Annotated in this window: 58 protein-coding genes and 1 tRNA gene (1 of these 59 running past the window's edge); 50 read left to right on the forward strand and 9 right to left on the reverse strand. The window is 46.8% G+C overall.

Going from position 1 to position 57,671, the window contains the following annotated elements; all coding sequences use genetic code 11:
• Positions 1–334: 334 nt before the first annotated feature.
• Positions 335–1,204 carry an SDR family oxidoreductase gene (locus tag BLU03_RS12680; protein ID WP_093108143.1) on the reverse strand — a complete coding sequence of 290 codons (870 nt, stop codon included), beginning with the start codon at positions 1,202–1,204 and terminating at the stop codon, positions 335–337.
• A 163-nt stretch (positions 1,205–1,367) separates the two neighbouring features.
• Between BLU03_RS12680 and BLU03_RS12685 the strand changes: the two genes are divergently transcribed.
• On the forward strand, positions 1,368–1,901 hold the full coding sequence (locus BLU03_RS12685; RefSeq protein ID WP_093108145.1) for a GNAT family N-acetyltransferase: 534 nt from the start codon (positions 1,368–1,370) through the stop codon (positions 1,899–1,901).
• Positions 1,902–1,940: 39 nt separating this feature from the next.
• Here the strand turns inward: BLU03_RS12685 and BLU03_RS12690 are convergent, their stop codons facing one another.
• Positions 1,941–2,450 carry a shikimate kinase gene (locus tag BLU03_RS12690; protein ID WP_076572410.1) on the reverse strand — a complete coding sequence of 170 codons (510 nt, stop codon included), beginning with the start codon at positions 2,448–2,450 and terminating at the stop codon, positions 1,941–1,943.
• Positions 2,451–2,467: 17 nt separating this feature from the next.
• Positions 2,468–3,202: a type I 3-dehydroquinate dehydratase gene (aroD, locus tag BLU03_RS12695; RefSeq protein WP_093108147.1), complete on the reverse strand. Its 735-nt coding sequence runs from the start codon at positions 3,200–3,202 to the stop codon at positions 2,468–2,470.
• 189 nt (positions 3,203–3,391) lie between these two features.
• Here aroD and ddlA point away from each other — a divergent pair, with 189 nt between their 5' ends.
• Positions 3,392–4,492, forward strand: a complete 1,101-nt coding sequence (ddlA, locus tag BLU03_RS12700) for a D-alanine--D-alanine ligase (RefSeq protein WP_093108149.1) — start codon at positions 3,392–3,394, stop codon at positions 4,490–4,492.
• A 47-nt stretch (positions 4,493–4,539) separates the two neighbouring features.
• On the opposite strand, the gene BLU03_RS12705 is transcribed toward ddlA, so the two are convergent.
• Positions 4,540–5,589, reverse strand: a complete 1,050-nt coding sequence (locus BLU03_RS12705; protein ID WP_093108151.1) for a dipeptidase — start codon at positions 5,587–5,589, stop codon at positions 4,540–4,542.
• A 190-nt stretch (positions 5,590–5,779) separates the two neighbouring features.
• On the opposite strand from BLU03_RS12705, the gene noc reads away from it, so the two are divergent.
• The 12 genes from noc (at position 5,780) to BLU03_RS12765 (ending at position 13,795) form a co-directional block, all read left to right on the forward strand.
• The gene (gene noc / locus BLU03_RS12710) at positions 5,780–6,661 is read left to right on the forward strand and encodes a nucleoid occlusion protein (RefSeq protein WP_093108153.1); all 882 of its coding nucleotides are present in this window, start codon (positions 5,780–5,782) and stop codon (positions 6,659–6,661) included.
• An 87-nt stretch (positions 6,662–6,748) separates the two neighbouring features.
• Positions 6,749–7,522 (forward strand): ParA family protein, encoded by a 774-nt coding sequence (locus tag BLU03_RS12715; protein ID WP_093108155.1) that lies wholly within the window; start codon positions 6,749–6,751, stop codon positions 7,520–7,522.
• Positions 7,503–8,339, forward strand: a complete 837-nt coding sequence (locus BLU03_RS12720) for a ParB/RepB/Spo0J family partition protein (RefSeq protein WP_093108157.1) — start codon at positions 7,503–7,505, stop codon at positions 8,337–8,339. Before BLU03_RS12715 ends, BLU03_RS12720 begins: the two co-directional genes overlap by 20 nt.
• A gap of 90 nt (positions 8,340–8,429) precedes the next feature.
• The gene (locus BLU03_RS12725; RefSeq protein WP_093108159.1) at positions 8,430–9,134 is read left to right on the forward strand and encodes a DUF554 domain-containing protein; all 705 of its coding nucleotides are present in this window, start codon (positions 8,430–8,432) and stop codon (positions 9,132–9,134) included.
• Positions 9,135–9,232: 98 nt separating this feature from the next.
• Positions 9,233–10,141: a mechanosensitive ion channel family protein gene (locus tag BLU03_RS12730; protein WP_407690274.1), complete on the forward strand. Its 909-nt coding sequence runs from the start codon at positions 9,233–9,235 to the stop codon at positions 10,139–10,141.
• A 19-nt stretch (positions 10,142–10,160) separates the two neighbouring features.
• On the forward strand, positions 10,161–10,319 hold the full coding sequence (locus tag BLU03_RS13800; protein WP_233129735.1) for a DUF951 domain-containing protein: 159 nt from the start codon (positions 10,161–10,163) through the stop codon (positions 10,317–10,319).
• A 160-nt stretch (positions 10,320–10,479) separates the two neighbouring features.
• Positions 10,480–11,577, forward strand: coding sequence for a redox-regulated ATPase YchF (gene ychF / locus BLU03_RS12740; protein WP_076572424.1), 1,098 nt, complete (start codon positions 10,480–10,482; stop codon positions 11,575–11,577).
• A 120-nt stretch (positions 11,578–11,697) separates the two neighbouring features.
• The gene (rpsF, locus tag BLU03_RS12745; RefSeq protein ID WP_008590335.1) at positions 11,698–11,988 is read left to right on the forward strand and encodes a 30S ribosomal protein S6; all 291 of its coding nucleotides are present in this window, start codon (positions 11,698–11,700) and stop codon (positions 11,986–11,988) included.
• 12 nt (positions 11,989–12,000) lie between these two features.
• Entirely contained in the window at positions 12,001–12,483 is a 483-nt protein-coding gene (ssb, locus tag BLU03_RS12750) for a single-stranded DNA-binding protein (RefSeq protein ID WP_008590337.1), read from the forward strand.
• 47 nt (positions 12,484–12,530) lie between these two features.
• Positions 12,531–12,755: a 30S ribosomal protein S18 gene (gene rpsR / locus BLU03_RS12755; RefSeq protein ID WP_008590340.1), complete on the forward strand. Its 225-nt coding sequence runs from the start codon at positions 12,531–12,533 to the stop codon at positions 12,753–12,755.
• Positions 12,756–12,856: 101 nt separating this feature from the next.
• Positions 12,857–13,156: a TIGR04104 family putative zinc finger protein gene (locus tag BLU03_RS12760; RefSeq protein ID WP_176765477.1), complete on the forward strand. Its 300-nt coding sequence runs from the start codon at positions 12,857–12,859 to the stop codon at positions 13,154–13,156.
• A 111-nt stretch (positions 13,157–13,267) separates the two neighbouring features.
• The gene (locus tag BLU03_RS12765) at positions 13,268–13,795 is read left to right on the forward strand and encodes a YceI family protein (protein WP_093108165.1); all 528 of its coding nucleotides are present in this window, start codon (positions 13,268–13,270) and stop codon (positions 13,793–13,795) included.
• A 52-nt stretch (positions 13,796–13,847) separates the two neighbouring features.
• Here the strand turns inward: BLU03_RS12765 and BLU03_RS12770 are convergent, their stop codons facing one another.
• A complete protein-coding gene (locus BLU03_RS12770; protein WP_093108167.1) occupies positions 13,848–14,483 on the reverse strand; it encodes a YczE/YyaS/YitT family protein in 636 nt (211 codons plus the stop codon).
• A gap of 99 nt (positions 14,484–14,582) precedes the next feature.
• Between BLU03_RS12770 and BLU03_RS12775 the strand changes: the two genes are divergently transcribed.
• The 4 genes from BLU03_RS12775 (at position 14,583) to BLU03_RS12790 (ending at position 19,021) form a co-directional block, all read left to right on the forward strand.
• Positions 14,583–15,278, forward strand: a complete 696-nt coding sequence (locus tag BLU03_RS12775; RefSeq protein ID WP_093108215.1) for a response regulator transcription factor — start codon at positions 14,583–14,585, stop codon at positions 15,276–15,278.
• Positions 15,275–16,270 (forward strand): sensor histidine kinase, encoded by a 996-nt coding sequence (locus BLU03_RS12780; RefSeq protein ID WP_093108169.1) that lies wholly within the window; start codon positions 15,275–15,277, stop codon positions 16,268–16,270. Before BLU03_RS12775 ends, BLU03_RS12780 begins: the two co-directional genes overlap by 4 nt.
• Before the next feature lie 119 nt (positions 16,271–16,389).
• Entirely contained in the window at positions 16,390–17,157 is a 768-nt protein-coding gene (locus BLU03_RS12785; RefSeq protein WP_093108171.1) for an ABC transporter ATP-binding protein, read from the forward strand.
• The gene (locus BLU03_RS12790; RefSeq protein ID WP_093108173.1) at positions 17,129–19,021 is read left to right on the forward strand and encodes an ABC transporter permease; all 1,893 of its coding nucleotides are present in this window, start codon (positions 17,129–17,131) and stop codon (positions 19,019–19,021) included. Before BLU03_RS12785 ends, BLU03_RS12790 begins: the two co-directional genes overlap by 29 nt.
• A gap of 277 nt (positions 19,022–19,298) precedes the next feature.
• Here the strand turns inward: BLU03_RS12790 and BLU03_RS12795 are convergent, their stop codons facing one another.
• Positions 19,299–20,975: a peptide ABC transporter substrate-binding protein gene (locus BLU03_RS12795; protein ID WP_093108175.1), complete on the reverse strand. Its 1,677-nt coding sequence runs from the start codon at positions 20,973–20,975 to the stop codon at positions 19,299–19,301.
• A 215-nt stretch (positions 20,976–21,190) separates the two neighbouring features.
• Here BLU03_RS12795 and serA point away from each other — a divergent pair, with 215 nt between their 5' ends.
• Positions 21,191–22,774 (forward strand): phosphoglycerate dehydrogenase, encoded by a 1,584-nt coding sequence (gene serA / locus BLU03_RS12800; protein ID WP_176765478.1) that lies wholly within the window; start codon positions 21,191–21,193, stop codon positions 22,772–22,774.
• A 248-nt stretch (positions 22,775–23,022) separates the two neighbouring features.
• Here the strand turns inward: serA and BLU03_RS12805 are convergent, their stop codons facing one another.
• On the reverse strand, positions 23,023–23,838 hold the full coding sequence (locus BLU03_RS12805; RefSeq protein ID WP_008590348.1) for a histidinol-phosphatase: 816 nt from the start codon (positions 23,836–23,838) through the stop codon (positions 23,023–23,025).
• A 153-nt stretch (positions 23,839–23,991) separates the two neighbouring features.
• Here BLU03_RS12805 and BLU03_RS12810 point away from each other — a divergent pair, with 153 nt between their 5' ends.
• The 10 genes from BLU03_RS12810 to BLU03_RS12855 all read left to right on the forward strand — a co-directional run bounded on the left by BLU03_RS12810 (position 23,992) and on the right by BLU03_RS12855 (position 35,576).
• A complete protein-coding gene (locus tag BLU03_RS12810; protein WP_008590350.1) occupies positions 23,992–24,939 on the forward strand; it encodes a YybS family protein in 948 nt (315 codons plus the stop codon).
• A gap of 30 nt (positions 24,940–24,969) precedes the next feature.
• Positions 24,970–26,943 carry a DHH family phosphoesterase gene (locus BLU03_RS12815; protein ID WP_008590352.1) on the forward strand — a complete coding sequence of 658 codons (1,974 nt, stop codon included), beginning with the start codon at positions 24,970–24,972 and terminating at the stop codon, positions 26,941–26,943.
• A complete protein-coding gene (rplI, locus tag BLU03_RS12820; protein WP_008590353.1) occupies positions 26,940–27,386 on the forward strand; it encodes a 50S ribosomal protein L9 in 447 nt (148 codons plus the stop codon). The genes BLU03_RS12815 and rplI overlap by 4 nt, the downstream gene beginning before the upstream one ends.
• A 28-nt stretch (positions 27,387–27,414) precedes the next feature.
• A complete protein-coding gene (dnaB, locus tag BLU03_RS12825) occupies positions 27,415–28,776 on the forward strand; it encodes a replicative DNA helicase (RefSeq protein ID WP_008590355.1) in 1,362 nt (453 codons plus the stop codon).
• A 139-nt stretch (positions 28,777–28,915) separates the two neighbouring features.
• The gene (locus tag BLU03_RS12830) at positions 28,916–30,208 is read left to right on the forward strand and encodes an adenylosuccinate synthase (RefSeq protein ID WP_093108179.1); all 1,293 of its coding nucleotides are present in this window, start codon (positions 28,916–28,918) and stop codon (positions 30,206–30,208) included.
• A 78-nt stretch (positions 30,209–30,286) separates the two neighbouring features.
• The gene (locus BLU03_RS12835) at positions 30,287–30,829 is read left to right on the forward strand and encodes an LOG family protein (protein ID WP_076572445.1); all 543 of its coding nucleotides are present in this window, start codon (positions 30,287–30,289) and stop codon (positions 30,827–30,829) included.
• A 76-nt stretch (positions 30,830–30,905) separates the two neighbouring features.
• Positions 30,906–30,978 (forward strand) — tRNA-Phe (locus BLU03_RS12840).
• Between the two features lie 288 nt (positions 30,979–31,266).
• On the forward strand, positions 31,267–32,802 hold the full coding sequence (locus tag BLU03_RS12845; protein WP_093108181.1) for a BCCT family transporter: 1,536 nt from the start codon (positions 31,267–31,269) through the stop codon (positions 32,800–32,802).
• Between the two features lie 5 nt (positions 32,803–32,807).
• Complete coding sequence (locus tag BLU03_RS12850) at positions 32,808–33,506, forward strand: TetR/AcrR family transcriptional regulator (protein WP_093108183.1); 699 nt, start codon at positions 32,808–32,810, stop codon at positions 33,504–33,506.
• An 18-nt stretch (positions 33,507–33,524) separates the two neighbouring features.
• A complete protein-coding gene (locus BLU03_RS12855; RefSeq protein ID WP_093108185.1) occupies positions 33,525–35,576 on the forward strand; it encodes a CocE/NonD family hydrolase in 2,052 nt (683 codons plus the stop codon).
• Positions 35,577–35,735: 159 nt separating this feature from the next.
• On the opposite strand, the gene BLU03_RS13725 is transcribed toward BLU03_RS12855, so the two are convergent.
• The gene (locus BLU03_RS13725) at positions 35,736–35,897 is read right to left on the reverse strand and encodes a hypothetical protein (protein ID WP_176765479.1); all 162 of its coding nucleotides are present in this window, start codon (positions 35,895–35,897) and stop codon (positions 35,736–35,738) included.
• Positions 35,898–36,001: 104 nt separating this feature from the next.
• Here BLU03_RS13725 and yycF point away from each other — a divergent pair, with 104 nt between their 5' ends.
• From yycF to BLU03_RS12895, 8 genes are all read left to right on the forward strand, one after another.
• Positions 36,002–36,706: a response regulator YycF gene (gene yycF / locus BLU03_RS12860; RefSeq protein WP_008590362.1), complete on the forward strand. Its 705-nt coding sequence runs from the start codon at positions 36,002–36,004 to the stop codon at positions 36,704–36,706.
• A 6-nt stretch (positions 36,707–36,712) separates the two neighbouring features.
• Positions 36,713–38,566: a cell wall metabolism sensor histidine kinase WalK gene (walK, locus tag BLU03_RS12865; protein WP_008590363.1), complete on the forward strand. Its 1,854-nt coding sequence runs from the start codon at positions 36,713–36,715 to the stop codon at positions 38,564–38,566.
• A complete protein-coding gene (locus BLU03_RS12870) occupies positions 38,563–39,900 on the forward strand; it encodes a YycH family regulatory protein (RefSeq protein WP_076572449.1) in 1,338 nt (445 codons plus the stop codon). The genes walK and BLU03_RS12870 overlap by 4 nt, the downstream gene beginning before the upstream one ends.
• Positions 39,900–40,781 (forward strand): two-component system regulatory protein YycI, encoded by an 882-nt coding sequence (locus BLU03_RS12875; protein WP_176765480.1) that lies wholly within the window; start codon positions 39,900–39,902, stop codon positions 40,779–40,781. Before BLU03_RS12870 ends, BLU03_RS12875 begins: the two co-directional genes overlap by 1 nt.
• Positions 40,782–41,576 (forward strand): MBL fold metallo-hydrolase, encoded by a 795-nt coding sequence (locus BLU03_RS12880; RefSeq protein WP_093108189.1) that lies wholly within the window; start codon positions 40,782–40,784, stop codon positions 41,574–41,576.
• Positions 41,577–41,634: 58 nt separating this feature from the next.
• Positions 41,635–42,852: a S1C family serine protease gene (locus BLU03_RS12885; protein ID WP_093108191.1), complete on the forward strand. Its 1,218-nt coding sequence runs from the start codon at positions 41,635–41,637 to the stop codon at positions 42,850–42,852.
• Between the two features lie 397 nt (positions 42,853–43,249).
• Entirely contained in the window at positions 43,250–44,476 is a 1,227-nt protein-coding gene (locus tag BLU03_RS12890) for a M48 family metallopeptidase (RefSeq protein ID WP_093108193.1), read from the forward strand.
• A gap of 67 nt (positions 44,477–44,543) precedes the next feature.
• Complete coding sequence (locus BLU03_RS12895) at positions 44,544–45,167, forward strand: flavodoxin family protein (RefSeq protein ID WP_093108195.1); 624 nt, start codon at positions 44,544–44,546, stop codon at positions 45,165–45,167.
• Positions 45,168–45,277: 110 nt separating this feature from the next.
• On the opposite strand, the gene BLU03_RS12900 is transcribed toward BLU03_RS12895, so the two are convergent.
• Positions 45,278–45,700 (reverse strand): organic hydroperoxide resistance protein, encoded by a 423-nt coding sequence (locus BLU03_RS12900; protein WP_093108197.1) that lies wholly within the window; start codon positions 45,698–45,700, stop codon positions 45,278–45,280.
• 130 nt (positions 45,701–45,830) lie between these two features.
• On the opposite strand from BLU03_RS12900, the gene BLU03_RS12905 reads away from it, so the two are divergent.
• From BLU03_RS12905 to merA, 13 genes are all read left to right on the forward strand, one after another.
• A complete protein-coding gene (locus BLU03_RS12905; protein ID WP_093108199.1) occupies positions 45,831–46,277 on the forward strand; it encodes a MarR family winged helix-turn-helix transcriptional regulator in 447 nt (148 codons plus the stop codon).
• Positions 46,274–46,753, forward strand: coding sequence for a 23S rRNA (pseudouridine(1915)-N(3))-methyltransferase RlmH (rlmH, locus tag BLU03_RS12910; RefSeq protein WP_093108201.1), 480 nt, complete (start codon positions 46,274–46,276; stop codon positions 46,751–46,753). The genes BLU03_RS12905 and rlmH overlap by 4 nt, the downstream gene beginning before the upstream one ends.
• Positions 46,754–47,033: 280 nt before the next feature.
• Positions 47,034–47,177, forward strand: a complete 144-nt coding sequence (locus BLU03_RS13730) for a hypothetical protein (RefSeq protein ID WP_176765481.1) — start codon at positions 47,034–47,036, stop codon at positions 47,175–47,177.
• A gap of 13 nt (positions 47,178–47,190) precedes the next feature.
• Positions 47,191–47,739: a GNAT family N-acetyltransferase gene (locus tag BLU03_RS12915; RefSeq protein ID WP_093108203.1), complete on the forward strand. Its 549-nt coding sequence runs from the start codon at positions 47,191–47,193 to the stop codon at positions 47,737–47,739.
• 961 nt (positions 47,740–48,700) lie between these two features.
• Positions 48,701–48,961 carry a hypothetical protein gene (locus BLU03_RS12920; RefSeq protein ID WP_093108205.1) on the forward strand — a complete coding sequence of 87 codons (261 nt, stop codon included), beginning with the start codon at positions 48,701–48,703 and terminating at the stop codon, positions 48,959–48,961.
• Positions 48,962–49,328: 367 nt separating this feature from the next.
• The gene (locus BLU03_RS12925) at positions 49,329–50,057 is read left to right on the forward strand and encodes a peptide arginase family protein (protein ID WP_093108207.1); all 729 of its coding nucleotides are present in this window, start codon (positions 49,329–49,331) and stop codon (positions 50,055–50,057) included.
• A gap of 234 nt (positions 50,058–50,291) precedes the next feature.
• The gene (locus BLU03_RS12930) at positions 50,292–51,164 is read left to right on the forward strand and encodes an AraC family transcriptional regulator (RefSeq protein ID WP_077324730.1); all 873 of its coding nucleotides are present in this window, start codon (positions 50,292–50,294) and stop codon (positions 51,162–51,164) included.
• Positions 51,165–51,298: 134 nt separating this feature from the next.
• Positions 51,299–51,550, forward strand: coding sequence for a hypothetical protein (locus BLU03_RS12935; RefSeq protein ID WP_077324731.1), 252 nt, complete (start codon positions 51,299–51,301; stop codon positions 51,548–51,550).
• 90 nt (positions 51,551–51,640) lie between these two features.
• Entirely contained in the window at positions 51,641–52,156 is a 516-nt protein-coding gene (locus BLU03_RS12940; RefSeq protein ID WP_077324732.1) for a GrpB family protein, read from the forward strand.
• Positions 52,157–52,637: 481 nt separating this feature from the next.
• Positions 52,638–53,006, forward strand: coding sequence for an ArsR/SmtB family transcription factor (locus tag BLU03_RS12945; protein ID WP_076572470.1), 369 nt, complete (start codon positions 52,638–52,640; stop codon positions 53,004–53,006).
• On the forward strand, positions 52,999–55,404 hold the full coding sequence (locus BLU03_RS12950; RefSeq protein ID WP_093108209.1) for a heavy metal translocating P-type ATPase: 2,406 nt from the start codon (positions 52,999–53,001) through the stop codon (positions 55,402–55,404). Before BLU03_RS12945 ends, BLU03_RS12950 begins: the two co-directional genes overlap by 8 nt.
• Positions 55,405–55,536: 132 nt before the next feature.
• A complete protein-coding gene (locus BLU03_RS12955) occupies positions 55,537–56,154 on the forward strand; it encodes a CadD family cadmium resistance transporter (protein WP_093108211.1) in 618 nt (205 codons plus the stop codon).
• Positions 56,155–56,500: 346 nt separating this feature from the next.
• Positions 56,501–57,671: the 5' portion of a mercury(II) reductase gene (gene merA, locus BLU03_RS12960; protein WP_076570160.1), read on the forward strand. The gene runs 473 nt beyond the window's last position; the window shows 1,171 of its 1,644 coding nt (coding positions 1–1,171); it begins with the start codon at positions 56,501–56,503; the stop codon falls past the right edge of the window.

Raw genomic sequence — 57,671 nt, forward strand, 5'->3', positions numbered from 1 at the left:
CAGGCAGTCCGGCCCGGCAAAAAAGAAAGAGCACTTTTTGACTGTCCGTCTGCCTGCGCCTTCGTTTCTGAACGGTCAGCTCCACTTTTAGCTTATCCAGTTGCACCAACCAGAAGCTTCGTCCATAAGCAGTCTCTCCCGTTTCGGAAAAACCGCCGAACCCGGGTGATTCTGCTTATGTTCCCGCTTCTCCCGGTTGGTTCCGCTTTTAGCTTTATCCAGTTCCACTGACCAGAAACTTGGGACCCAGGCAGTCCGGCCCGGCAAAAAAGAAAGAGCACTTTTTGACTGTCCGTCTGCCTGCGCCTTCGTTTCTGAACGGTCAGCTCCACTTTTAGCTGGACATGTAGAGGCCGCCGTTGATGTGGATGAACTGGCCGGTCATGTATGTCGAGTCGTCGGATGCGAGCAGGACATAGCTGCCTACGTGCTCCACCGGCTGACCCGGACGTCCCATCGGTGTATTCGTACCGAACTGTTCCACTTTATCTTCATCAAACGTGGCAGGGATCAATGGTGTCCATATCGGTCCGGGCGCTACTCCGTTCACACGTATACCTTTATTTACAAGCTGCTGGGCCATGGAACGGGTGAACGCTACGACGGCACCTTTCGAAGAAGTATAGTCCACGAGCTGAGGGTTCCCTGTATACGGGTTGATGGAAGCCGTATTGATAATAGAGCTTCCTCTCTCCAGGTGAGGGATGGCCGCTTTCGTCAGATGGAACATAGAGAAGATATTCGTCCGGAACGTCTGCTCCAGCTGTTCTGCCGAAATGTTCAGCAGGTCGTCCGTCGGATGCTGCTCAGCCGCATTGTTTACGAGTACATCCAGTTTACCGAACTCGCTGAGGGTTTTTTCGACGATATTTTTACAGTGCGTTTCATCACCGACGTCTCCCGGGAGAAGGAGTGCTTTTTGACCTTCCGCTTCGATAAGCTTTGCGGTATCTTCGGCGTCCTGGTGTTCTTCCAGATAAGAGATGGCTACATCGGCACCTTCCCTGGCATAACCGATAGCTACGGAGCGGCCGATGCCGCTGTCGGCTCCTGTAATCAGAGCGATTTTACCTTTCAGTTTATCACCGCTCCGGTAATCTTCATCCGCATGAAGCGGTTTCGGGTCCATTTTCCCTTCCACGCCGGGCTGATGCGATTGTTCCTGCTTCGGCTGTCCTTCTGTCTGTCGATCAAAACGTTCCATGTTAAGATCCTCCTTCTATATAAGTTAATGATTTATAGTAATGGTCAGTAGTTATGCTTTCTAACTTCTATCATTCCACCTGTAAAAAAAATCAAACTCCCCTTCCATAATTTGTCCGTGTGCGATAAGATGAACGGTAACTTTTATAAGAGGAGGGAAGGATATGAAACTGGAATCCGCACGACTGACTCTGCGTCCATACCGGGAGACGGATGCAGAACGGGCAGCTGAGCTGGCGAATGATAAGGAGATCGCCCGGAGAACCTTCGTGCCGCATCCATATACGGTGGAGCACGCCGAAACGTGGATCGCCACGCACGAAGAAGCGATAGAAGAAGGCACGGCGTACCCTCTTGCAATAATCGAAAAGGAAAGCGGAGAGCTTACTGGTACGATGACGCTGCGAGTGAACCGGAAACATAAAAACGGCGAGCTCGCCTATTGGGTCGGGCGGCCGTTCTGGGGGAGAGGGTATGCTTCGGAAGCGGCCCGCTGCATTGCAGACTTCGGATTCGATGAGCTTGAGCTTGAACGTATGTGGGGAAGAGCGCTGGCGGATAATATTCCTTCCCAGAAGGTGATGAAGAGCGTCGGACTATGCTATGAGGGCGCCCTGCGCCATGAGATTCTCCACGACGGAGAATTCAAGGACACATACATGTACGGGATGATCCGGGCAGATCGTTTGAGTAAATAGGAAAAGCCGGCATGAGTCCAGGACTCGTGCCGGCTTTTTTCATGTCAGAGATAATCGCTCGATAATGACGTCGGCGACCTGTTCTTCAGTATAACCGTCCGTAAGAAACCGTTCGTGGTGGTCGCGATAGACGGATTTCCTTTCCTCGAACAGCTGACGGATCTCTTCTGTCGTTTTATTACGGAGGACAGGGCGGTCTTCCATCAGTTCGTCGATCCTGCTTTTCCATATTTCCCAGGAAATATCGAGAAATACTACGTGGCATTGTTCCATACACACGTCTCTGATTTCTTCCTGCAGAAAAGCGCCCCCTCCGAGAGAAAGAATAGTGCCGGGCTGTTTTGCATAGTAAGAGATGAATTTCTTCTCTTCATCGCGGAACATCTTTTCCCCGTACGCCTTGAACATGTCGCGTATTTTCATATCGTGATACCGTTCGATTTCTTTGTCGACATCGATGAACGTACGGTTCAGTTTCTCACTGAGAAGGGAACCGACCGTCGTTTTACCGACTCCCATAAATCCGATGATGGCAATGCTTTTTTCCATAGCGAAAATCTCCCTGCCTATTGATACTTGCGCAGCTGAGCGATCGTTTTGTCCAGTTCTTCAATCGGTATCTGGCCCGGCGCTGAGGCGTGCTCTCCTACAGCGTACGTAATGACGGAACCGAAATACCACGCAAACATCCGGGTTACGGTACCGAGTCCGCCCATCGCCATCGTAATGACCGGTATGCCGAGGGAACGTTTTGCTCCTTCCGTGACGGTAAGAAGGCGGAGGACATCCTGTTTATTCTCCGGAGTGACGGCCAGTTTCGCGTAATCTGCCCCTTTCTTCTCAGCCTCCCGGAGAATGGCGTGCATCTCTTCGGAGGAGGGGGTGGAGTCGAAATCGTGAAAGGATAAAATAAGCTGCTTGTTGTTCGAAGATGCCGCTTCTTTTACACGTTCAACGTCCTCCTCGGGCTGTCTGAGTTCAAAATCGAGAAGAGAGACGTGTGAGTTGGCAGCTACACGTTCGATCAGCTCCACTTTGTGGGACTGGTCGATATCGGTCTGGTCTCCTCCTTCTTTCTGGTCGCGGATGGTGAACAGAAGCGGGATGTCCTTTTTCACTTCTCCAATCGTTTCAAGAGTCTCGAGAACGTGTTCCGTGTCTGCAAGATTCCGGAAGTGATCGGCTCTCCATTCAAAAAGGTCCGGATTCTTCGGTACTATGGAACGCACTTCTTCCGTCACATCTTCCATCGTTTGTCCTGTGACGGGAGTACAGATATTCACATCGTTCTGTTTCAGCATGTATAAACCCTCCCCGTTGGTAATATGTGTTTCATTTTACTTGAAAGGGTAAGAGAACGACAGGGAAAAGGGGGAAAATTTAAAATTCTGCGGATTGCTGCACACATTTATTCAAGAATACTTCGTCACAGAGCGGCAGAAATGTGTATAATTGGTACAGAATGAACGAACAGATGGAGTGATTAAAGTATGAATGATAAACAAAGAGTAGGAATCGTATTCGGCGGAAAGTCTGCCGAGCACGAAGTCTCCCTGCAGTCTGCGAAAAATGTCGTGGATGCGATCGACAAAGAGAAGTATGATGTAACGCTGATCGGTATCGATAAGCAGGGGAACTGGCATGTGAATGACGTAAGCAATTACCTGGAAAATGAAGACGACCCTGCCAACATCCGCCTTCACCATTCGGATGAAGCGGTGGCGATTGTGCCGGGACGGGAAGAGAGCCAGGTTCTTCAAGTGTCAAAATCAGAGGCGCTGGAGCAGCTGGACGTCGTATTCCCGATTTTACACGGGACACTCGGGGAAGACGGAAGCATTCAGGGGATGCTTAGAATCGCCAATCTCCCGTACGTCGGCCCGGACATCCTCGGCTCGGCCGTATGTATGGACAAAGATGTGGCCAAACGTCTGCTGCGCGAAGGGGGACTTGAGGTCGCGAAATCTCTCACTCTCCGTAAGAGAGACAGAGGGGAGGTCACTTTCCACAAGGCAGCCCGTACTCTTGGTACGCCGTTCTTCATCAAGCCTGCCAGTCAGGGCTCCTCGGTCGGAGTAAGTAAAGTGAAAACAGAAGAGGAGTTTGAAGAAGCTCTGTCGGAAGCCTTTCTTTACGATAAAAAAGTTTTGATTGAAGAAAATGTGGACGGCAGAGAGCTGGAATGTGCCATCCTCGGCAACGAACAGCCGAAAGCCTCCCAGATCGGAGAAATCCTCCCGGCCGGAGACTTTTATTCCTACGAGTCGAAATATATTGATGAAAGCGGGGCCGGCCTGCAGCTGCCAGCGCAGCTGACGGATAACGAAAAAGAAAGAATCCGTACCGCTGCCGTTCGCGCCTTCGAAATTTTGGAGTGTGAAGGAATGGCCCGTGTCGATTTCTTCCTTACTGGAGAAGGGAAACTTGTCATCAATGAAATAAATACCATTCCCGGATTCACGAAAATAAGTATGTATCCGAAACTTTGGGATATAAGCGGTATCCCTTATCCGAAGCTGATCGATGAGCTTCTGCAGCTCGGAATCCAAAGATACGAACGCGACAATCAGTTAAAAAATACGGTGGAATAACGGAAAGCCCGGGCAGCTTGTGATGGCCCGGGCTTTTCATTATTTATTCAGTCTTCCCACGTTTCTTCAAGGACGCGCACCCAGTTTTTCCAGGCGATTTTCTCCAGTTCATCTTCAGTGAACCCATCTTCTTCCAAAGCTTCCAGCACTTTTCTGCTTCCGGTTACATCCTGAAGGACATCCGGGATTGTAGTACCGTCGAAGTCCGAACCGAAGGCCACGTGGTCCACGCCGACGAAATCGGCGATATAACGGAAATGGGCGATAATCTCCTCCATCGATACGTCCGTGTCGAACTTACCGTCCGCCCGCAGCATGTTTACGGCGAAATTGATACCGATCACCCCGCCGGAATCAGCGATTGTCCTGATCTGTTCGTCCGTCAGGTTCCGGGCATTCGGACAGAGGGAGTGGACGTTCGAATGAGTGGCTACGACAGGCGCGACCGTTGCATGGGCGACATTCCAGAAACCTCTTTCCGTCAGATGGCTCGTATCTACCATAATACCGAGGTGGTTACAGTGATGCAGGAGTTCAAAGCCTTTCTCCGTGAGACCGTCCCCCGTGTCAGGGGAAGACGGATAACAGAAAGGGACGCCTTCTCCGAAATCATTATTTCTGCTCCATACCGGTCCGATGGAACGAAGGCCTGTTTTGTACAGGACATAGAGGGAGTCGAAGGATAAATCAATCGCTTCCGCTCCCTCTATGTGAAAAATTGCAGCCATTTTTCCCTGATCGATGGAATCTTTCAGTTCTTTTACGTTCCGGACGACCCGGAAGGTATGAGGGTTTTCTTTTTCCGTCCGAAAGAGCTGGGAAGCGAGCTTATGCGTGAAGGTAAGTGCTTCCGCCTGGGTAATCACTTCGGGGAGCGGGAATTTGTACCCGTTCTCATTCATGAAATCTTCCCGGTTCTCTTCCCTTTCCGGACTCGGAGTGTACATCGCAAAAAATCCACCAGCGAACCCTGATTTTTGGGCGCGTTCATAGTCGATATGTGTATGCTCCAGCGGATGGAAAAAAGAGGTGAGGCCATCCTGCAGGTGCAGCAGTGTGTCGTTGTGTCCGTCAAAAATCGGTATATTTTTCTTCATAAAAACTCCTCCTTCTGTGATTCATTCCCGTTAAAGAATCCGTTTAATTCATACTTTTCACCGGTGAATTATGATAAAATAAATAAAGACTCTAAAACATACGCAGTTTCATTATACTTGAAAATGTTCACGTACCTAATGATTCACGTGAAACATCGTATGTGTGATCGTAAAAAGGTGGTGTCTGATTTTGTTACATCCTTTCAACCGCTTGTTCGGCTTAGGTGATAAGCCGGAGCCCGAAAACCGGGAGCAGGAGAAAGAATCATATAATCCCGATGAAGTTCTTCAAATTCCGATTGCCAAAATCTATCCGAACCGCTTTCAGCCCCGGACGGTTTTTAGTGCGGAGAAAATAGCCGAACTGGCTCAGACGTTACATACGCATGGAATGATTCAGCCCATCGTTGTACGCGAGGCCGAAGACGGAGAATATGAACTGATTGCCGGGGAACGGAGATGGCGCGCTTCCCAGTCTTTGGGATGGGAAACGATTCCTGCGATCATTCGCGAAATGACGAATACACAGACGGCTTCTGTAGCTCTGATTGAGAACCTGCAAAGGGAAGAACTCTCGGTCATCGAAGAGGCGACGGCTTACCGGAAGCTCCTCGAAATGCACGAATTGACTCAGGAAGCACTGGCACAGCGTCTCGGGAAGAGTCAGTCTGCCATCGCCAATAAGCTTCGACTGCTGAAACTTCCGGAATTTGTACAGCAGGCCGTACTGGATAAAAATATTACGGAGCGCCACGCCCGGGCTCTCATTGCTTTAAAGGATACGGAAAAGATGGAAAAGCTGCTTCAGGAAATCATCGATGAAGGACTGAATGTGAAGCAGACGGAAGAGCGGATTGCGGAAATGAAAGATCCGAAAGAAAAGAAAAAACCTGCACCGAAGAAAAAGAAACCGAAAATCAAAGGTGTAAGTAAAGATATGAGAATCGCAATGAATACGATCCGCCAGTCTCTGGACATGGTGAAGGATACGGGTCTCGATGTAGAAACCGATGAAGAGGATTATGACGATTATTATCAGGTGACGATTAAAATTCCTAAAAATAAGCAATAACTTTCCGCAAGCTGCGCTTTCCCGTCGAAAGCTGTAGTTTTTCACAAAAGCGGTGGTATTCTTTAGAAAATGGCAGGTGTTGAAGGAATGGGAAAGATCATTTCTATCGCAAATCAAAAAGGGGGAGTCGGAAAGACGACGACCTCGGTGAACTTGAGTGCAGGTCTTGCGCATTTAGGATATAACGTTCTGCTCGTCGACATCGACCCTCAGGGAAACGCAACGAGCGGAGTAGGTGTGGAAAAAGGCGAGACGGAGGAGTGCATCTATAACGTGCTTATCGAAGAAGTAAGCATAACGAGCGTACTTAAACAGACCTCCACGGAACGTCTCGACGTCATTCCCGCCACTATTCAGCTGGCCGGTGCCGAAATCGAACTGGTCCCGGCGATTTCCCGGGAAGTCCGTCTGAAGAATGCTCTTGATGAAGTTAAAGAGAATTATGACTACGTCATCATTGACTGCCCCCCTTCACTCGGGCTGCTTACCCTCAATTCCCTCACAGCGTCCGATACGGTTATGATTCCTGTGCAGTGCGAATACTATGCCCTGGAAGGGTTGAGTCAGCTGCTTAACACCATCAGGCTGGTACAGAAGCATTTGAACAAACAGCTGCTGATCGAAGGTGTGGTACTTACGATGTTCGACGCCCGGACGAATCTGGCCTCCCAGGTGATGGAGGAAGTGAAGAAATATTTTCAGGATCGTGTGTATGAAGCAGTAGTACCGCGAAACGTCCGTCTCGGAGAAGCTCCGAGCTACGGGGAGCCGATCATCACCTATGACCCCCGTTCCCGCGGAGCCGAAGTCTATTTAGAACTCGCAAAGGAAGTGGTTGCCAATGGCGAAAGGGTTAGGTAGGGGTCTGAACGCTTTCTTTTCGGAAGAGGAAGCATCCAGAGATGAGCAGATAAAGGAAGTTTCACTGAATAAGTGTCGTCCCAATCCTTATCAGCCCCGGAAAGAATTCGAAGAAGAAGCGATTGAAGAACTGAAAACGTCCATTGAAGAACATGGCATTCTGCAGCCGATCATCGTTAGAAAAAGTATCCGCGGATACGAAATAGTAGTGGGAGAACGGAGGTTCCGCGCTGCAAAAATGGCGGGTCTCGAGAAGATCCCGGCGGTCGTAAGGGAAATGACCGACCAGCAGATGATGGAACTTGCGCTGCTGGAGAACCTGCAGCGGGAAGATCTGACCGCTCTCGAAGAAGGAGCGGCCTATCGCAACCTTATGGAAGAACTGGGCGTTACCCAGCAGGAACTTTCGGAACGTCTCGGAAAAAGCCGCTCCCATATCGCCAACCTCGTACGTCTCCTGTCACTTCCGCCCGAAATCACGCAAAAAGTGAATGAAGGACTGCTGACGATGGGCCACGCCCGGGCTCTTTTAAGCCTCGAAGATGACAGCAAACTGCTTTCTGTAGCTGTGCGGATCGAGAACGAAGGACTGAACGTCAGACAGACAGAGCAGCTGGTGTCCCGCCTGAACCAACCGGCTGTAAAGAGTAGAGCGAAAGAAACGAAAGATATTTTTATTCAGGAACGGGAAGATGTGCTGAAGCAGCGGCTCGGGACCGGGGTAAAAATCAAAAAAGGAAAGAAAAAAGGAAAAATCGAAATCGAATTCGCAAGTGACGAAGATCTGGAAAGACTTCTCCACTGGTTTGATCAATAAAGAACAGTAACTGTCGTTTCCTTTTCCGGACAGTCGGGGAGGGGGACGACATTACTTTTTACGGTTTCGTGCAGGAAGAAGGGGAAAAACATGGTACTGCTGGGGACGATAATCAACGGAATATGTATTGTGGGAGGAACGCTTGTCGGTCTTTTCTTTACGAAGATACCGGCAACTTTCAAAGAGACGGTCATGAACGGCGTCGGTCTTGCTGTCATACTGATCGGACTGCAGATGGGGTTTGAAGTGAACAGCATCGTAATAGTTCTCTTAAGTCTCCTGTCGGGAGCGATTATCGGTGAAGCCCTTCATCTGGAAGAACGGCTGGAGGCCTTCGGAAAGTGGCTGGAGCGGAAGTTCATGAAATCGGGTTCCCAGACAGGACTTGCCGAAGCTTTCATTACGGCATCCCTCATCTTCGTAATAGGGGCTTTGTCTGTAATCGGAGCGCTGGACGGGGGATTGAGGAACGATCACGAGGTGCTTATCACGAAAGGAATCATCGATGGTTTCGTAGCCGTCGTGCTGACCTCTACGTTCGGGGTGGGAGTGATCTTCTCCGTCATCCCGGTCGTCCTTTATGAAGGAAGTATCGCCTTGTTGGCTACGCAGATAAACCGGTGGGTGCCGGAGCAGATGCTTGATCTGTTTATAACGGATATGACTGCTACCGGGGGCCTTATGATCGTAGCGATCGGTCTGAGCATCCTTAATGTCACCAAAATACGTGTAGCGAACCTCTTACCTGCCCTCGTCATGGTAGGGGTCATCATTTACATCCAGCAGCTTTTCTGACGGGAGTAAGAGAAAGATGGCAGCTGCACCTTTCTTTACTTTCCTCCATAATTTTCATACATTTGTAGTAAACAGCAGGCAGAATAGAGAAAGAGGTGATGTCGTTGAACGGAGAAGGGGAAACCGTGAGAGAAACCTGGGATATATGGAAAGAGGTTCTGATGAACCCTGAACTCTGGATCAGATTAGGGGAAGCAGTTCTCCAGGTCATTTTCATCCTAATACTTGCAACGGTAGTAATTAAAGTAGGTACGAAGGTTATCGATCAGTTTTACGGCAGAAGGAAGAAAGGTCCTTTCCGCATTTCCGCGCGAAGGGAAACGACACTGACGAAGCTGTCCAAAAATACGCTGGCTTACATCGTGTATTTCACAGCCCTCGTGATGATCCTCGAGACGTTCTCCATAAACGTGGGAGCACTGATTGCCGGGGCCGGGGTTGCAGGACTCGCCATCGGTTTCGGTGCCCAGAACCTGGTCAGGGATATTATAAGCGGATTCTTCATCATCTTCGAAGACCAGTTCTCTGTCGGTGATTTCATCGGGACGGCCGGTGTGGAAGGGTTCGTAATAGAAATTGGACTCCGGACCAGTAAAGTGAAAAGCTGGGGGGGCGAAATCCACATCATTCCGAACGGTAACATTACACAGGTGACGAACTATTCCATCGATAATGCTGCTGCGATCGTCGATGTGAAGGTGGCCTATGAGAGTGATTTCGAGAAAGCGGAGCAGGTAATCAATGAGCTGCTTAAAGAAATGCCTTCCCGCTACAGCAGTATGATTTCCACGCCTGAAGTATTGGGAGTCGTGGACCTGGCGCCTTCTGAGATCACGTTACGTATCTTCGCCGAGACGCTGCCGATGGAACACTGGCCTGTCGGCAGGGCGATCAGAAAAGAAGTGAAACTGCGTCTTGATGAGGAAGGAATCGAAATTCCGTTCCCTCGTATTGTTATGTATTCACGAGAAGGTACAGGAGGGGTGCAAGGTGGAGAAAGAGTATAAGTTGAATGATATAGTGGAAATGAAAAAAGCTCATCCGTGCGGGGAGAACCGGTGGAAGATCATCAGAATGGGTGCGGACATCCGTATTAAATGTGAAGGGTGCGGGCACAGTGTAATGGTCCCCCGCCGCGAATTCAACAAAAAGATGAAAAAAGTACTGGTGAAAGCCGAAGACTGACTGTTTCACGTGGAACAATACAGGAATTTTCATAGTGGAAATCATTTATTTCAGCCGATAGTGAGGACTCTTTTTTCCTTTTCTATCGGTTGTTATTTTGGAGTGTACTATCTATAATTGGTATGACATATGCGCAAAGTCTCTAAGGAGGAAAACCTAAATGGCACTAACAGCAGGAATTGTAGGCTTACCGAACGTCGGAAAGTCTACGCTATTTAACGCAATTACACAGGCGGGAGCCGTCTCTGCGAACTATCCGTTCGCAACGATCGACCCGAACGTCGGCATCGTGGAAGTTCCGGACGCCCGTCTGCAGAAGCTTACGGAACTTGTGAATCCGAAAAAAACGACCCCCACTGCTTTTGAATTTACGGATATCGCCGGCATCGTCGAAGGTGCCAGTAAAGGGGAAGGACTTGGTAACCAGTTCCTCTCCCACATTCGTCAGGTGGATGCGATCTGTCACGTCGTCCGCGCTTTCGAGGACGATGAAGTGACCCACGTCTCCGGTCGGGTCGATCCGATCTCAGATATTGAAACTATTAATCTGGAACTGATCCTTGCCGATCTCGAAACAATCAACAAACGTCTCGACCGTGTGGAAAAAATGGCGAGACAGAAAGATAAAGAAGCGCTCGCCGAGAAAGACGTGCTCACCCGTCTGAAAGAAGCACTTGAATCCGAACAGCCGGCCCGCGCCCTGGAACTCTCGAAAGAAGAGGAGAAATACCGGAAAGGGCTGCACCTGCTTACAGCAAAACCGATTCTTTATGTGGCGAACGTCGCAGAGGATGAAATCGGTGAAGCTGAAAATGAAAACGTGAAGCGCATTCGTGAATTTGCGGAGAAAGAAGATGCAGAAGTCATCACCATCTGCGCAAAAATCGAATCGGAAATCGCCGAGCTTGAAGGGGAGGAAAGAGCAGAATTCCTCGAAGACCTGGGAATTGCAGAAGCCGGTCTCGACCAGCTCATTAAAGCTACGTACAACCTTCTTGGTCTGGCCACTTATTTTACAGCCGGCGAGGAAGAAGTCCGGGCATGGACCTTCCGCAAAGGGATGACTGCTCCGCAGGCGGCAGGAATCATCCACACCGATTTCGAAAAAGGGTTCATCAAAGCCGAAACTGTGTCATATGAGGATCTCATCGAAGGCGGTTCCATGGCGAAAGCCAAGGAAAACGGTAAAGTACGTTTAGAAGGTAAAGAGTATATCGTAAAAGACGGAGACGTCATCCACTTCCGATTCAATGTTTAAGTGATGGTTGCAAAAAATCAGGAATTATGGTATTATAACTAGCTGTGAGTAATAATATACGATTACTCCTTGCCTTTTGCAGAGCAGAAGGCCGCTAAGTCCATAAGGAGGTGAACACGGATGAGAAATTACGAAATCATGTACATCATCCGCCCGGATATTGAGGAGGATGCGAAGACTTCTGTCAAAGAACGCTTCAACAATATCCTTTCTGAGAACGGTGCGGAGATTGATGAGACAAAAGAAATGGGTAAACGTCGCCTTTTCCACGAAATCAAAGATTATCGCGACGGTATCTATGTAACAGTCAATTTCAAAGGAACAGCTGACGCTATCAATGAATTTGATCGCCAGGCTAAGTTCTCTGATGATATTATTCGTCATATCGCTGTACGCGAAGACGATCAATAAAGGGGTGGTCTGATGTTGAATCGTGTCGTTTTAGTCGGCAGGTTAACGAAGGATCCTGATTTGCGCTATACACCGAATGGTGTAGCTGTCGCTAATTTCACCATCGCTGTAAATCGTCCGTTTTCCAACAACCAGGGAAACAATGATGCGGATTTCATTAACTGCGTCGTATGGAGAAGAGCAGCGGAAAACCTGGCGAATTTTATGAGTAAAGGCAGTCAGGTCGGTGTAGACGGACGGTTGCAGACCCGGAGCTTCGATAACAAAGAAGGTCGTCGTGTGTTTGTTACGGAAGTCGTAGCCGACAGCGTCCAGTTTCTGGAATCAAAAGGCAGTTCCGGCGGCGGACAAAGTTCCCGCAGCGATCAGTCTTCAGGATACCAGGGCAATCAGAACCAACCATCACAAGGTAACTACGGACAGTCAAAAAATGATGACCCGTTCGCAGATGACGGGGAACCTATTGACATATCGGATGATGATCTACCATTCTAAGAGTACGGTACTCTTTACAAATTCTAAATGAAAAGGAGTGAACGCATATGGCACGTCGTGGACGTAGACGTAAGAAGGTTTGTTATTTCACAGCAAATGGCATAACCCATATCGATTACAAAGACACTGAGCTGCTTAAACGTTTCATCTCTGAGCGTGGGAAGATCCTTCCTCGCCGGGTAACAGGAACGTCTGCAAAATATCAGCGTAAATTGACGAAAGCTATCAAACGCTCCCGTCAAATGGCTCTGCTTCCTTATTCCACTGAATAGTAGCAGACGCAATCTCCCGACTTTTCTCGAAGAGTCGGGAGATTTTTTTATGGAATTTTGTTATTCTTGAAAGAAAGATACATAACAAAGGGGGAGAAAAGGTGCCGATTTGTGACAATTGCGGCTACAGGTGGAGCCGGAGAGATGTATGGAAAAAACTTTCTGTACAGGCGAGAGGTGCGTGTCCTTCGTGCGGAACGATGCAGTACGTGACGGCTGAATCAAGGAAACGCGGAAGTATGTATATGCTGCTTGTTTTTCTCATTCTTATCGCTCAGGCGCTGTTCGATCTTCCGCTTTCATGGTCGATTATGATGCTGTTCGCTTTATTTTTCATCCTGATGATCTTCGTAATCCCCCGTGTGTACAAGCTTACCAGTGAACAGGAAGCCTTGTATTGAAAGGAGGCATACGTCTTCTTTTTTGGATTATAAAAATCTTTAAAAATATCTTGCATTCGAGATAAATATGTTTTATAATTATCTCAGATTCGAAATATTGGAGGTACAACGATGACTAACGTAACACTGGATAAAGTCCACAGCAGTCTTGATTTTCAGATTAAACACATGATGGTATCCAAAGCGAAGGGTACTTTCCAAAACTTTGATGTCGATTTCGACGGAAGTATTGAAGATTTGGAGAATGCTTCTGTTAAAGTAGTAATTCCGGTTGAGTCCATCGACACCGGACAAAAAGACCGTGACAATCATCTAAAAAACGGAGATTTCTTTGAAGCGGAAAATTATCCGAACTTTGAATTTGTAAGTAAAAAAATCGAGAAGATCTCTGACGATGAATACAAGTTCACAGGTGACTTCACGATGAAAGGTGTCACGAATGAGGAAACATTCACTGTAGAATACAACGGTACTTCGAAAAGCCCTATGGACGGCAGCACGGTAGCCGGCTTTGACGTAGAAGGGAAAATCAACCGCGAAGCCTACGGCGTGAGTTTCAACGCTCCACTCGAGACCGGTGGAGTTATGCTCGGCCGCGATGTGAAATTTACAGGGAACTTTGAATTCATTGTAGAATAAAATAAATGAGTAAAGAAAAACCGGACTTTCAGCGATCTGAAAGTCCGGTTTTTTAATACTGAATTTTACGCTGGTCTGCAGAAACGAGGCTACGGTCAAAGTGCTGGATCAAGCCCATGAAATACTGGATGAATACGCCGCTGAAAAGCATAGTGATAATGGTGCCCACCCCTACAGCCCCGTTGAAATAAAGAGCGAAAAGAACGAGTACGACGCTGATGGCAGCGCGTGATATCGTTACGTTCCATCCGGTAAGGTTATGGATGACGAGCATCATCCGGTCAAACGGGATAGGAGCAAAATCCGCCTGCAGGTTGATGGAAATGCCGAGCGCTGATATGACCATACCGAGAAAGAATACGATACTCTGCAGCCATACGCTCTCGGGAGTGACGATCCCCTCCAGCGTAAAGACCCAGAAGTCGATTCCGGCGCCGGTAATGAGAGAAGTGATGATGGCAAGCATTTCGGGACGTCTTTTTTCGGCCACCGCGTTGAAAATAATCATCGAAATACCGACGACGATTTCCCAGCTGCCGATCGTCAGGCCGACGCTGCGGTACAAACCGACGAGCAGCGCGTCGAAGGGGGAAGTTCCGAGTCCGCCGAGAACCGTGAGAGAGATGCCGAGAGTGAGTATGAGCAGTCCGGAAAAATAGTAGCCGGCCCGCTGATAAATCCGTTTCACCGTGCATCCCTCCTTTATACGTATCATGCTACTATACATAAAATAAGGTTTTTTTTCAATAAAAATGCGTGGTGCTATAATGAGAAGAGAGGTGAGATGATGAATAAAATAATGATCGTGGAAGATGATCCAAAAATAGCCGAACATTTACACACTTATTTGAACAAGTACGGATATGAAGTCGAAGAAGCGAAGAATTGGACAGACATTACATCAGATTTTGAGAAGTATCGTCCCAATCTCGTTCTTTTGGATATCAATCTTCCGAAATATGACGGGTTTTACTGGTGCCGTCAGATCCGAAATCGGTCGCTTTGTCCAGTGGTTTTCCTTTCGGCAAGGACCGGCGGAATGGAGCAGGTGATGGCAATTGAAAACGGTGGGGACGACTATATTACGAAACCATTTGCCCCCGAAGTGGTGATTGCCAAAATAAAAGGCCAACTCCGCCGTGCTTACGGGGAATATGCAGTCTCCCGGGAGAGAGTGGTCGAGAAAAAAGGGGTAACTCTTTTTCCGGAACGGATGGAACTTCATTACGGACAATATAACGTCACTCTTACGAAACGGGAAGCCGATATACTCGAACTATTATTCGATCGAGAACCCCGCGTGGCAGGACGCGAGGATCTGTTAGAGCGGCTTTGGGAAAATCAGGCCTTCGTCGATGAGAATACACTTAACGTCAACATTACGAGAGCACGTAAGAAGTTACAACAGCTTGGAATCGAGAACGCGATCGAGACGGTGCGCGGGGCAGGATATCGTCTCATCATCACCTGGGAAGAAAGATGAAGTTATTTCTGAAAGAGCATCAGCTGCTTTTTTTCGTTCAGGTTGTTCAGTTTACCAGTATCGCTTTTCTGCTTTATATAGATGGCTATACGAATATTCCTGTACTGATGTACGTTCTCGGACTCGCATTCTTTTTCCTGTTTGTTTATCTTGTCTATCAGTATGTGACGAGGAAACGGATTTACGAACGGCTCGGGAAATCCATGGGATCTCTCGATGAAGCTATGGAACATAGTGGAGATACCCCGTTTGCGGAAGCTTTCGATGATTTATTGAAACGGCAATACCAGCTGTATCAGCAGGAGTTGATGGAAACGGCTAAACAGAAAGAGGAGCATCTCATGTTCATTGAACGCTGGGTTCATCAGATGAAAACCCCGCTCTCGGTCATTGAACTGACGTCCAAAGAAGTGGAAGAACCCGCTTCCTCGAATATACGGGAAGAAACGGATCGTATGAAAAATGGGTTAAAAAACGTGTTGTACATGACACGTATGCGTTCTGTAGAAGATGATTTTAAAGTGGAGCCTGTTTCTCTCGGCGATTCCGTTGAGGAAGTTGTCGAAGATAATAAACGTTATTTTATACGGAATCAAGTTTATCCAAAGATGGAAACGACGGATGCGTTTGTGGAAACAGATAAGAAGTGGCTCGGGTTCATACTGCATCAGTTTGTTCAGAACGCGGTAAAATATTCCACCGGAAAAGCTCAACAGGTAGTTATCAGCAACTATCAGGTTCAGGACCACTACGTTCTGGAAGTGAAAGACTTCGGCATCGGGATCCCTCCAGAGGACCAGCGGAGAATCTATAATCCTTTTTTTACAGGAGCGCATGGGCGGGCGTACCGGGAGTCTACAGGAATGGGCCTCTATATCGTGAAAGAAATAGTCGATCATCTTAATCATGTCATCGAAATGGAAAGCGTAGTCGGTGAAGGTACAACGTTCCGCATCATTTTCTCCGATACACAGTCGCTTTTTTCTGTCTGACTTTTCGCGCGATTGTCCCTTCCTTACATAAATGTAAGGAAGATGAAAGGAGATTCGATCGTTCTCTTATCATTTTCTGAAGTATACTTTAGACAGACTACCAGGAAAGGAAGAGATAGATGCTTGAAATTAATAAGGTAAGCAAAGTATACGGAGGAAAAATCGCGCATCGGGCCCTCACAGATGTTTCCCTTGAAGTGGAAGATGGAGAGTTCGTTGGAATCATGGGACCTTCCGGCAGTGGGAAAACGACGCTATTGAACCTGATTTCCACTATTGACGAGCCGACGAACGGAGAAGTGAAAATCAATGGAGAAAATCCTCACGGACTGAAAAAACAGAAACTTGCTGAATTTCGCCGCCGGTCTCTCGGATTTATATTTCAGGATTTCAATCTTCTTCCTACCCTTTCGATCGAGGAGAATATTGTTCTTCCGCTGACACTCGAGGGAGAGAAAGTAAAAGAAATGGAGAAAAAATCTCTACAGATTGCCAGAAAACTGGGGATTGAAGAAATTTTGAATAAACGCATTACTGAAGTATCAGGAGGGCAGGCCCAGCGTGCTGCTATCGCACGGGCGATGATTCACGCACCTAGTCTGTTACTCGCGGATGAACCGACGGGCAATCTCGATTCGAAGTCCTCCAAAGATGTCATGGAACTTTTGGAGGCGATGAATAAAGAAGAAAAAATGACGACCCTTCTCGTCACCCATGATCCTCAGGCGGCGAGTTACTGCGACCGTGTAGTGTTTATCCGTGATGGGAAGTTTTACTCTGAAATCCATCGGGGTGAAAAGCGTCAGCCATTTTTCCAGCAGATCATGGATACTCTGGCTTTCTTAGGAGGCGAGCACGATGACCTTTCGACAGTTCGTCATTCGTAATGTGTTCCGCAATAGCCGGCTGTACGCTGCTTATTTTCTGAGCAGTATGTTCACGGTAATGGTATTTTTCACTTTCGCCAACTTCGCTTTCCATCCTGTTTTTTATGAAGAAGGATTCAACGACAGAGCACTTCTTGGCATGGGCGTGGCCGGGGGACTTATCTATGTCTTTTCCTTCTTTTTTGTGATGTATTCGATGAGCGCTTTTCTGCAATCAAGGAAAAAGGAATTCGGGATTCTCATGATCCACGGTATGTCCACGCGGCAGATCCGTTCCATGGTATTTCTTGAAAATCTGCTGATCGGTGTCCTTGCCACAGTTTCCGGTATTGCGCTAGGCCTGCTGTTTTCGAAAGCGGTGCTTCTTATCGCGGAAAATGTGCTGATCGTGAGTGAATCCTTATCTTTTTATATGCCGTGGAACGCTATCGGAGTCACTTTCCTTTCCTTCAGTGCGCTGTTCTTGTGTATTTCTTTCTTCGTGGCATTTCTGTTGCGGACGAAAAAACTGACTGAACTGATTAAGAGTGATCGGACATCGAAAGGGGAGCCGAAAGCTTCCGGGCTTCTCGTATTTCTTTCCCTCTTTTTTTTGACCACTGGATATATTATCGCCCTTTCTGCGGAAGGGACTCAGGTAATCAGTGCTTTTATACCCGTAGCTATTCTTGTTATGGTCGGCACATACTTTCTATTCACTCAGCTGAGTGTGTTGGTGATTCATCGGTTGAAAAAGGAAAGATCCTACTACTGGAAAAAAACGAATATGATTTTCCTTTCTGACCTGGCATTCCGTATGAAAGATAACGCCCGGACGTTTTTCATCGTGGCAATCATATCAACGGTGGCCTTCAGCGCGATCGGCACGTTGTTCGGCGTCCAGTCCTATTTGACGAAGGGACTTGTTCAGGCTAACCCTTATGATTTTACTTATCATCCGTATGGAGAGGAGACCATAGAAGATGAAAAAGTGAGGTTGGTAAATCGTAAATTGGAGGAAGATGGGGTTCGTTATGAAGCGCAGGAGGTAGCTGTTTCTGACTTCGGAGGAATTGTTGAGGGAGACGAGATACCGATCCTCCCCGCTTCGCTTTACAATAGCCTGGCGTCTCTGACGAATCTTCCGGAAGTGGCTCCGGCTGAAGGAGAGGCTGTGGTCGTGAACAGCAACCTTCCTCAAGCAGAGGGTTTCAATCAGAGCCGTAACCTGGGTAAAAAAGAAATTCCTCTCTCTTCCGGAGAAAAGGTGACGCCGGAGAAAAGTGTGGTTTCCAATGTTCTCCCGGGGGTCGTCGATTTCTACGTTGTAAATGATGCGACACATGGTAATCTCCCGGAACCCGCTTCTTCAGATAAGCAATACGTATGGCAGACGAGTGGTACAGAAGAAGAACTTGTAGGGGTCGGAAGAGAGTTATCCGACGAGTTCCAGCCCGGAAGTTTCACAGCGATCGATTTCGCTATCTATGAAATAAACCGAACATACGGACCTATTCTTTTCATAGGACTGTTCATCGGAATTGTCTTCTTTTTCTCTGCCGGAAGCTTCCTGTATTTCCGCCTGTATTCCGATCTGGAAGAAGACCGGAAGAAATTCAGTTCTATCCGTAAACTCGGACTGACTGACAAGGAAATGAACCGCATAGTGACGAAGCAGACAGGTTTGTTATTTTTCACTCCTATCCTCGTGGCGATTCTGCACGGATTAGTCGCTCTTACGGCTCTTGCTAACTTTTTCGATTATAATCTGGTGGAAGAATCATTTTACGTGCTTGGTGGCTTTGCAGCAATCCAGATAGTTTACTTCCTCATAGCCCGCACATTTTACCTGCGTCAACTAGGAAAAGCGGAAGCTTCCGCTTAGAAGCTATGACGCAGGTAAGAAACCTTCTTCTTCGGAGGAACTTTATAAAAATAAGGCTTTGTTACCTTTTATTTTCGTCCCTACGGGTGGAAGCTTGCCGGCGGGCATAACTTCAACTTCCGGAAGCTCCCTATGTTCGATCCCGGTGATTTTCAGTGCATGCAATTCCCGCAGGCGTTTCCGCCCTTGGTTCCTAGAATCAACATCCGGCTTAATAGAGCCAAAAACAAAGAGAGCACCTCCGCCTAAGACGGATATGCTCTCTTTTTCTTTGTTATTATTTGACGCTTGCCCACTTGAATTCGAAGTTCGGCCCGGTAGCTGTAGGGAAGACTCCTTCGATATTCGAGCGGAGCAGTTGTGATTTCGCATCCTGGTAAAGGGGAGCGACAGCGGCATCTTCTTCGATAAGAAGACGTTCTGCTTCCATGAATGTTTCATAACGTTTTTCAGGTTTCTGTGCAAGTTCCGTATTCGCTTTGTTGATGAGGCTGTCATATTCTTCACTTGAGTAGTTCATATTGTTGTTCTGTCCATCAGTAAGGTACATGTTCAGATACGTGTTCGCATCAGCATAGTCAGGGCCCCAGGTTGCGGCTTCAATTTCGAATTCGCCTTCCTGATCACGACGTACGCGCTCTTTGAATGGTACTTCCACGACCTTGACGGAGAGACCTTCAAGATTGGTTTCGAGCTGCTCTTTGTAGTAAGCCATGGCGTTCTGGGAAGAATCTGTATCGTCACCCATCAGTTCGAGAGTCACAGAATCCTTACCGAGTGCTTCAAGAGCTTTGTCCCAGTGTTCTTTCGCTTTTTCCACATCGTGGCCGACAAGCGGTCCCTGGACTTCACGGAAATCTTTTCCGTCCGAACCGGGTACGGTTACAAAGTTCGAAGGTACATAACCATTAGCCGGTACGGAGCCGTCGTTCAAAATAACATCTGTCAGCGACTTACGGTCGATCGCCATGGACATGGCTTTACGGGCATCGGCATTGCCGAGCACTTCATGCTCCTGGTTGAATTTGAAGAAGTACAGATAAGGGTTTTCTACGACATTGAAGTGTTCGGAGGAGCGGTACTCATCCACGAATTCCGCATTCAGTTCCGCCTGGTCCAGTTCTCCCGATTGGAACAGGTTAACTGCCGTAGACGTTTCCTTAATGACTTTTACGTCAATCTCTTCCAGTTCTACAGTATCGGCATCCCAGTAGTTCTCGTTCTTCACGACTTTCCATCCTTCTCCGTGGCTCCATTCCGTCATTTTGAAAGGACCGTTGGCAAGCGTGTTGTCCGCTTCTGTGGAGAAGCTGTCACCCTGTTCTTCAACGTAACTCTTATTGAGAGGCATGAACGTGATGAAGACAGTCATGCTGTCGAAGTAAGGAACAGGCTGTTCCAGGTTCACTTCGAACGTATAATCGTCGACGGCTTTTACGCCAAGTTCTTCCGGTTTCATTTCTCCGTCAGCGATAGCGGAAGCGTTCTTCACTACGCCACCGAGGAAATAAGGTCCGTACTCAGAACCGGTATCCGGGGTGACGGCACGCTGCCAGGCGTACACGAAGTCGTTAGCCGTGACCGGATCGCCATTTTCCCATTGGGCATCTTCACGAAGATTGAACGTCCACGTCGTACCGTCTTCGGATACTTCGTGATCTTTGGCAATCCCTTCAGCCAGTTCGCCGTTTTCGTCAAGGCGGTACAGACCTTCATACGTTTCCCCCGCCCATTGGAAAGCTACGGAGTCGGTAATAAGACTTGGGTCCATACTCGGCAGTTCACTTTTAGCGGTGAAGGAAATGGACTGATCACTTCCGGAATCCGAACCTTCCGAAGAATCACCCTCCGAACCTTCGCCGGAAGATTCGCTTCCCCCGTTTCCGCCGCAGGCGGCCAGAATAAATAATAAAGTGATGGATAAAATAAGGCCTAAAAACAGTTTTCTGCTCACTCTCTTTTTCCCCCTCTTAAATATGTAAAATTTTTCAGAATAATGTTACTTTTTTGAGTATACAGTTTCCCTTTAATAATTTCAAGTGGCGAAATATCTCAATAGATTGACATTACGCCGGTCTCTGATAGGATAATGAATTATATATTTTTTAGATTCACGGGAGATTTTCCTGTTTCTAATATAATCAGCGACTCTAAAGGAGGAATTGTATTATGCATCGAGTACTCATCAGTGACCCGTTGAGCGAAGACGGGATTAAACCGCTTCTGGAAGCGGCAGACACCGAAGTCATTCAGAAACCTTCCATGGAAAAGGAAGAGCTATTGGAAGAAGTAGCCAAAGCGGATGCACTTATCGTAAGAAGCCAGACGCAGGTGACGAAGGAAGTGCTGGAGCATGGCGTGAATCTGAAGATTGTCGGTCGTGCGGGAGTCGGAGTCGATAATATCGATCTCGATGCGGCGACAGATAACGGGGTCGTTGTTGTAAACGCTCCGGACGGTAACACGATTTCCACGGCGGAACACACGATGGCTATGCTTATGTCAATGGCACGTAACATTCCGCAGGCTTATCATTCTCTTCAGCAGGGAAACTGGGACCGTAAGAAATACGTCGGTGTGGAGCTGAAGAACAAAACGCTCGGTGTCGTCGGTTTTGGTCGTATCGGCCGGGTAGTTACGCGCCGGGCCAAGGGGCACCGGATGAACGTAATCGCCTACGACCCGTTTCTGACCCGGGAAAAAGCGGAGAAAGCGGGAGTGGAGCACGGTACACTTGATGAAGTCCTCGCTCTGGCGGATTTTATAACCGTACATACGCCGCTTATCGCTGCAACGCATCATCTTATCAATAAGGATGCGTTTGCGAAAATGAAAAACGGAGCGAGAATCCTCAACTGTGCCCGTGGCGGTATCATCGAGGAGGAAGCCCTTTACGAAGCACTGCAGTCCGGTAAAATCGCCGGAGCGGCGCTCGACGTGTTCGAGGAGGAGCCGGCCATTAACAACAAACTGCTTGAACTTCCGCAGGTCGTAAGTGTTCCGCACCTTGGAGCGAGCACGGTCGAAGCCCAGGAGAACGTGGCGGTCGACGTGAGCAACGACGTAATGGAAGTGCTGCGCGGAGGAAATGCGAAACAGCCGGTGAACATTCCGTCTATACCGGAAGAAATGCAGGACAAACTCACACCTTACATTACCCTCTCGGAAAAACTGGGTGCTTTTCTCGGCAGCATCGTCCGCGGCGGGCTGAACAACATCAACGTTTATTATTCGGGTGAGCTTACGGACGTCGATCCGACACCGCTCACGAGAAAAGTAGTGAAAAGCGTGCTTCAGCTTTTTGTCGGTAATCGTGTGAATGACGTTAATTCCTACAAGATAGCCAAAGACAAAGGAATCGAAATCAACGAGCAGAAAACGACATCGACAAAAGGCTTTACGAACCTTCTGACAGTGGAACTTGAAACGGATGAAGAGACGCGAAGCATTGCAGGAACGCTGCTGAACGGACTCGGAGCCCGGGTCGTCCGTCTCGACGGCTACTCCGTGGACGTCATACCGGAGGGACACCTGATCAGTATCCATCACAAAGACCAGCCCGGGGCGATCGGCCGCGTGGGAAGCCTGCTTGCCGAGCACGACGTCAACATTGCGACGATGCAGGTGGGTCGTACCGACATCGGCGGTGCTGCTATCATGATTTTGACGATCGATAAGGAAGTGGGACCGGAATGTCAGGAACATCTGGCCCACGTGGAAGATATTAACCGCGTTCAGTATTTGAAACTGTAAAAGAATGAAGGAAACCTCCGGCTGCCCGGAGGTTTTTTTATGGGAGGCTGTTATCGTGACCTTCGGAAGCCATTTACGTGCCTGAAGGGAAGGAAAACGACGGAATCGTGCCGTTGAAAAGAGGAATGGGGGGACGACCGTCACGATTCGAAGTAAATCGTTACCTTTGGCGCCGTTTTTCCGTTCTGAAGGGAACGAAATCGTATCGCACTGCGTAAAAAAACCGCCCCGGGAGGCGGTTTCTCTGTTCAGGTAAGCGGGTGAGCGGACTTTTCCCGGCGGGTGAACGTATGGACTTCGTCGTACCCGATGGATTTCGCAAACTCCACCGCTTCATCGTAACGGTAGCCGAGATGATCCGGCTTATGAGCGTCGGAGCAGAGCGTAATGCCGACGCCGTACTCTTTGCACGTCTTAAGAAAATCGGGTTCCGGATACATTTTCCCTACCGGTTTGCGGAGCCCGGCCGTACTGATTTCAATCAGCGTCCCGGTTTTCGCGAGGGCACTCGCAGCCCGGTCGTACTGACGCTGCAGAAACTCCTGGTCGTCCGGTTCATAGCCGAACACTTTGATGACGTCGATGTGCCCGACGAAATCGAAAAGCCCGGACTCGGCGAGTGTGACGACGCGGTCGAAATACTGTTCGTACACGTCGTATACGTTACGGTTTTCGTACTCTTCCCGGTAAATGGCAAGGTCTATTCCCCACTCGTCGATCCAGTGGACGGAGCCGATCACGTAGTCGAAAGGATGTTCCTTGATGAACGTTTCCATCTCTTTTTCTTTTCCCGGCATGTAGTCCATTTCGATTCCCATCTTCACGCCGAGGTTCTCTTTTTCCGCTTCATCGAAAAGCGCCTGATAGTCGCTGAAATCGAGGGTTCTGCGGTTCTCCACCCACGGATTGGAAAGGATTGGACGTGTTTCCTGAAAAAAATAGGCGTGTTCCGAGATGCCGAGCTCTTCGATTCCCTCTTCTTTCGCCTTTCGGACGTAGTCTTTCAGATAATCGACGCTCAGTTTCCCTGTTTCCGCCATATGTACGTGGTAATCAGTACGCATATTTTTCCTCCTCCACTCTTCCCTGTAATTAAAAATCATCATAACAGTATTGGCAGGCAGAGGCAAAATCATTACTTTTCATTCGACCCGGAACCTCCTGTCTATGTTAGAATAGGGAGAGCTATTTATGGTGAAAAAAAGCGGGGTTACGAAATGAAAAATACGAAACAAATTACGGAAGGAGCGCTGTTGACAGGTATTTACCTGGTAATGCTCCTCATTCTTCTGTTTTTACCGATCCCGATTATCGGGACTTTCTTAATGTTTGCGCTCCCTGTACCGTTTGTCATTTACAGTTACCATTTCGGGTTCAAACCGGGGCTGGTGATGCTTGTCGGAGCTACCGTGCTTGCATCGATTGTGGCCACCGTGTTCTCGTTTCCGGTTACGCTGCTTTCGGGACTTGGCGGAGTGAGCCTTGGTGGGGCGATGTATAACAAAAGAAACGCTTACGAAACGTGGATATCGGGGTCGCTCGGTTTTATTGGCGGCCTCGTAGCTGTTTATGTTTTGACACAGCTGCTGTTTGGATTAAACTGGATGGAGGAAATTCAGCGGGCCATCGATCAGTCCATCAGTATGACACAGGACGTACTCACTTCCATTGGCGGAGAAGAAACCGAAGCGACCGTGCAGATACTCCGGGAACAGATGGAGAGTCTGCCGGACTACTTACCGGGTATTCTCGCCGTTACCGGAATAGCGATGGCGCTTATCAGTCAGTGGCTGAGTTACAAACTGCTCAACCGTCTTGAAAAAGCCGGTCTCTTCTTCCCGCCGGTGCGGGAGATGAGGCTGCCTGTCGCTATTTTGTGGTATTACTTCATCGCCATGATTCTCAATCTGATATTTATGGACGGGGAAGGAATATGGTACATGGCGGCCGTCAACGTATCGCTGCTGACGGGCATGCTGCTTATTCTCCAGGGTTTTTCGTTTATCTTTTTCTACAGCCGGGAGAAACAGTGGCCCAAAGCGGTGCCGATCATGGCAATCATACTGTCGGTTCTGCTGCCGCAACTCTTTCTTTATCTCGTTCGCATCTTGGGTATAATTGATATAGGATTCCCGTTAAGGGATAAAGTGGAAAAAAAGAAATAGCTCGGAGATTCTTAATAGGAGCTGAAGCGAATGGCAAATGTAAAGAAAACATCCGCGATGAGCGGACATTTATGGTTAATTTACTTCCTGTCCGTAATTCTGCTGGCTTTCATCTGGTATTATCAGTGGATGTTTGGACTCGTGATGACGCTGCTGCTTATCGGTTCGATTTTTTACAGTATCCGTACCGAACAGCAGGTGATCAATGACACAGAGGAATATATATCGACTCTTTCCTATCGGGTGAAAAAAGTGGGGGAAGAAGCCCTTCTCGAAATGCCGATCGGCATCATTCTGTATAGTGACAACTATAAAGTGGAATGGGCGAACCCCTACATGAATAAGTTTGTGGATGGAGATACCGTAGTAGGCTCCTCGCTGAACGAACTGTCGGAGAAACTGATTCCGAACATTAAAGAGAATAAAGACGAAGCGTGGATTAATCTCGGCGGTAACCAGATGCAGACTATCATGAAGCAGGAAGACCGGCTGCTGTATCTGTTCGACCGGACGAAACAGACCGAGGTGGAATCGCGCTACCGGAATGAGCAGAGCGTGCTGGCGGTTATCTTCCTTGATAACTATGAAGAGCTCACCCAGGGGATGGACGATACGTCGAAAAGCCGCATCAACTCCCAAGTGACATCGATTCTGAACAAATGGGCGGACGAGCACGGCATTTACTTGAAGCGCACGTCCCAGGAACGGTTTGTCGCCGTGATGACAAAAGAGATTCTGGCCGGACTCGAGAAGACGAAATTCGAAATTCTCGACGAGGTCCGTGAGCTGATTACGGATCAGAATATGCCGCTTACGTTAAGCTTCGGTATCGGCGTCGGCCCGATTACGCTCCCTGAGATGGGCGACCTGGCCCAGTCCAGTCTCGACCTTGCTCTCGGTCGCGGCGGTGATCAGGTGGCCATTAAAGATGAGACTGGAAAAGTACGCTTTTACGGCGGGAAGACGAATCCGATGGAAAAACGGACCCGCGTACGGGCCCGCGTTATTTCCCACGCTATGAAGGATCTCGTCCAGAGCAGTGAGAAAGTGCTTGTCATGGGCCACAAGTCACCGGACATGGATTCGGTCGGCGCGGCAATCGGTATTCTGAAAATCGCACAGGCCAACCAGAAAGAGGCATCGATCGTCGTGGATCCGGAAGATGTTGATACGGGTGTGCAGCGGATGATGGATGAAATCAAAAAAGACGAAGAACTGTGGGATTATTTCATATCTCCGGATGAGGCCCTGGAAACCGTTACGAACGAGACGCTGATTGTCGTCGTGGATACGCATAAACCGAAAATGGTAGCCGAGGAGAAACTTCTGAACAAAACAGAACACGTCGTCGTCATCGACCACCACAGAAGAGCGGAAGACTTCATTGCGGATCCGACGCTCGTCTACATGGAACCATACGCTTCGTCGACGGCGGAACTGGTCACCGAGCTTCTGGAGTACCAGCCGAAGAAACTGAAACTGTCGATGCTTGAAGCCACCTCGCTCCTCGCAGGTATCATCGTCGATACGAAGAGTTTCACCCTCCGTACAGGATCGCGGACGTTCGACGCCGCTTCCTACCTGAGAGGTAAAGGGGCGGACACTGTCCTCGTGCAGAAATTCCTGAAAGAGGATCTCGATATCTACGTCCGGCGGAGCCGTCTGATTGAGCAGGCGGAAATCTACAGGGACGGCGTCGCTATTTCGGCTGCGGAAAAAGGGGATATCTTCGGTCCGGTCGTCATCGCCCAGGCTGCCGATACGCTCCTTACGATGAGCGGTATCGAAGCCTCTTTCGTCATATCCGACCGGAAAGACGGCCAGGTCGGCATAAGCGCCCGGTCCCTCGGAGACGTAAACGTACAGGTGATCATGGAACAGATGAACGGCGGCGGGCACCTCACGAACGCCGCCACCCAGCTTGAAGACACAACGATTGAAGATGCGAAAGCATTATTGCAAGATATAATCGACGAGTATTTTGAAGGGGGAGAAGAAGAATGAAAGTAATATTCAACAAAGACGTCAAAGGCAAAGGCAAAAAAGGAGAAATCAAGAACGTCTCCGACGGCTACGCCCGCAACTATCTTCTGAAACACAACCTTGCTGTCGAGGCTACGAAAGCGAACGTGGACGCACAGAAAGCCAAGGACAAAAAAGAAGAAGAAAAAGCTCAGCAGGAAGTGGAAGAAGCGAAGCAGCTGAAAGAGGAACTTAAAAATATCGAAGTGAAGCTTGCAGCTAAATCCGGGGGCAGCGGCCGCCTCTTCGGCTCGATTCCGAGCAAACAGATTTCCGAGCAGTTGAAGAAAGACCACGACATCTCCATCGACAAACGTAAGATCGAGATGGACGACCCGATCCGTACGCTCGGATACACGGAAGTTCCGGTGAAGCTTCATCCTGAAGTGACCGGAACGATCCGGGTACACGTAGCGGAGAAATAGGAGCAATGATTAAGAGGAGGCAAAACCAGTGAATGAATTTTTTCAGGACCGTACGCCGCCTCACAATATAGAAGCGGAACAGGCGGTGCTCGGCGCCGTCTTCCTGGAGCCTTCGGCGATGACGACTGCGGCTGAACATCTGCTTCCTGAAGATTTTTATCGTGCCAGCCACCAGCGGATTTTTGAAGTGATGCTCGGGCTTTCCGATCGTGGAGAACCGATCGACCTCGTGACGGTGACGACAGCCCTGTCGAACAACCGGACACTCGAAGAGATCGGCGGGGTTTCCTATTTGAGCGACATCGCCAATTCGGTGCCGACCGCTGCAAACATCAGCTACTACACGGATATCGTCAGCGAGAAATCGACGCTCCGGCAGTTGATCCGGACAGCGACGGAAATTGTGACGAACGGCTATGCGGAAGAAGATGACATCGAGGACGTACTGAACCAGGCGGAAAAAGAAATTCTCGATGTGTCCCAGCGGAAGAACTCCCAGGCTTTCAAAAACATCAAAGACGTCCTGATCGACGTGTATGATAATATTGAACAGCTTCACCAGAGTGACGGCAACATCACCGGAATCCCGACCGGCTACAGGGATCTCGATACGATCACCTCCGGCTTCCAGCGAAACGACCTGATCATCATCGCGGCCCGTCCGTCGATGGGTAAGACGGCATTCGCCCTGAATATCGCGCAGAACGTAGCCGGTCAGACAGGAGAGAACGTTGCGATCTTCAGTCTGGAAATGGGCGCCGATCAGCTCGTCTCCCGTATGCTCTGTGCGGAAGGCAACATAGACGCCCAGCGTCTGCGTACCGGAAAAATGGAATCCGATGACTGGAACAAACTGACGATGGCGATGGGAAGTCTTTCGAACGCAGGGATTTATATAGACGACACGCCGGGCGTGCGCGTCAACGAAATCCGATCGAAGTGCCGTCGCCTTAAACAGGAGCACGGCATCGGGATGATTCTCATCGATTACCTGCAGCTCATTCAGGGGAGCGGAAACTCCCGGGAGAACCGTCAGCAGGAAGTATCGGAAATCTCCCGTTCCCTGAAAGGGCTGGCGCGTGAACTGAACGTTCCGCTCATCGCTCTTTCCCAGCTCTCCCGTGGAGTGGAATCACGTCAGGACAAACGTCCGATGATGTCCGACCTGAGGGAATCCGGGTCGATTGAGCAGGATGCCGATATCGTCGGTTTCCTGTACCGGGATGATTATTACGATCAGGAATCGGAGAACCAGAACATTATCGAAATCATTATAGCGAAACAGCGGAATGGCCCGGTCGGCAACGTCGAACTTGCCTTCGTGAAAGAATACAACAAGTTCGTCGACCTCGACCACCGCTACAGCGATTCAGATATTCCCCCTGCCTAGCGCAGAGGGGGATTTTTTCGGTCATAAAACAATAATTTAACGAATATTAATAGTTATTAACTGTTTAATGTTCGGTTTTTGTTGACGGTGCTCTGTATTATTGGTAAACTGAAAAAGAATTAACGTAGGAGGTGCCTTCATGTCATCAGTAGTAGTAGTCGGAACCCAGTGGGGGGACGAAGGAAAAGGCAAAATTACGGATTATCTATCCCAGCATGCGGAAGTCGTAGCCCGTTATCAGGGTGGGAATAACGCAGGTCACACAATCAAATTTGATAATGCTACATATAAATTGCACCTGATTCCTTCAGGGATTTTCTTTGAAGATAAACTTTGCGTGCTCGGAAACGGTATGGTCATCGATCCGAAAGCACTGAAGGAAGAACTGGCCTATTTACATGAGCGCGGTATTTCAACGGACAACTTGCGTATCAGTAACCGGGCGCACGTCATCCTTCCCTATCATCTGAAACTCGACGAGCTTCAGGAAGCGGATAAAGGTGATAACAAGATCGGTACTACGAAAAAAGGAATCGGTCCTGCCTATATGGATAAGGCAGCCCGTATGGGTATACGGATCGCGGATCTTCTGGATAAGGAAAGCTTCCGGGAGAAACTGGAACAGAACCTGGCCGAGAAAAACCGTCTGTTCGAGAAGGTATACGGAGACCGCCCGTTTGAGATCGACGATATCCTTGAAGAATACTATCAGTACGGCCAGGAGGTCGAAAAGTATGTATGCGACACCTCCGTCGTTCTGGACGATAACCTCGACGAAGGACGCCGCGTTCTGTTTGAAGGAGCGCAGGGGGTCATGCTTGATATCGATCAGGGGACGTATCCATTCGTTACATCCTCCAACCCGATTGCAGGCGGAGTAACGATCGGCGCCGGTGTCGGGCCTTCGAAGATCAAGAACGTCGTCGGTGTCTCCAAAGCCTACACGACGAGAGTCGGAGACGGACCTTTTCCGACGGAACTGACAGACGAAATCGGAGATCAGATCCGTGAAACCGGAAATGAGTACGGAACGACGACCGGACGTCCTCGCCGCGTCGGCTGGTTCGACAGTGTCGTCGTCCGTCACGCCCGCCGCGTGAGCGGTATCACCGATTTATCGTTGAATTCCCTGGACGTACTTACAGGTATCGACACGCTGAAAATCTGTACGTCCTATAAGTATAAAGGCGAGATTATCGAAGAATTCCCGGCGAGCCTTAAGAAACTGGCGGAATGTGAGCCTGTATACGAAGAGCTTCCGGGCTGGGAGGAAGACATTACGAAAGCGGAAAGTCTGGATGACCTGCCGGCGAATGCGCGTCACTATCTGGAGCGTATTGCTCAGCTTACCGGCATCCCGCTGTCCATTTTCTCCGTCGGCCCGGACCGCACGCAGACGAACGTGGTACGCAGTGTCTACCGGGAATCGTAAACGTTTTGCCAAAGACCTTTTGCATAGTCAAAGGGTCTTTCCTTTATTCAGAATAAATTCGGTTCGGGAGGAATAAAGATGAAAATATGTATTTTTGCGGGGTCCCGTAAAGGAAAGAACCCCGAGTATGAAAAAAAGGCCGGTGAACTCGGCAGGCTGCTCGCCAGACAGGGAATCACGGTCGTCTACGGAGGGTCGAGTGCGGGACTGATGGGAGCTCTCGCCAACGGCGCGCTGTCGGAGGGCGGCGAAGTGATCGGCGTTATGCCCCGCCAGCTCGACGGTATCGAAGTGTCCCACACGAAACTGACGCAGCTCATACAGGTGGACACGATGCACGAGCGGAAAGCGAAAATGGCCGAACTCGCAGACGGCTATATCGCCCTTCCCGGAGGTTTCGGTACGCTTGAGGAACTGACGGAAACGATTACGTGGGCGCAGATAGGTATCCACCACAAACCGGTCGGACTGCTGAACGCGGCAGGCTACTACACCCCTTTCATGACGATGGTGGAACACGCCGTAGAATCCGGGTTTGTGGACGTTGAACACGCGAACCGTCTGAAGCTGGAAGAAGACCCCGCCGACCTTATCAATGCTTTAGGGGAAGTAAAGAAATGATACCCGCTATTGCCGACAGCGACAAGCTATGGTAAGATAGGTTTCGTTGTCAGGCATTGGCGCCTGTCATTCCCGCGGCTCGGTAGCTCAGTCGGTAGAGCAACGGACTGAAAATCCGTGTGTCGGCGGTTCGATTCCGTCCCGAGCCACTCCAGACGAAGTACTCTGATATTGATCAGGGTACTTTTTTTATGTTTGCAGCCAGGTTATAGTGCTTCCAAAATTAAAAAATGATAAGTAAATTTTCACATTGATTGTCCGCTTAAGGCGATTAATAGTGGCATTTAGCAGTTATACTGAACTTCTGTAAACATAAAATACCTTTCCCGACAGCTCGAAACCAGCAAAATGAGTTTTGACTTGTTTGATTTTTATGTTAATATGAACACGTTCATAAAAAGAACATGTTCATATTAACAGGGGGGATGTAGACGCTTATGATTAATTCAAAACTAGAAAAAACTATTTTTTGGCCATCTTTAATACTCGTGTTAACCGTCACCATATTACTTGTAACTTTCCGTGAAACGGCAGCACCAGCTATTTCCGGAATGATGAGTGCAATAAACAACCGACTTGACTGGGCATTCGAGTTTCTAACAATCGGACTTTTTGTCATATTGATATGGCTTATGATGAGTCGCTATGGAAAAATTAAATTAGGAAATCCGGAAGATCAACCTGAGTTTTCAAGATTCAGTTGGGGCGGGATGCTTTTCTGTGCAGGAATGGGAACCAGCATTATGTTCTGGTCTATCGTTGAACCTCTATACTACTTTTCAGGACCGCCATTCGGAATCGAAGCCGAATCAAATAAAGCTGCTGAGTATGCCGTCAGCTATGGGCTTTTCCACTGGGGAATATCTGCCTGGGCTTTATATGCACTGCCAGCAGTTGTTATGGCTTACAGTTTTTATGTGAGGAAAGATCGTTCGTTAAAAATAAGTGCCGCGTGCCGGGGAGTTCTCGGGAAACATGCAGATGGTTTTATCGGAAAAGCTATCGACGTGCTTGTTATCTGGAGCATGATAGGAGGGCTTGGAACTTCTCTGGGACTTGGAGTTCCGATGGTCGCTGCTGTTATCGGCAGTCTGTTTGGTATTGAACCTTCACTGTGGTTAAATATTACTATTATTATTATTTGGACAATTATTTTCAGTTCCAGTGCATACTTTGGGTTATACAAAGGTATACGCAAACTTAGTGACTGGAACGTTTACATGGCGCTTGGACTAGCAGCTTTCGTTATCATTGTGGGACCCACGTTTTTCCTTCTGTCCTATTTTACGGACAGCCTTGGTATTATGCTTGATAAGTTCATGCGAATGAGTTTACATACGGATCCAATTAATCAAGGAGGTTTCCCTCAGGCCTGGACAGTTTTCTACTGGGCATGGTTCGCGGCAACCGCGCCGTTTATCGGTATTTTTATCGCCCGTATTTCGAAAGGAAGAAGTCTTAGGGAGCTTGTATCGAACGTGCTGCTTTGGGGAACAGTCGGAAGCTGGTTATACTTTGGGGTCTTCGGAGGATATGCCATTAATCTCCAGTTGACGGATCAGTTGGAGTTAACCTCTGTGCTGTCGGAGGAGGGAGGACCCGCTGTAATAGTGGAAGTTTTGCAGTCGCTGCCTCTTTCTGTTGTAGTGTCTACCTTCTTCGTACTCCTGGGTTTTGTTTTTTTGGCTACCTCTCTTGATTCCGCAAGTTATGTTATCGCCAGCGTAGCTACTAAAGAACTCGCAGACGGGGCAGAGCCGGCACGTTGGCACAGGTTGTTATGGGGAATTCTTCTTTCAGCGCTCGCTATCAGCCTAACTATTGTAGGAGGGCTCGATGTCGTACAGACTTCCTCGGTGCTTGTATCAGTGCCTGTCCTGCTGATGTACATTCTCATGTCTTATTCTTTGATAAAATGGTTAAAGAATAATGAACATCTACACGTATACGTGGATGATAAAAAGCGAGGCTGACATATATGCAAACGAATAGAAAACAACTGAAAAACGCAAGAATGTGGAAGTACTTCATGGAAGCGGCAGTTGAAACGATCGAAGAATCAGGGATTGAAAAAGTGACTATTCGTAAAATAGCGGATCGGGCAGGGTTCACCAGCTCCACCGCCTACAACTATTTTAAAGATCTATCCCACCTTAAGTTTTTCGCGGCGATGCGTTTTACGAAAAGTTATACAGAAGAGCTCCCCTACTATCTTGATAAGGGAGAAAACACTATAGAGAAATGGCTGTGCGCCTGGGCTTGTTTCTGTAAGCACAGTTTTGAGCAGCCTAAGATTTACGAAGTCCTGTTTATGGATAACGTTGGGGGATCTGCACAAGATCTTCTTGATCATTATTACTCGATGTTCGAGGAGGATCTGATCGGTCTGCCGGAGGATGTGCGTTCTATCGTGATGGAACATAGCTTTTTGAAAAGGAGTGTTCTGTTCATACAACAGGCTGTCGAGGAAGGACTTCTTAAGGAAGAAAAAATTGAGGTCGTATCCGATATGACACTAATGATATGGAAAGGAATTATGAGTACTTTTATCAATGAAAGACGGTCGCTTACTAAAGAAGAAGCGGTAAGTCTGACACTTTCTTATGTGAAACAGACGCTCAGTCATGCTGTGCCCGAAGAAGAGAAAAAGAGGATTAACTGGGATATAGAATTATAGGAGAGGTGCGATATACAAATGGTTTTTAATATCAAAGATTCTGAACACCGAAGTGTAAAAACTGAATTCCCGAGAAAGACAGTGAAGTGGGAGAATGTGTGGATTCCGATGAAGGATGGGGCGAAACTTGCGGCTACTATCTGGATTCCGGAGGACGCTGAAAAATCTCCGGTTCCTGCTATTCTGGAATATCTTCCTTACAGGAAAGATGATTTCACAGCTATACGTGATTCGGCAAGACACCCTTATTTTGCAGGACATGGGTACGCCAGTATTCGTGTGGACATAAGAGGTACCGGGAATTCAGATGGTATCCTGTTGGACGAATATACAGAGCAGGAACATACTGATGCATTGGAGATTTTTGACTGGATTGAAAAGCAGTCCTGGTCGACCGGGGCCGTTGGTATGATCGGTAAGTCATGGGGAGGCTTTAATGGATTGCAGGTCGCAGCGCATCAGCATCCGGCTTTAAAGACCGTTATTTCTCTCTGTTCCACAGACGACCGTTATGCTGATGATGTACACTACCGCGGAGGGAACATTCTTGCCTCTGATATGCTCTGGTGGGCGTCAACGATGTTTGCATACAACGCCCGCCCGCAGGATCCCGAAGTTGTGGGGGAAAGTTGGAGAGATAACTGGATTGACCGAATCGAAAACACCCCTCCGTTTGTAGAGGAGTGGATGAGTCATCAGACACGTGACGATTATTGGAAACACGGTTCTATTTGCGAAAATTATGCAGACGTTGATATCCCAGTACTGGCTGTAAGCGGGTGGCAGGACGGATATACCGATGCTGTCTTCCGGCTTCTCGAAAATCTTCCTGGGGAAAGTAGAGGTATAATAGGTCCATGGGCACATGAGTTTCCGGAAGTTGCTATTCCGGAACCTACCATCGGTTTCCTCCAGGAGTGTGTGCGCTGGTGGGACCAGTGGCTGAAAGGATTAGACACCGGGGTCAAGGAGGAACCTAAGCTTACTACATGGATTCAGGATAGCGTTAAACCGGCCGTAAGTTATGACGAACGTCCGGGGAAATGGGTAGCAGATAAGGGCTGGCCTTCAGAAAATATTACACTGGAAGCATGGTACGTCACCCCGGGAGCATTACTGGAACATGCTCCATCGTCCAGTGAAATTCTCGTACCTTCCGTACAGGAACATGGATTTTATGCAGGGACATATTGCCCGTTCGGTCAACCTGGGGATCTTCCGGCTGACCAGCGTCTGGAAAATGGAAAAGCTGTAGTTTTTCACTCTGAACCGATAGAAAAAGATGAAGAATATTTGGGTCACCCGTATTTTCATATGAAGTTCTCTTCTAATAAAGAAAATGCTTTCGTAGCGGTCCGCCTTTCGGATAAGGCACCGACAGGCGAATCAACCCTTATCAGCTGGGGGATGTTGAACTTAAACCATCTCAATTCGCACGAAAACCCGGAGAACCTTGTACCGGGAGAAATTTATGAGGCAACCGTCAAGCTTGATTCACTCGGTCAACAAATTCCAAAGGACCACCGTCTGGAAGTTGCAATCTCTCCAACGTACTGGCCACAGGCGTGGCCTTCTCCGGAACCGGTAGAGCTTACGTTATACACAGGCGAAAAAACATTTATTGAAATGCCTCGCCGCACTCCGTCAGAGGAAGATCAAAAAGCAGGGCATTTCAGTCGTCCAGAAACGGCGCCTGTCATGGAGCGTGAAATTTTAAGAGAAGAAGAAAGAACTCAAGAAATCGTTCACGATCCAATCGGTCAAAGCTGGACCCTGAATGACTACTCGGATGAAGGGAAACGGCGTCTTCCGGCAAATGGGCTGGAATATGGAAGTATCAACCGGAACCGTTATGTAATTGAGGAAGGAAGACCTCAGTCGGCGAAAGTTGAATGCGAATGGGAGCTGACTGTCGGACGCGGAAAATGGCAGACAAAGCTTGAGACATATAGCAGTATGACAAGCGATGAATCCAATTTCTATCTTAAAAACGAAATTGCTGCTTACGAAAACAATAAGCTTGTGGCGGAAAAAAATTGGAACAAAACAATTCCTCGCGTATACAATTGAGTATAGCTTTGCTTTTTAATTAAAAATATTCTAAAATAACTGGACCCTTGGTAAAAAAAGGGTCCAGTTATTTTAATATACACTCTGTTATACAGCGGAATTCTGCGTATATCCATTTCAAGGTGGAAGGGTCTTCAACTTCAGCAGAAATCGTGCCCTTCAGAGGGACAATTCTCTTCCGAAGGTAACGATTATCCCGTAATCCTTACCTTCGGAAGTACGCAGGAGGCGTGAAAGTAACGATTCCTCTATTATCGTGCCCTTCGTGAAGACTGCGACGTCCCGATCGGCACAAACACCGTCAACGACCATCTTTTTCACAAGTACCGTCTCCTTTTTCTTTCATCAAAAAAGGACAAGATAAAAAAAATGAGTTAGAATAGATAAGGAGCACGAAAGTTCAGAAGAAAGGGAAGTGAACGTACATGGCTCACAAAATATTAGTAGTAGATGATGAAAAACCGATTGCGGATATACTGAAATTCAACCTGGAGAAAGAAGGCTACCAGGTCGTTTGTGCCCACGACGGGGACGAGGCGATCGCGAGTGCCAAAGAGGAAGATCCCGATCTTGTTCTTCTGGACATTATGCTTCCGGAAAAAGATGGGAACGAAGTGTGCCGGGAGATCCGGAAGACGCACGCCATGCCGATTATTATGCTTACGGCGAAAGATGCCGAAATCGACAAAGTACTCGGCCTTGAAATGGGTGCGGATGATTACGTTACGAAACCGTTCAGCAACCGCGAACTCATCGCACGTGTAAAAGCGAACCTTCGCCGCCAGCAGCATGACCCGGAAGAAGGGGTGCAGCGTACCAAGGAAATCGAAATCGGCCGTCTCAGTATCCAGCCGGATGCCTACACGGTCAAAAGGGATGGGAACTATATTGAGCTGACTCACCGTGAGTTCGAACTTCTTTATTACCTGGCCCGCCATACGGGACAGGTGATGACCAGGGAACATCTGCTGGAGACGGTGTGGGGTTATGACTATTACGGAGACGTCCGGACAGTCGACGTAACTGTCAGACGCCTTCGTGAAAAAATCGAGGAGAATCCGAGCACTCCGGCCTGGATCGTTACCAGACGCGGTGTCGGTTATTATTTAAGAAATCCCGAACAGGAGTAGGCGTGTATGAGTAAGGTTGGTTTTTTTCAGTCGGTCCGGCTGAAGCTGATTATTGTATACATCCTGCTTATTCTGCTCGGTCTTCAGGTGATCGGTGCCTATTTCGTCGATCGGCTGGAAGCACAGCTGGAGAATAACTTTACGGAGTCTGTGGAAAGCCGGCTGGACGCTCTGGCTTTCAACATTCAGCAGGCCTTCGAAGAGGACAGGACTGAAGAGGATCCGTCTCTTGAGAGCGACGTCCAGAGCATTCTGAATTCGTTCAACGAAGGGTACGTACGGAATGAAATCAGACAGCTGCAGGTAATAGAGGAAGGGTCGAACGTCGTTATCGCCGCCTACGCAAGCGGAGATGCGACCCCTCAGGCGAACGTCGGGAAAAAGACTACAAATCCGGACGTTCTTTCTGCATTCCTTCTTCAGGACCAGTCGAGCCCGGAGACACGGGTCGATTCCGAGACGGGGCAGAGGCTGTGGGTCGGAACGCGTACCATTACGAATGACGTGGACGAAACGGTGGCGGCCATTTATTTTGAAGCGGACATGAGTCCGGTGTATGAAGAGCTTCAGGATATCAATACGATTTTCGCAAACGGAACAGTCATTTCCATTATCGTTACGGCGATACTCGGAATAATCGTAGCCGGTACGATTACGAAGCCGCTCATCGAGATGCGAAGACAGGCGCAGATTATGGCGACCGGGGACTTTTCCCAGAAAGTGAACGTCCACGGAAACGACGAAATCGGCCAGCTCGGCCACACGTTCAACGACCTGAACGACAAACTGAAGATCTCCCAGGCGACGACGGAAGGCGAACGGCGAAAGCTCAGTTCCGTCCTTTCCCACATGTCGGACGGGGTGATCGCCACGGACCGTTTAGGTATTATCACACTGATGAACGCTCCCGCCTCGCACCTGATCGGCCAACGCTTTGAGCAGGTGCAGGGGAAACCGCTGATCGACGTCCTCGGCCTCGAGGACCAGGTGTCGAGTGCGAAGGAGATGGAAGACCTCGATTCCGTGATCGTCGATATGAGTACGAATGATCAGCACCTGCTGCTGAAAGCCAACTTCTCCGTCGTTCAGGACGAGCATTACGAAATGAACGGGTTCATTACCGTTATCAGTGACGTAACCGAACAGCAGCGTGCCGATCAGGAACGGAGGGAATTCGTCTCCAACGTCTCCCACGAACTGCGTACGCCGCTCACGACGATGCGCAGCTATCTGGAAGCACTCAATGACGGTGCCTGGCGGGACGAGGAGATCGCTCCGAGATTCCTCGACGTGACGCAGAACGAAACCGACCGGATGATCCGGCTCGTCAACGATCTGCTGCAGCTGACGAAGATGGACCATAAGGAATCGAGTTTTTATAAAGAAAAAGTGGAGTTCGTATCTTTCCTCGAACAGATCATCGAACGTTTCGAGATGAACAAAAGGGAAGATATCCAGTTTTCAAAACAGCTGCCGTCTGACAATGTGTACGTGTGGCTGGATAAGGACAAAGTGACGCAGGTGCTCGATAACGTCATCTCCAACGCCACGAAGTACTCACCGGAAGGCGGTACGATCCACTTCGCCGTGAAGCGGGTGCGGCAGAAACTGCAGGTAAGCATTAAAGATGAAGGGCTCGGGATGCCGGCCCACACGGTAGAGAAAATATTCGACCGGTTTTATAGGGTCGACAAAGCAAGATCCCGGGAAATCGGCGGTACCGGTCTCGGTCTCGCTATTGCCCGGGAAATAATCGAAGCTCACCACGGGGAAATATGGGCGGAAAGTCAGGAAGGTAAAGGGACGACGGTATTCTTCACGCTCCCGCTCATGCGCCAGAAGCGGAGGGGAAATAAATGAGCCGAGAGGCGATTAAAACTATCATTTTAATTATTCTGGTCGCTTTCAGTCTGCTTTTGACCCTTGCACTCTGGAATTATCAGCCGAACCTTGAGACCGTGGACCAGGGAGACGGACTGATTGAGGAAACGGACATCGGAGGGACGGAGAAGAACGTAAGGAAACTCCTCACCCCTGAGCAGATCATTCAACACGACGACGGGACTCATTATGGATACAAAAACCCGGAATACATTGAAGAAGCCTACAGGCGGATGCAGTACTGGACACTTTTCAATATAAGCGTGGCCGAAGCGGAGATTCCGGAGGAAGAGGGGAGCCTTGAAATCATTTTCCCTTCCACGCTCAGTTCGGAATCGGTACGGAACATTTTCCCTATTGAAAATCAGGACGTGACTCTCCCCTCTTTATCCTTCGACCGGGCCTTCGTCCAGTGGAGAGGCGGCGAAGCGGAAATAAGGTTTCTTACGCCGGAGGGCGGACAGATGCTCCAGGCTTCAGTTCGTCCGGGGGACATGACCGCGATAATGCAGGAGATAGATGAGGCCTCTATGTGGGAAGAGCACACAATGTTCCAACAGGACGAAGACCGGCGCATTTACTTGCCGGCTGAGCGCAAAGAAGTACCGAAGGACGTCGTGGTGACGGAGACTCTTCCGTCGAAACCGCTAAAAAACGTACTGTTCGAAGATCCGAGTGTCGTCAAACAGTTCCCTCTCTCCGGAGGCGACTTACGTCACTCGGACGGGCTGAGCCGGATGGACCTGATCGCCGGGCAGAAAAAGATGCATTACCTGAACCTGGTTACGGAAAATTCGAGCCAGTCGACCTCGGCGTTCAATCCGGAGGAAGTGCTGCAGGAAAGTGTCTCCTTCGTCAACAACCATTACGGGTTCACAGACCCGTACCGCGTCCGGAATGTACGTTCCGCATACGGCGATGTCAGTTTCGATATGTACTACAACAACCGGCCGATTCTTAAAGACAGCGAGAATTTCACAGGTATGAATGTCCGGTTCGAGGAAGGTATCCTGCAGGAGTACACGCGTCCCATGGTTTCCATCAACCCTTATCAGGCGGAGGCTGATGATTCGGGTGAAAATCAGGTAAGTACGCTTGCTTCCGGTAAGACCGTGGAAACGGTCATCATCGATTCACCGAAATACGATAAAGGGGAAATCACCGATATCGAAATAGGGTATAAACTTGTGTCCCAGGGCGGAGGGTTCAGCAATTATTACGATCTGATCCCGGCCTGGTTCATCCGGGTCAACGATGAATGGAAAGAGCTCAAGGATGTGGATACGACCGTCCGGAGAGGGGGAGGAGTGTAATGCAGTGGGGACAGATTAAGACCATCTTCATTATCAGTTTTCTTCTCCTCGACCTGTTTCTTTTGCTGCAGCTGTGGGCAAACCGCGAGAACGACGTCATTCAGGAACAGGCGGACACGACGCTTGAGGAAGAACTGGAAGTGCAGAATATCGATATCTCGAACGTACCTTCCGAAGTGCCGAACGTTACTTTTCTGAACGCCGCGCCGAAAGGCTTCTCTGACCAGGAACTCGAAAGTCTCAAGGCGAAGGAGAACCAGAACGTGGAAGTGTACAACGACCGTCTCGTCATAGCGACGTTCGAGGAACCGGTGGACATAGATAAAGAGAACATTCAGGAGAGCATATCGGATATCGTCCCCATCAGCAATCTCTATTCGTACTGGGGATGGAACGAAGACGAAACGACCGCCCTGTTTTTTCAGAAGATGAACAACCGGACAATCTACTACAGTCAGGGCGCCCTTCTGATGATCCGCACCGAGGACGGGAAAATAACAGGGTATACGGCAACGCTTCTTGATCAGGTGGAAGGGGAGTCGGAGGAGATTCAGCAGGATCTGATTCCGCCGATGGACATCGTCTCCCTCCTTTACAACAACGGATATTTGCAGGAAAATGATACAATTGAAGATATGAAAGTCGGGTACTACTCCCTCGTGAACCTGAATGCGGGAGAAGAGTACGGGGAGCAGGTATTCGCCCCTACGTGGAGAGTGAGGATCGGGGAAGAATTTTATTTCGTCCACGCGACGAACGGTCAGGTTCTTACCAACGACGAAGGGGATTTCATCGAATCGACGATCGAAGCTTACGATAATCAGCTGAGCTCGGGCACGCCTGAGCCGGTACAGCCATCAGAAGAGGAGACGGAGGAATAAATGAGTCTACGATTTAGTGTTCTAGCTTCAGGCAGTACGGGAAATGCGTTTTATATCGAATCGGGCGAAGAAAAGATTCTCGTGGATGCAGGTCTTTCCGGTAAGAAGATTGAAAACCTGCTTCATCAGGTACACGTCGATCCGAAAGACCTTTCCCGGATTCTTGTCACTCACGAACATAGTGATCACATCAAGGGTCTCGGGATTATGGCGCGCCGCTACAAGCTTCCCATCCACGCCAACGAGAAGACGTGGGAAGCGATGGAAGGCCAGATCGGGAAAGTGCCGCTGGATCAGAAGTTCCACTTTCCGATGGAGAGTGTGCAGACGTTCGGAGGCATCGACGTCGAGTCGTTCGCCGTCTCCCATGATGCGGCCGATCCGATGTTTTTCACCTTCCATCAGGACGGGAAGAAAGCAGCTCTCGTCACGGACCTCGGCTACGTCTCGGAAAGAATCAAGAAAACGGTTGAGAAAGCGGATGCCTATATTTTTGAAGCGAACCATGACGTACACATGCTGCGGATGGGGCGCTATCCGTGGAGTGTGAAGCGGCGCATACTCGGGGACGTCGGCCACGTCTCCAACGAAGATTCGGCGCTTGCGCTCACTGATATCATCGACAACAATACGAAGCGAATTTATCTGGCTCACTTAAGTCTTGATAACAATATGATCGACCTTGCGAACATGTCGGTATCGAACGTGTTGAAAGAAAGAGGATTTGAAGTCGGGTCACGGCTCGAAGTGCACGATACTTTTCCCGAAAAGCCGACATCCATGTATGATGTATGACGGGACAGGGTAAGAAAAAAAGTAAAAGAAAATAATAAAAGAAAGAGGGTGACGATGCATGGGCTACTATGACGAACATTCCCCGAAGAAGCGGGAAAAGAAGAGACGGTGGGCCGTTCCTACCGTGGTAGGTCTTGTGCTTGGAGCGGTGCTCGTACTGCTGGCGCTGCCGGCACTCGTACAGACGGAAATGCTCCCCTATGACATAACGATTCCGGAAGATGAGAGCGGCCTGACCGAAGGGGAACAGGGACTCACCGGAAACACGACGAAAACCGTCGACGTAGACGTTAATACACAGATCACGGAAATAGTGGACAAAGTAAGACCGGCTGTCGTGGGCGTGGTGAATATGCAGTCGCGGACGAACTTCTGGGACCAGCCCTCGGACCCTCAGCAGGCAGGGATCGGTTCCGGTGTCATCTACAAAAAACAGGACGGCACGGCTTACGTAGTGACTAACCACCACGTGGTGGAAGGAGCTTCGGAACTTGAAGTCGTACTGGCGGACGAGACGAGGGTCAAGGCTGAAATCGTCGGCAGTGACATATTTACGGACCTAGCCGTTCTGGAAATGTCGGGGGAAAACGTGGAACATACGATTGAACTCGGAAACTCCGACAATCTGAAAGCTGGGGAGCCGGCCGTTGCCATCGGAAACCCGCTCAGCCTGAACTTCTCCGGTTCCGTGACGAAAGGAATCATCAGCGGCACACAGCGGGCGATACCGCAGGATCTGAACGGAGACGGGGTGGAAGACTGGCAGGCGGAAGTCATCCAGACCGACGCCGCAATCAACCCGGGTAACAGCGGGGGCGCGCTCATCAACATCGAAGGACAGCTCGTCGGCATCAACTCGATGAAGATTGCCCGTTCCGCTGTCGAAGGTATCGGATTTGCAATACCGATCAGCGCAGCCAGACCGATTATGGAAGAGCTTGAGAAGAATGGCGAAGTGAGCCGCGCCTTCCTCGGCGTGGAAGCATACGGCCTGAACGAAGTGCCATCTTCGGAGTGGCAGAGTACGCTTGAGCTGCCGGAAGATGTAGAAGGCGGCTTGTACATCCGCAGCGTAAGTGAAGGGTCTCCGGCGATCAAAGCAGGCCTCGAAGCGATGGATGTCATTACGCAGCTCGACGGAAACAAAGTGACCGATATCATCGAACTACGGCAGTATCTTTACCGGGAAAAAGGTCCGGGCGATGAGATGGAAGTGACGTATTACAGAGACGGTGAAAAGAATACGACGACCGTCACGTTAGCTTCCCAGGAATAAACTATCGTAATTGGAAAAAAAGCGTGTGTATGTGGATAACATACATGCGTTTTTTTATAAAAAATGATATCCACAGCGTGTGTATAAATATCTGGATAACTTCCATATATAGTAGGGAACATAAGGTCTGATACGATATACAACAACATGTGAGTGTGAATTTGTGGATAAACTGTTGATAGTTCTGTATAACTTGTGCACAAAATGATGTACACATAGGCTGTGTATAACCCTGTGGACAAATGTGAGTAACTTGTACCGTTATTTTCATTTTTGCAAATCCGCTTACATTCGTTTATCTTTTTTCATTATAAAAAATGGCGGACTTTTCATGAAAAATTGCGACTTTTTCTCAACGTTTTAAAAATTTAAAAGAAACACAAGGAGGGAGCGGAACGTGCGGAAAAAGTTTCTGATCTGGACGACGGTCCTCTACATTACATACGCACTCGGCACACTGATCTACCTGTTCGTCGTACACGATTCCGGGGTGCCTGGAGCGGCGGCGGGGAGTGCGGCTGATCCTTCCACCTTCCTTAACAAAAGTGAAGAAGAGGAGATAAGGGAGTATTCCACGCGCAGACACTTGTTGTATTTGCTTACGCTGCCGGTGGAGTGGCTGATCTATACAGGGCTTCTCGTATTCGGCCTTGCCCGTACGCTGAAGAAAGCGACGCTTTATAAACTCCCGCTTTATGTGTTCTTCCTTTCCGGGCTGGTGTGGGTGCTCACTCTTCCGGTCAGTTACGTGGGAAGACGTCTCTCTCTTTCGTACGATGTCTCCGTCGAGCCGTTATCGAAATGGCTGCAGGATCATCTTATCAGCTTCTCGCTCGATACGATTATGATGATTATAGCGGCTCTCGTGCTTTACCGGCTCATACGCATATCGGCGGAGAGGTGGTGGCTGTACGCCTGGCTTCTCCTCGTACCGTTTCTCACCTTTTTCATGTATATCCAGCCGGTACTTATCGATCCTCTGTACAACGAATTCGACCGTCTCTCGGATGCTCAGCTGGAAGACAGTATTCTTTCACTCGCCGACGGGTCGGGCGTGCCGGCGGACCGCGTATACGTCGTGGATAAATCGGAGGAGACGAACGCACTGAACGCCTACGTTAACGGTATTGGAGATAATTTGCGGATTGTGCTGTGGGATACGACGCTTCGGAGTCTCAGCGAGGAGGAAGTGCTGTTCATTATGGCGCACGAAATCGGCCACTACGTGAAGAACCATTTGCTGAAGTCATTGTTCGGCGTGCTTGCCGGCAGCTTCCTCGGTCTTTACCTTCTGTACCGGCTGCTGCCCGTCATTCTTCACAGATTCGGGAGGGCGTTCAGGATAAAGGGGGTGGGAGACATCGCTTCCCTGCCGCTCGTTCTTCTGCTCGTTTCTATACTGTCCTTCGTCGCCCAGCCGGTGGAGATGGCGGTATCACGCCAGGCGGAACAGGCCGCCGATGAATATGCGCTCGAAGTGACCGGCAACCCGGACGCAGCCATTGGAGCTTTTCATGAAATGATCCGCCACGGCAAGTCCGACGTTCATCCGCCCACTCTCATTAAATATCTGCGCTACGGTCATCCGACGATGCTCGAGAGAATCAGGAAGGCAGAGGAATAGCAACCGTTTCGTTACGGACGGGAGAGGGAAAGAGGATATAAGGACAACATAAAGGGAGGATTTGGACATGAGTACTATTCAGGCCTTATTTTTAAACGGATCGCTGAAAGATTCCAACGATGACTCCAACACCCATGTTCTATTCAACGAAGTAGCTGAAATTATGGAAAAAGAAGGGGCTTCTGTCGAAGAGATTCGTCTCGCCGACTACGACATTAAGTTCGGTATGGCCCCTGATATGGGGGACGGGGACGAATGGCCGAAGATCTTTGATAAAGTGAAGAAAGCCGATATCGTCATTATGGGCACGCCGATTTGGATCGGCGAAAAAAGCAGTGTCACCACGATGGCAATGGAGCGACTTTACGCATCAAGCGGAGAGACGCAGGACAACGGTCAGTCCATCTACTACAACAAAGTCGGCGGTGCCGTCGTAACAGGGAACGAAGACGGCGCGAAGCACGCGTCCGCCTCTCTTCTCTACGGCCTCTCCCACATCGGCTTCACCATACCGCCGAACGTGGATGCCTACTGGGTCGGAGAAGCGGGCCCGGGCCCGTCCTACATGGAAACGGACAGGGACAACGAGTTCACGAAATCTCACGTGAAAATGCTTGCGTACAACACGCTTCACCTTGCCCGCATTTTGAAAAACACGCCAATCCCTCCGGAAGGGAACACGATGGAATAACAGGAAGAGACCAGCTGAAAACGCTGGTCTTTTTCATTGCAGTTACAGAGAATTTGCGGGGGGATAATGGATGGAAAAAAATAATCCCCGCCAATAAGGCGGGGTATTGTTTATACAGCGTTCGTTTCGATTTCCACGTCCATGTTACCGCGGGTCGCCTTGGAATACGGGCAGAGCTTGTGAGCTTTGGAGACAAGTTCTTCTGCCTCTTCCTGGGTGGCGCCTTTTACTTCTACGTGAATTTTCGCAGACAGACCGAGGCCATCCGATTGTTTGCCGATGCTCACTTCGGAGGAAACGCGGGAGCTGATTTCCTTTTTAGCCTGGGAAGCTGCGAGTTGCAGGGCGCTGTCGAAACAGGCTGCATAGCCGGCTGCGAACAGTTCCTCCGGATTAGTCGCTCCTTCTTTATCTTCTCCGCCCAGGGAGGAAGGCATGGCGAGATCGAGATCCAGCGTGTTACTGTCCGTTTTGACGTTGCCTTCACGTCCGCCTTCTGCTGTTGCTTTTGCTGTGTAAAGGATTTTACTCATCGTTTATCCGCTCCTTTGTGTTATTTTAATTGTGCACAATTAAATAGTACACAATTGATTAGCGGATGACAAGTTATATGCATGAGGGATCGGAAAGGCTTTGCTATAATGGCTACAGGAGGAATGAATGATGGCCGAAGATAAAATGAAACTCGAAAACCAGATATGCTTTTCTTTATATGCGACGACCCGTGAAATGACGAAATTGTATCGCCCGCTGCTTGCCGACCTGGATATAACGTATCCGCAGTACCTGGTACTGCTCGCTTTATGGGACAGCAGCCCGCTCAGCGTGAAAGAACTGGGAGGACGTCTGTACCTTGATTCCGGAACGCTGACCCCGATGCTGAAACGAATGGAAAAAGTGGGCCTCATCGAACGCTACCGTTCCAGGGAAGACGAACGTAAAGTACTGATAGGGCTGACAAAAGAAGGGCGGGACGCAGAACATAAAGCTGCGTGTATCCCCGATCTGTTACTTGAAAATATTGATATGAATGAAGATGAAATCCTTCAGCTCCAGCACACATTACAACGTATGCTGGAAGGGGCAAGAGAGAAAGGGGAAGGCCTATGAAAGTGTCGGTCATCAGTGTCGGAAAGCTGAAAGAGAAATACCTGAAGCAGGGGATCGACGAGTACACGAAGCGGCTCGGCCCGTATGCGAAAACGGAAATTATAGAAGTCGCGGACGAGAAAGCCCCGGAGAATTTAAGTGAGGCCGAAATGGAGGAAGTGAAACAGAAGGAAGGGGAAAGGATTCTTGCAAAAGTCCCAAAGGATGCCTACGTCATCACGCTTGAAATCGAAGGCAAACAGCTGACTTCGGAACAGCTCGCCTCCCGTTTCGACAACCTCATGACCTACGGCTCCAGCAAAATCGTATTCATCATCGGCGGCTCCCTCGGCATCAGCAGTCAGGTGCAGGAACGCAGCGACTACGCTCTGTCTTTCTCGAAGATGACGTTCCCTCACCAGATGATGCGTCTGATGCTGCTGGAGCAGGTATACCGGTCGTTTAAGATTTTGAAGAATGAACCATATCATAAATAAATTAGATTCTAGTGAGTTCATTTAGTCAATAAGCTTATTAAATACAACCGGGTTACAATAGAAATAACATACGTTTGGTTAGAAAAATACCAAGTGCCGGTTTTCTTAACATTCCAGTGCTTGGTATTTTTATTTGTATTTCTACAGATACCTCTATGCTGGTATTCGTTTATGCAATTTGGAAGAAGTCATAGACATTCATTCGTTGAAAATAGTAAAAGTAGCATGAGAAGGGTTATTCCCTTCTCTTTTGTTTACTATACAGAAAGGCGGTAAAACGATGAATCAAAGTAATATTTATGACTTTCTGAACGTTGACCAAGACCCAGGCCGACCATTTATAAAACTGTTTGATATAATGGCATTGTCTGGATGGATGGTGACAATGCCACAAACGGGCCATTTTGCTAAAGATAAAATATAGGGGAGAAGAGAATATGATTGATGTTCTGAAAGGTGAGAGAGTCAATTTAAGGGATATGGAAGAAAAGGATTGGGTAGATGTTCACAAATATGCTTCGCAAGACAAGGTTTGTCAATATCAGCCTTGGGGACCGAACTCAGAGCAAGAATCCGAGGATTTTGTAAAGCAGGTTATATTCGATGCAAAAAAGGAAAACAGGAGCAGATTTGTCTTTGCAATAATCGTAAAGGAAAACGGAAAGTTAATTGGCGCTGGTGAAATTAATATTCGGAACTATACCAACAGAGTTGGCGAGATAGCTTACATAATTAACCCTGAATATTGGGGATTAGGTTATGCAACAGAGGTAGCAAAATTGTTAATTCCTTTTGGTTTTAACCAATTAAATTTACATAGGATTTTTGCTACTTGTGATCCAAGAAACATTGGTTCATCAAGAGTGTTAGAAAAAGTGGGAATGACTGAAGAAGGTAGAATACGTGAGGATTTATTGATTAAAGATGGTTGGCGTGATTCTCTTATATTCAGTATTTTAGAACAAGAATGGAATAAAAATGACTGACTTATTTCAACAATCGGGCGCTAATCTTTAATAAAAAATTAATAAAAAAAAGAAACATAAAAATTCTGAATGAAGATTAAGTATGATGGCTCCATTTGTATTTATCGGGGGTAGTATTGGAAGTCAAATTGTGTTTTTCCCCGATATACCCTATCTACCTCCTATATATGGTTTTTTGACCGGCTCTTTATTAATAGTCGCCGGCAATGCAATTTACGTATTCTATAAAAAATGAAAAACAATAGGACAAAAAGGTAAAATAATAGTTAGATTTGTAGCTGTTTTTGAATGAACGCTGTTCACGAATTCTTATGAACGTTGCAACAATCGGGCGCGTCATGTATAAAAACGTTTGGTATAATGGCATTGCCTGGCTGAATAGTGACAATGCAACGATCAGGCCATTTAACAGAAGTAAAAAACAGACACAGGCAAGGTGATTACATTGGTAGAAGGATTCTTTTTCACGTTTATTATTACATTTTTAATTGTATTGGTATTGAGTTACATAGGACAGAGGCTGATTGTAAATAAAAATAAATTTGATAGTAAAACCATTACAGTCATAATTGTTCAAAGTCTAGTTATTACCCTATTGCTCGCTTTTATTTTCTAAAGCAATCGGGCGTGATTGCTGAATAAACCCATTTGCCTTAAAGCTTAGGGGTTGTCATGAAGGCAACCTCTTTTTTATTAGGATAGGAACAGATGAAACAAAAGAACTGGTTACCATCTTGATGACCACACAGAAATTCACTGTAACCCTCATGGTCTGTATGAAGTCGTGGCAGAAGAAACAGAACAAGCATTTTCTTCTCTCGAAGATTGTTATTCTTGTATTTCTACCTATAGGTTTGAAGTAAAACCTGATCGTTTATGAAAACATTTGGTATAATGTCACTGCATGGCTGAATAGTAATAATGCAACAAACGGACCATTTTGTTGAGAAAGGGGAACAAGATGAGTGTAATAAATATGATCGGCATATTTTTAGCAATAGCTCTGCTGGCATTGAGCTTGTTCAATGTTTCCTTAAGTAAAATAATTATAGTGTTATTTATTAGTTCTCTTGGATTATTTATTGTAAGAGTGACTATTGAGCATAAGGATTTTTTTAATGCCTTTATAAGTTCGTTTGGATTAATGACAATGATTTCATTTGTCGTAGTTATCGTCAATTTTTATAAAAAGCGTTCGCTTGAAAATAGCGAAAAGGAATAATGGAATTTTAGCAATAGGACCCGATTGCTGAATAAAACCATTTATTTAAAGGCTTAGAGGTTGCCATGAAGGCGATCTCTTTTTATTAGAACAGGGCAGATAAAACAAAGGAATTGGGTACCAAGCATAAGAAACGGAACAGGCATTTTCTTCTCTTGAAGATTGTTATTCTTATATTTCTGCCTTTGGCTTTGAAATAAAGGCTGATCATGTATAAAAACGTTTAATATAAGGGCATTGTCTGGATGGATGGTGACAATGCCACAAACGGGCCATATTCTTGAATAACACTTGGTAGTTGAAAGGAATGTACTTAAAGTAACGAAGCAGGTTACTTCAATAAGGAATTATAAAGGAGAGAGAAATTATGATAATCCCTAAAAACTTTAGAAATTGCTTTCCTGAAAAGAAAATTTACATATCTGCTGACCATAATTGGGCATTTGCAGCTTGGGAACTGCACAAATTAGCAGGGAAGGTTAAACCAAATGCAACATTAATTCATATAGATGCTCATTTAGATGATATTTGGGATGGTTTAGAAGTTGAAGGTTTGTTTGATATCGAAAAATATGAAGATGTTTTTGATGTCGCTGGTAAAATGAAAATAGAAAATTTTATATGGCCTGCAGTTGGAACTGGAACTATTGATAAAGTAATCTATATATCTCAATACTCTCACATTGAAGACCCATTTGATTTTAAAGATTGGAATTTATTTCACCCTGAAATGAAGCTAGTGAAAGAAATATTAGATAAAGGTAAATATAATGGTTTGAGGTACTGGAATCTTGAAGAATTTCTTATGAAGAAAGATTCTCAGGATGTAAAAGATTTAACGGAAAAAACAGACCTTATTCTCGATTTAGACTTAGATTACTTTGCAAAAGAGGATATTGATACAGCTACGGTTAGTTTAATGGATGAACAAAAAATCATCGACAATTTAATTTCTTTGAAGGACTTGTATCCTTGGAGTTTGATCACTGTTTCTTTGTCTCCTTTTTTCTGTGGTGGCGATGATAATACTATATATTTATATGAATTATTTTGTGAAGTCTTTGGTCTGAAACCAGAAGATGCATTAGAATGGTAAAAATAAAAGAGGGAATAACAACTTTTTGCTTTCATTCCGTTTTTATAAAGTAACGGGTGCTTTAGTTCAATAACGATCTTCCACAATCGGGCGCGATTATCTAATAAAATCGCGCCAATATCGCACATAAGGCCCAGATTGTTGCAAAGTAAGTAATCCTGCATAAGTGTGCACGATAAGTCGGATAATGTACTATACTTCCTGCTATTCTATTGATGAAGGGAGGTCATTGAAGTGGATTCACTTAAGAATATGAACGACGCCCTAAGATATGTTGAAGAAAATCTTATAAATGATATTGACGCTCGTGAAGTAGCAAAGCGTGCATTGTGTTCAGAGTATCATTTTAAACGAATGTTTTCTTTTCTGGCAGGTGTAACATTGTCGGAATACATTCGGCGAAGACGTCTCACGCTTGCGGCCTTTGAGCTGAACAATAGCGATTTGAAAGTTATTGATGTGGCCATGAAGTATGGATATAATTCTCCGGACTCTTTTACGAGGGCGTTTCATATCCTTCACGGAGTAACACCATCGGAGGCCAGAAATAATGGTCACACCATAAAAGCTTATCCACGAATGACCTTTCAATTATCAATTAAAGGTGGGAAAGAAATGAATTATCGAATTGAAGAAAAACGAGGATTTAACATCGTTGGGATTAAGAAAAGGGTTCCTATTATTTTTAACGGGGTTAATCCAGAAATTGAATCTATGTGGGAAAGTTTAGATGATGGGACTATAAATAAGCTCAAAAAACTTTCCAATATCGAACCTATTGGTTTGATTAGTGCATCTACCAACTTTTCTGAAACTCGGATGGAGGAAAAAGGGGGATTGGATCACTATATTGGTGTGGCTACAACAAACGAGTGTCCTGCTAGCCTGACTAAACATGAAGTTCCGTCTCTAACGTGGGCCGTGTTTGACTCTGTTGGACCATTTCCTGAAACGTTACAAGATATCTGGGGACGTATTTATTCCGAGTGGTTTCCTTCTTCAAACTTTGAGCAAATAGAAGGCCCCGAAATACTTTGGAATGAAAATAAAGATACAAGCTCGCCGAAATTTAAGAGTGAAATTTGGATACCAGTTAAGAAAAAATAATAATGGGATTTCAACTAACGGGCGCTTTCTTTGAAAAGAGCGCCCATTTTCATTGACTAAATAAGAAACAGTTTTTCGAATTAAAGAATTACGATAGAATAGGAAATAAGGACAATGAGAAAGGGGAGGCATACATGGTACCCATATCGATAGAAGCTTTTGTGAATAAGCATTGCAAAAATAATCCTGAAGAAAATCCTAATCAGTTAAGAAAGGATCTGAAACAGGCAGTTAAAGATAAGAAAAATGGAGAAACTTATTTCAACTGTGGTCAGGAAATCTGGGCGGTAGGCAGTGCGGTTGCTTACCAAAGCTGTTTTTCGTGTTTAACAGGGGAAGCAGATTCCTCAGAAGACTATGAAATCAACGGGGTGTGTTGGTCATAGATAAGATTTATTTTAGCGGATATTCATTATTTGTGAAACAAATAGGAATTTGAATGGATCAATAAAATGCTGTAGTAAGGGGGAATTCGGTTGAAAGTTCGGCTGTCGGAGTATGATAAAAATTGGGTTCGAATGTTCGATAATGAAGCCCAGTTTTTAAAAGAAATCTTCGGGGATGAAATAATCAAATTTGAGCATTTTGGAAGTACCTCTGTTCCAGGCATGAATGCAAAGCCTGTTATTGATATGATGTGTCTTGTAAAAGACATCAAGAAAATCGATTCATTCAATGAACGGATGCGCATACTTGGATATGATGTTGCTGGCGAATGGGGAATTCAGGGCAGACGATTATTTCGAAAAGGTGGGGAAAATAGAACCCATCATATTCATGTTTATCAGTATGATAACCCACAAATAAGGCGACATCTGGTGTTACGAGATTATTTAAGGACTCATCCCGACGAAATTGAAAAATATAGATCTTTTAAAGAAGAATTGGCTGAACAATATGACGATACTGCTTTCTACAGCAAGGCAAAAAAACCTTTTGTAAAGGAATTGGAACAGCGGGCGTTAAATTGGTTTGAAAACCAAGAACCATAGAAATTAAATTAGTGATTGTTCAATCATCGGGCGCGATTGCTGAATAAAACCATTCACCTTAAGGCTTAGGGGGTTGCCATGAAGGCAACCTTTTTTATTAGGATAGGAACAGATTACCAAGCAGAAACTCCCTGTAACGCTCACGGTCTGTAGGAAGTTATAGCAGATGAAACCGAACAAGCATTTTCTTCTCTTGAAGATTGTTATTCTTATATTTCTGCCTTTGGCTTTGAAATAAAGGCTGATCATGTATAAAGACGTTTGATATAATGGCATTGTCTGGATGGATGGTGACAATGCCACAAACGGGCCATATTCTGGAATAACTTTTTCAAATAAATAAATAAAAAGTTGAAGAAGAATTAGGGTACATACCCCGATTCTTCTTTTTATTTTTCATTCAAATATTCACTTGACTAATAAGCTTAAAATAGTTTACACTTTATTCAAGTAAAAACTTGAATGATGATGGGGTGGTAATATGAGTAAGAAAGATACGTGTGAAATTTTTTGTTATGACGAAGAAAAGGTTAATCGAATACAAGGGGATTTAGAAACAGTTGATATTTCTGGTGTTACCCAAATGTTAAAGGCAATTGCTGATGAAAACAGAGCAAAAATCACCTACGCTTTGTGTCAGGATGAAGAGTTATGTGTTTGTGATATAGCAAATATTTTAGGTGTTACGGTAGCAAATGCTTCTCATCATTTACGAACGCTTTATAAGCAAGGTGTTGTCAACTTAAGAAAAGAAGGAAAACTCGCTTTCTATTCGTTAGATGATGAACATATTAGGCAGATAATGATGATCGCCTTAACACATAAGAAAGAAGTGAAGGTCAATGTCTGAACAAAAGATAGAACCAATGGAAGAAGAAATGAACGTCTATCGGGTCCAGGGATTTTCATGTGCAAATTGTGCAGGTAAATTTGAAAGAAATGTTAAGGATATTCCAGGAGTAGAGGATGCAAAAGTCAATTTTGGTGCTTCCAAAATCTCTGTTTATGGTGAGACAACTGTAGAAGAATTAGAAAAAGCAGGTGCTTTTGAGAATCTTAAAGTAGCTCCAGAAAAAACCAGGCGGCAAGCTCCGATAGAGGTTAAAAAAGATAAAAATGTTTATTTTGTTGAAGGATTCTCATGCGCGAACTGTGCAGGAAAGTTTGAGAAGAATGTTAAGAATTTACCGGAAGTTCAAGATGCGAAAGTCAATTTTGGAGCATCTAAAATTTCCGTATATGGTGAAACGACTGTAGAGGAATTAGAAAAAGCAGGTGCTTTTGAGAATCTTAAAGTGGTACCTGAGAAATCCTCAGAAGAACCGGGTGAGGAAAAAAAAGAACAGGAAGACAAAGTACCATTTTATAAAAAGCACAGTACGCTGCTTTATTCGGTATTATTTATAGCTTTCGGTTTTCTTTCCATGTCCGTTAATGGGAATGATAATATTGTTACTGCACTGCTATTTATTACATCAATGATTGTTGGTGGGCTATCACTCTTTAAAACAGGATTGCAAAATTTATTTCGGTTAGAGTTTGATATGCGGACCCTTATGACAATTGCCGTTATCGGCGGCGTTATTATAGGGGAATGGGCAGAAGTTGCGATTGTTGTCATTCTCTTTGCCCTTAGTGAAGCCTTAGAACGGTTCTCGATGGATCGAGCAAGACAATCAATTAGTTCATTGATGGATATTGCCCCCAAAGATGCACTTGTGAGACGAAATGGACAGGAAATAAAGGTTCATGTCAATGATATCGAGATTGGCGATATTATGCTTGTTAAGCCAGGGCAAAAGATTGCGATGGATGGCATTATTGTTAATGGCTACTCTGCCATTAACCAAGCAGCAATAACAGGTGAGTCGGTTCCTGTTGAAAAAACTGTCGAAGATGAAGTCTTTGCAGGTACGCTTAATGAAGAAGGATTGCTTGAAGTAAAAATCACAAAATTGGTTGAAGATACAACGATTTCTAAAATTATTCATCTTGTTGAGGAAGCGCAAGGCGAGCGTGCGCCAGCCCAAGCTTTTGTTGATAAGTTTGCAAAATATTATACTCCTATCATTATGATTATTGCAGCGCTAGTTGCTGTGGCCCCCCCTCTCTTTTTTGATGGAAGTTGGGAAACATGGATTTATCAAGGTTTAGCTGTTCTTGTCGTTGGTTGCCCTTGTGCGTTGGTTATTTCTACTCCAATATCCATTGTCTCTGCAATAGGAAATGCTGCGAAAAAAGGTATCCTTGTAAAAGGTGGCGTTTACCTAGAAGAAATCGGTGGATTGAAGGCTATCGCTTTTGATAAGACAGGTACCCTCACCAAAGGTGTTCCTGTTGTAACAGATTATAGCGTAATCGAAGATCAAACAGATGAACAAGGACTGCTGTCAATCATAACTGCATTAGAATATCGTTCCGGGCACCCATTAGCGTCAGCGATTATGAATAAAGCTGACAGTGATAATATTTCTTATTCTGACATACTCGTAGAAGACTTTTCTTCAATTACGGGCAAAGGGATAATGGGTAAGATAAATGGGAAGATGTATTATATTGGAAATCCGAAATTATTTAAAGAGTTATCGGTATCTAATTTTAGTAAGGCAATAGAACAGGATGTTGCAACACTTCAGAAGCAAGGAAAAACAGTTATGGTCGCAGGGACAGAGGATAAGATTGAAGCTATTATTGCTGTTGCAGATGAAGTGCGGCAATCAAGCAAGGAAGTTATTCAAAAGTTACATCAAGCAGGAATTCAAAAAACGGTTATGCTTACAGGTGACAATCATAGCACTGCAAATGCGATAGGTGAACATGTCGGCGTAACGGATGTTCAATCAGAGTTATTACCACAGGATAAATTGGATGTAATTAAACAATTAAAATCGGAGCATAACCATGTTGCTATGGTGGGGGATGGTGTCAATGATGCTCCGGCCTTAGCAGCTTCTACAGTTGGGATAGCCATGGGTGGAGCTGGTACTGATACAGCACTTGAAACGGCAGATGTTGCTTTAATGGGTGATGATTTAAGGAAACTTCCCTTTACTGTTAAACTGAGCCGAAAAACGTTAAATATTATCAAGGGGAACATAGCTTTTGCCATTGCTATTAAATTCATTGCCTTACTTCTAGTCATTCCGGGCTGGTTAACACTTTGGATTGCTATTCTCTCGGATATGGGTGCAACTCTTTTAGTAGCGTTAAATGGTTTAAGGCTTATGCGCGTGGATGAAGATGAATAGGTTTAAGAGGTCTAAAACAGAAAAATAAATCACGCCTGCCAACAAATTTTTTAGTATATCTATATAAATTTGCATTTAAGGGCTTTTCAATTTGAAGAAAAGCCCTTATCCCTAAACATTGGAGTTGGAAAAATGATTACAACAATACTTACAGCTGCTGCGGTTTATGTAGCGACAGGAATTGATTATCTCGTTATATTAATTCTATTGTTTTCGCAAATAAAAAAAGGTCAGGCAAAACATATTTGGATAGGACAATATATAGGGACTGCAATTATTATAGGAGCAAGTCTTTTAGTTGCTCTGGGGGTTGCAAATTTAATTCCTCAACAATGGGTTATAGGACTACTTGGACTTTTACCACTTTACTTAGGTGTAAAAATATGGATTAAAGGGGAAGAGGATGAAGATGAAAGTAGCATTTTATCCTTATTTTCCTCAGGCAAATTTAATCAATTATTTTTGACGGTAACTTTCATTGTATTAGCTTCCAGTGCGGATGATTTTTCCATTTATATACCGTACTTTACGGCGTTAAATATGATTGAAATCATTGTTGCTATTATTGTTTTTTTCATTATGGTTGGAGTTTTATGCTATGTCAGCTATCGCTTAGCTTCCATAGATTTGGTGTCGGAAAAAATTGAGAAATATGAACGTTGGATAGTTCCTATCGTATTTATAGGGCTAGGAATTTATATTATGTTTGAAAATGGCACATTCAACGCTTTATTATCATTCCTCCTTTAACGGGCGCGATTGCTGAATAAAACCATTTGCCTTAAGGCTTAGGGGGTTGCCATGAAGGCAACCTTTTTTATTAGGATAGGAACAGATTACCAAGCAGAAACTCCCTGTAACGCTCACGGTCTGTAGGAAGTTATAGCAGAAGAAACCGAACAAGCATTTTCTTCTCTTGAAGATTGTTATTCTTATATTTCTGCCTTTGGCTTTGAAATAAAGGCTGATCATGTATAAAGACGTTTGATATAATGGCATTGTCTGGATGGATGGTGACAATGCCACAAACGGGCCATATTGTGGAAGAAATTTACCCCGAATGACCTTTATTTTCTAAGCAGAAAGAGGGATTCAAATGACCGTCAATCAATATAAATTACCCGTGCAAGGCATGACTTGCACGGGTTGTGAAGAACATGTAACCGAAGCGTTGGAACAAGCCGGTGCCAAAAATGTGTCAGCTAATTTTCGGCGCGGCGAGGCGATTTTTCAATTAAGCGAGGACTGGATCGACCAAGCAAAGCAAAACATTGAGGAGACTGGCTATCACCCCGATGAAGAAGAAATTCAAACTACTGGCAGCTTTGTGGCATTCGATCGAGATGGCGATTATGACCTTCTGATTGTCGGGTCAGGTGGTGCGGCCTTTTCAGCCGCAATCAAAGCGAGCGAAAACGGCGCCAAAGTGGCCATGGTGGAACGTGGCACGGTTGGGGGGACCTGCGTCAACATCGGTTGTGTCCCATCAAAAACCATGCTTCGTGCCGGTGACATCAATGGATTGGCACAGAACCATCCATTTAACGGATTACAAACAGGTGCTGGTGGTGTTAACCTTGCGAAATTGACCGAGCAAAAAGATGAATTGGTCAGTCAAATGCGTCAGGAAAAATATATCAATCTGATCGACGAATATGGATTTGATTTGATTCGTGGTGAAGCCTCGTTTGTTGATGAAAAAACGATTCAAGTGAATGGAGAGCACATCACAGCCAAAAGCTTTTTAATTGCAACGGGGGCAAATCCGGCCGTTCCAGATATTCCGGGATTGAAGGACGTCGATTATTTAACGAGCACGACAGCCCTTGAATTGAAAGAAGTACCAAAACGCCTTGCCGTGATCGGTTCCGGGTACATCGCCGCGGAATTGGGCCAAATGTTTCACAATTTCGGAACAGACGTGACGCTCATGCAGCGAAGTGAGCGTTTGTTTAAAACGTACGAGCCGGAGGTTTCCGACGCCATCGATGAAGCTTTAAGGGAGCAGGGGATCAACCTGATCACTGGGGTTACCTATCAAAAAGTCGAGCAAAACGGTGATACCAAAAGCGTGACGATTGAAGTGAATGGCGAAAAACAAGTTATTGAAGCCGATCAGATATTGGTGGCAACAGGCAGAAAGCCAAACACAGAGAGCCTAAATCTGGAAGCAGCCAGTGTGAAAACAGGCAAAAAAGGGGAAGTGCTTACCAACGAATTTTTGCAAACGACTAATGACCGCATTTATGCCGCAGGGGATGTGACAC

It is taken from the genome of Salimicrobium album (assembly GCF_900107115.1).
GTDB lineage: Bacteria > Bacillota > Bacilli > Bacillales > Halobacillaceae > Salimicrobium > Salimicrobium album.

Excerpts from the sequence above, each read along its gene's own strand:
- BLU03_RS12680 (WP_093108143.1), bottom strand. The coding sequence starts at position 1,204 with ATGGAACGTTTTGATCGACAGACAGAAGGACAGCCGAAGCAGGAACAA.
- BLU03_RS12685 (WP_093108145.1), top strand. The coding sequence starts at position 1,368 with ATGAAACTGGAATCCGCACGACTGACTCTGCGTCCATACCGGGAGACG.
- BLU03_RS12690 (WP_076572410.1), bottom strand. The coding sequence starts at position 2,450 with ATGGAAAAAAGCATTGCCATCATCGGATTTATGGGAGTCGGTAAAACG.
- aroD (WP_093108147.1), bottom strand. The coding sequence starts at position 3,202 with ATGCTGAAACAGAACGATGTGAATATCTGTACTCCCGTCACAGGACAA.
- ddlA (WP_093108149.1), top strand. The coding sequence starts at position 3,392 with ATGAATGATAAACAAAGAGTAGGAATCGTATTCGGCGGAAAGTCTGCC.
- BLU03_RS12705 (WP_093108151.1), bottom strand. The coding sequence starts at position 5,589 with ATGAAGAAAAATATACCGATTTTTGACGGACACAACGACACACTGCTG.
- BLU03_RS12715 (WP_093108155.1), top strand. The coding sequence starts at position 6,749 with ATGGGAAAGATCATTTCTATCGCAAATCAAAAAGGGGGAGTCGGAAAG.
- BLU03_RS12720 (WP_093108157.1), top strand. The coding sequence starts at position 7,503 with ATGGCGAAAGGGTTAGGTAGGGGTCTGAACGCTTTCTTTTCGGAAGAG.
- BLU03_RS12725 (WP_093108159.1), top strand. The coding sequence starts at position 8,430 with ATGGTACTGCTGGGGACGATAATCAACGGAATATGTATTGTGGGAGGA.
- BLU03_RS12730 (WP_407690274.1), top strand. The coding sequence starts at position 9,233 with ATGTCGTTGAACGGAGAAGGGGAAACCGTGAGAGAAACCTGGGATATA.
- BLU03_RS13800 (WP_233129735.1), top strand. The coding sequence starts at position 10,161 with ATGAAAAAAGCTCATCCGTGCGGGGAGAACCGGTGGAAGATCATCAGA.
- ychF (WP_076572424.1), top strand. The coding sequence starts at position 10,480 with ATGGCACTAACAGCAGGAATTGTAGGCTTACCGAACGTCGGAAAGTCT.
- rpsF (WP_008590335.1), top strand. The coding sequence starts at position 11,698 with ATGAGAAATTACGAAATCATGTACATCATCCGCCCGGATATTGAGGAG.
- ssb (WP_008590337.1), top strand. The coding sequence starts at position 12,001 with ATGTTGAATCGTGTCGTTTTAGTCGGCAGGTTAACGAAGGATCCTGAT.
- rpsR (WP_008590340.1), top strand. The coding sequence starts at position 12,531 with ATGGCACGTCGTGGACGTAGACGTAAGAAGGTTTGTTATTTCACAGCA.
- BLU03_RS12765 (WP_093108165.1), top strand. The coding sequence starts at position 13,268 with ATGACTAACGTAACACTGGATAAAGTCCACAGCAGTCTTGATTTTCAG.
- BLU03_RS12775 (WP_093108215.1), top strand. The coding sequence starts at position 14,583 with ATGAATAAAATAATGATCGTGGAAGATGATCCAAAAATAGCCGAACAT.
- BLU03_RS12780 (WP_093108169.1), top strand. The coding sequence starts at position 15,275 with ATGAAGTTATTTCTGAAAGAGCATCAGCTGCTTTTTTTCGTTCAGGTT.
- BLU03_RS12785 (WP_093108171.1), top strand. The coding sequence starts at position 16,390 with ATGCTTGAAATTAATAAGGTAAGCAAAGTATACGGAGGAAAAATCGCG.
- BLU03_RS12790 (WP_093108173.1), top strand. The coding sequence starts at position 17,129 with ATGACCTTTCGACAGTTCGTCATTCGTAATGTGTTCCGCAATAGCCGG.
- serA (WP_176765478.1), top strand. The coding sequence starts at position 21,191 with ATGCATCGAGTACTCATCAGTGACCCGTTGAGCGAAGACGGGATTAAA.
- BLU03_RS12805 (WP_008590348.1), bottom strand. The coding sequence starts at position 23,838 with ATGCGTACTGATTACCACGTACATATGGCGGAAACAGGGAAACTGAGC.
- BLU03_RS12810 (WP_008590350.1), top strand. The coding sequence starts at position 23,992 with ATGAAAAATACGAAACAAATTACGGAAGGAGCGCTGTTGACAGGTATT.
- BLU03_RS12815 (WP_008590352.1), top strand. The coding sequence starts at position 24,970 with ATGGCAAATGTAAAGAAAACATCCGCGATGAGCGGACATTTATGGTTA.
- rplI (WP_008590353.1), top strand. The coding sequence starts at position 26,940 with ATGAAAGTAATATTCAACAAAGACGTCAAAGGCAAAGGCAAAAAAGGA.
- BLU03_RS12830 (WP_093108179.1), top strand. The coding sequence starts at position 28,916 with ATGTCATCAGTAGTAGTAGTCGGAACCCAGTGGGGGGACGAAGGAAAA.
- BLU03_RS12835 (WP_076572445.1), top strand. The coding sequence starts at position 30,287 with ATGAAAATATGTATTTTTGCGGGGTCCCGTAAAGGAAAGAACCCCGAG.
- BLU03_RS12845 (WP_093108181.1), top strand. The coding sequence starts at position 31,267 with ATGATTAATTCAAAACTAGAAAAAACTATTTTTTGGCCATCTTTAATA.
- BLU03_RS12850 (WP_093108183.1), top strand. The coding sequence starts at position 32,808 with ATGCAAACGAATAGAAAACAACTGAAAAACGCAAGAATGTGGAAGTAC.
- BLU03_RS12855 (WP_093108185.1), top strand. The coding sequence starts at position 33,525 with ATGGTTTTTAATATCAAAGATTCTGAACACCGAAGTGTAAAAACTGAA.
- yycF (WP_008590362.1), top strand. The coding sequence starts at position 36,002 with ATGGCTCACAAAATATTAGTAGTAGATGATGAAAAACCGATTGCGGAT.
- walK (WP_008590363.1), top strand. The coding sequence starts at position 36,713 with ATGAGTAAGGTTGGTTTTTTTCAGTCGGTCCGGCTGAAGCTGATTATT.
- BLU03_RS12870 (WP_076572449.1), top strand. The coding sequence starts at position 38,563 with ATGAGCCGAGAGGCGATTAAAACTATCATTTTAATTATTCTGGTCGCT.
- BLU03_RS12875 (WP_176765480.1), top strand. The coding sequence starts at position 39,900 with ATGCAGTGGGGACAGATTAAGACCATCTTCATTATCAGTTTTCTTCTC.
- BLU03_RS12880 (WP_093108189.1), top strand. The coding sequence starts at position 40,782 with ATGAGTCTACGATTTAGTGTTCTAGCTTCAGGCAGTACGGGAAATGCG.
- BLU03_RS12885 (WP_093108191.1), top strand. The coding sequence starts at position 41,635 with ATGGGCTACTATGACGAACATTCCCCGAAGAAGCGGGAAAAGAAGAGA.
- BLU03_RS12895 (WP_093108195.1), top strand. The coding sequence starts at position 44,544 with ATGAGTACTATTCAGGCCTTATTTTTAAACGGATCGCTGAAAGATTCC.
- BLU03_RS12900 (WP_093108197.1), bottom strand. The coding sequence starts at position 45,700 with ATGAGTAAAATCCTTTACACAGCAAAAGCAACAGCAGAAGGCGGACGT.
- BLU03_RS12905 (WP_093108199.1), top strand. The coding sequence starts at position 45,831 with ATGGCCGAAGATAAAATGAAACTCGAAAACCAGATATGCTTTTCTTTA.
- rlmH (WP_093108201.1), top strand. The coding sequence starts at position 46,274 with ATGAAAGTGTCGGTCATCAGTGTCGGAAAGCTGAAAGAGAAATACCTG.
- BLU03_RS13730 (WP_176765481.1), top strand. The coding sequence starts at position 47,034 with ATGAATCAAAGTAATATTTATGACTTTCTGAACGTTGACCAAGACCCA.
- BLU03_RS12915 (WP_093108203.1), top strand. The coding sequence starts at position 47,191 with ATGATTGATGTTCTGAAAGGTGAGAGAGTCAATTTAAGGGATATGGAA.
- BLU03_RS12920 (WP_093108205.1), top strand. The coding sequence starts at position 48,701 with ATGAGTGTAATAAATATGATCGGCATATTTTTAGCAATAGCTCTGCTG.
- BLU03_RS12925 (WP_093108207.1), top strand. The coding sequence starts at position 49,329 with ATGATAATCCCTAAAAACTTTAGAAATTGCTTTCCTGAAAAGAAAATT.
- BLU03_RS12935 (WP_077324731.1), top strand. The coding sequence starts at position 51,299 with ATGGTACCCATATCGATAGAAGCTTTTGTGAATAAGCATTGCAAAAAT.
- BLU03_RS12945 (WP_076572470.1), top strand. The coding sequence starts at position 52,638 with ATGAGTAAGAAAGATACGTGTGAAATTTTTTGTTATGACGAAGAAAAG.
- BLU03_RS12950 (WP_093108209.1), top strand. The coding sequence starts at position 52,999 with ATGTCTGAACAAAAGATAGAACCAATGGAAGAAGAAATGAACGTCTAT.
- BLU03_RS12955 (WP_093108211.1), top strand. The coding sequence starts at position 55,537 with ATGATTACAACAATACTTACAGCTGCTGCGGTTTATGTAGCGACAGGA.